This window comes from Citrobacter sp. wls706 (assembly GCF_005281305.1).
Taxonomy (GTDB): Bacteria; Pseudomonadota; Gammaproteobacteria; order Enterobacterales; family Enterobacteriaceae; genus Citrobacter; species Citrobacter werkmanii.
This window is the reverse complement of sequence record NZ_SZXG01000010.1, coordinates 16132-73802: the sequence shown is the minus strand read 5'-3', so window position 1 is coordinate 73802 and position 57671 is coordinate 16132. Positions and strand designations below refer to the sequence as shown.

Annotated in this window: 56 protein-coding genes, 3 tRNA genes and 1 pseudogene (1 of these 60 running past the window's edge); 20 read left to right on the top strand and 40 right to left on the bottom strand. The window is 52.9% G+C overall.

What is annotated here, in order from left to right; genetic code table 11:
* From FDW92_RS04020 to FDW92_RS04010, 3 genes are all read left to right on the top strand, one after another.
* A protein-coding gene (locus FDW92_RS04020) for an SDR family oxidoreductase (RefSeq protein WP_042312771.1) crosses the window boundary here: on the top strand, positions 1-421 show its end. Its footprint begins 428 nt before the window's first position; only the last 421 of its 849 coding nucleotides appear in the window; the start codon falls outside the window, past its left edge; the stop codon is at positions 419-421.
* Between the two features lie 81 nt (positions 422-502).
* Positions 503-1327, top strand: a complete 825-nt coding sequence (locus tag FDW92_RS04015; RefSeq protein ID WP_042312873.1) for an AraC family transcriptional regulator — start codon at positions 503-505, stop codon at positions 1325-1327.
* A 76-nt stretch (positions 1328-1403) separates the two neighbouring features.
* Entirely contained in the window at positions 1404-2372 is a 969-nt protein-coding gene (locus FDW92_RS04010; protein WP_042312773.1) for a DMT family transporter, read from the top strand.
* A gap of 61 nt (positions 2373-2433) precedes the next feature.
* On the opposite strand, the gene FDW92_RS04005 is transcribed toward FDW92_RS04010, so the two are convergent.
* Positions 2434-4005 (bottom strand): methyl-accepting chemotaxis protein, encoded by a 1572-nt coding sequence (locus tag FDW92_RS04005; RefSeq protein WP_042312774.1) that lies wholly within the window; start codon positions 4003-4005, stop codon positions 2434-2436.
* 244 nt (positions 4006-4249) lie between these two features.
* Between FDW92_RS04005 and ytfE the strand changes: the two genes are divergently transcribed.
* Complete coding sequence (gene ytfE, locus FDW92_RS04000; protein ID WP_042312776.1) at positions 4250-4912, top strand: iron-sulfur cluster repair protein YtfE; 663 nt, start codon at positions 4250-4252, stop codon at positions 4910-4912.
* A gap of 83 nt (positions 4913-4995) precedes the next feature.
* On the opposite strand, the gene cycA is transcribed toward ytfE, so the two are convergent.
* Entirely contained in the window at positions 4996-6405 is a 1410-nt protein-coding gene (gene cycA, locus FDW92_RS03995) for a D-serine/D-alanine/glycine transporter (RefSeq protein WP_137400548.1), read from the bottom strand.
* Positions 6406-6713: 308 nt separating this feature from the next.
* Complete coding sequence (gene fklB / locus FDW92_RS03990; protein ID WP_038642968.1) at positions 6714-7334, bottom strand: FKBP-type peptidyl-prolyl cis-trans isomerase; 621 nt, start codon at positions 7332-7334, stop codon at positions 6714-6716.
* Positions 7335-7553: 219 nt separating this feature from the next.
* On the opposite strand from fklB, the gene FDW92_RS03985 reads away from it, so the two are divergent.
* Positions 7554-8198: an OapA family protein gene (locus tag FDW92_RS03985; protein WP_042312778.1), complete on the top strand. Its 645-nt coding sequence runs from the start codon at positions 7554-7556 to the stop codon at positions 8196-8198.
* A 47-nt stretch (positions 8199-8245) separates the two neighbouring features.
* Here the strand turns inward: FDW92_RS03985 and FDW92_RS03980 are convergent, their stop codons facing one another.
* The 6 genes from FDW92_RS03980 to FDW92_RS03955 form a co-directional block, all read right to left on the bottom strand.
* Positions 8246-9169, bottom strand: coding sequence for a DMT family transporter (locus FDW92_RS03980; protein ID WP_042312780.1), 924 nt, complete (start codon positions 9167-9169; stop codon positions 8246-8248).
* A gap of 141 nt (positions 9170-9310) precedes the next feature.
* The gene (rplI, locus tag FDW92_RS03975; RefSeq protein WP_003025676.1) at positions 9311-9760 is read right to left on the bottom strand and encodes a 50S ribosomal protein L9; all 450 of its coding nucleotides are present in this window, start codon (positions 9758-9760) and stop codon (positions 9311-9313) included.
* A gap of 41 nt (positions 9761-9801) precedes the next feature.
* On the bottom strand, positions 9802-10029 hold the full coding sequence (gene rpsR / locus FDW92_RS03970; RefSeq protein ID WP_000135199.1) for a 30S ribosomal protein S18: 228 nt from the start codon (positions 10027-10029) through the stop codon (positions 9802-9804).
* A gap of 4 nt (positions 10030-10033) precedes the next feature.
* Complete coding sequence (gene priB / locus FDW92_RS03965; protein WP_006686338.1) at positions 10034-10348, bottom strand: primosomal replication protein N; 315 nt, start codon at positions 10346-10348, stop codon at positions 10034-10036.
* A 6-nt stretch (positions 10349-10354) separates the two neighbouring features.
* Entirely contained in the window at positions 10355-10750 is a 396-nt protein-coding gene (gene rpsF, locus FDW92_RS03960) for a 30S ribosomal protein S6 (RefSeq protein ID WP_003025672.1), read from the bottom strand.
* 158 nt (positions 10751-10908) lie between these two features.
* Positions 10909-11673 (bottom strand): TSUP family transporter, encoded by a 765-nt coding sequence (locus FDW92_RS03955; RefSeq protein ID WP_042312783.1) that lies wholly within the window; start codon positions 11671-11673, stop codon positions 10909-10911.
* A 298-nt stretch (positions 11674-11971) separates the two neighbouring features.
* Between FDW92_RS03955 and yjfY the strand changes: the two genes are divergently transcribed.
* Positions 11972-12247, top strand: coding sequence for a DUF1471 family protein YjfY (gene yjfY / locus FDW92_RS03950; protein WP_003025668.1), 276 nt, complete (start codon positions 11972-11974; stop codon positions 12245-12247).
* Positions 12248-12418: 171 nt separating this feature from the next.
* Positions 12419-13612, top strand: a complete 1194-nt coding sequence (locus FDW92_RS03945) for an MFS transporter (RefSeq protein WP_042312784.1) — start codon at positions 12419-12421, stop codon at positions 13610-13612.
* A 62-nt stretch (positions 13613-13674) separates the two neighbouring features.
* On the opposite strand, the gene FDW92_RS03940 is transcribed toward FDW92_RS03945, so the two are convergent.
* From FDW92_RS03940 to ulaA, 6 genes are read right to left on the bottom strand one after another with little or no spacing between them, the layout of a single operon-like run.
* The gene (locus tag FDW92_RS03940) at positions 13675-14361 is read right to left on the bottom strand and encodes an L-ribulose-5-phosphate 4-epimerase (RefSeq protein WP_042312786.1); all 687 of its coding nucleotides are present in this window, start codon (positions 14359-14361) and stop codon (positions 13675-13677) included.
* Positions 14361-15215, bottom strand: coding sequence for an L-ribulose-5-phosphate 3-epimerase (locus FDW92_RS03935; RefSeq protein ID WP_042312788.1), 855 nt, complete (start codon positions 15213-15215; stop codon positions 14361-14363). Before FDW92_RS03935 ends, FDW92_RS03940 begins: the two co-directional genes overlap by 1 nt.
* Before the next feature lie 9 nt (positions 15216-15224).
* Complete coding sequence (ulaD, locus tag FDW92_RS03930; protein ID WP_042312790.1) at positions 15225-15875, bottom strand: 3-keto-L-gulonate-6-phosphate decarboxylase UlaD; 651 nt, start codon at positions 15873-15875, stop codon at positions 15225-15227.
* Positions 15876-15887: 12 nt separating this feature from the next.
* Positions 15888-16355 carry a PTS ascorbate transporter subunit IIA gene (ulaC, locus tag FDW92_RS03925; RefSeq protein WP_042312792.1) on the bottom strand — a complete coding sequence of 156 codons (468 nt, stop codon included), beginning with the start codon at positions 16353-16355 and terminating at the stop codon, positions 15888-15890.
* Between the two features lie 11 nt (positions 16356-16366).
* A complete protein-coding gene (gene ulaB / locus FDW92_RS03920) occupies positions 16367-16672 on the bottom strand; it encodes a PTS ascorbate transporter subunit IIB (RefSeq protein ID WP_001577590.1) in 306 nt (101 codons plus the stop codon).
* A gap of 15 nt (positions 16673-16687) precedes the next feature.
* A complete protein-coding gene (gene ulaA / locus FDW92_RS03915; protein ID WP_040232971.1) occupies positions 16688-18085 on the bottom strand; it encodes a PTS ascorbate transporter subunit IIC in 1398 nt (465 codons plus the stop codon).
* Between the two features lie 366 nt (positions 18086-18451).
* Here ulaA and ulaG point away from each other — a divergent pair, with 366 nt between their 5' ends.
* Both ulaG and ulaR read left to right on the top strand, forming a co-directional pair.
* Positions 18452-19516, top strand: a complete 1065-nt coding sequence (ulaG, locus tag FDW92_RS03910; RefSeq protein ID WP_038636551.1) for an L-ascorbate 6-phosphate lactonase — start codon at positions 18452-18454, stop codon at positions 19514-19516.
* 107 nt (positions 19517-19623) lie between these two features.
* Positions 19624-20379: an HTH-type transcriptional regulator UlaR gene (gene ulaR / locus FDW92_RS03905; protein ID WP_042312798.1), complete on the top strand. Its 756-nt coding sequence runs from the start codon at positions 19624-19626 to the stop codon at positions 20377-20379.
* Here ulaR and yjfP read toward each other — a convergent pair.
* Positions 20376-21125 carry an esterase gene (yjfP, locus tag FDW92_RS03900; RefSeq protein WP_042312799.1) on the bottom strand — a complete coding sequence of 250 codons (750 nt, stop codon included), beginning with the start codon at positions 21123-21125 and terminating at the stop codon, positions 20376-20378. The genes ulaR and yjfP overlap by 4 nt on opposite strands.
* A 181-nt stretch (positions 21126-21306) precedes the next feature.
* On the opposite strand from yjfP, the gene bsmA reads away from it, so the two are divergent.
* Together bsmA and yjfN are read left to right on the top strand one after the other, a co-directional pair.
* Entirely contained in the window at positions 21307-21636 is a 330-nt protein-coding gene (gene bsmA / locus FDW92_RS03895) for a biofilm peroxide resistance protein BsmA (protein WP_038636544.1), read from the top strand.
* A gap of 147 nt (positions 21637-21783) precedes the next feature.
* Positions 21784-22059, top strand: a complete 276-nt coding sequence (gene yjfN / locus FDW92_RS03890; protein ID WP_077223936.1) for a DUF1471 family protease activator YjfN — start codon at positions 21784-21786, stop codon at positions 22057-22059.
* An 87-nt stretch (positions 22060-22146) separates the two neighbouring features.
* Here the strand turns inward: yjfN and FDW92_RS03885 are convergent, their stop codons facing one another.
* The 15 genes from FDW92_RS03885 to nnr all read right to left on the bottom strand — a co-directional run bounded on the left by FDW92_RS03885 (position 22147) and on the right by nnr (position 39775).
* Positions 22147-23769 carry an isovaleryl-CoA dehydrogenase gene (locus tag FDW92_RS03885; RefSeq protein WP_042312800.1) on the bottom strand — a complete coding sequence of 541 codons (1623 nt, stop codon included), beginning with the start codon at positions 23767-23769 and terminating at the stop codon, positions 22147-22149.
* Positions 23770-23889: 120 nt separating this feature from the next.
* Positions 23890-24621, bottom strand: coding sequence for a 23S rRNA (guanosine(2251)-2'-O)-methyltransferase RlmB (gene rlmB, locus FDW92_RS03880; protein WP_038636534.1), 732 nt, complete (start codon positions 24619-24621; stop codon positions 23890-23892).
* Between the two features lie 72 nt (positions 24622-24693).
* Positions 24694-27156, bottom strand: coding sequence for a ribonuclease R (gene rnr / locus FDW92_RS03875; RefSeq protein WP_042312801.1), 2463 nt, complete (start codon positions 27154-27156; stop codon positions 24694-24696).
* Positions 27157-27194: 38 nt separating this feature from the next.
* Positions 27195-27620: a nitric oxide-sensing transcriptional repressor NsrR gene (gene nsrR, locus FDW92_RS03870; protein WP_038636528.1), complete on the bottom strand. Its 426-nt coding sequence runs from the start codon at positions 27618-27620 to the stop codon at positions 27195-27197.
* Between the two features lie 216 nt (positions 27621-27836).
* A complete protein-coding gene (gene purA, locus FDW92_RS03865) occupies positions 27837-29135 on the bottom strand; it encodes an adenylosuccinate synthase (protein WP_003025606.1) in 1299 nt (432 codons plus the stop codon).
* Positions 29136-29237: 102 nt separating this feature from the next.
* Entirely contained in the window at positions 29238-29435 is a 198-nt protein-coding gene (locus FDW92_RS03860; RefSeq protein ID WP_042312802.1) for a DUF2065 family protein, read from the bottom strand.
* 82 nt (positions 29436-29517) lie between these two features.
* Positions 29518-30522 carry a protease modulator HflC gene (gene hflC, locus FDW92_RS03855; protein WP_042312803.1) on the bottom strand — a complete coding sequence of 335 codons (1005 nt, stop codon included), beginning with the start codon at positions 30520-30522 and terminating at the stop codon, positions 29518-29520.
* Between the two features lie 2 nt (positions 30523-30524).
* Complete coding sequence (hflK, locus tag FDW92_RS03850; RefSeq protein ID WP_042312805.1) at positions 30525-31778, bottom strand: FtsH protease activity modulator HflK; 1254 nt, start codon at positions 31776-31778, stop codon at positions 30525-30527.
* 126 nt (positions 31779-31904) lie between these two features.
* Entirely contained in the window at positions 31905-33185 is a 1281-nt protein-coding gene (gene hflX, locus FDW92_RS03845) for a ribosome rescue GTPase HflX (protein ID WP_042312807.1), read from the bottom strand.
* 74 nt (positions 33186-33259) lie between these two features.
* Positions 33260-33568 (bottom strand): RNA chaperone Hfq, encoded by a 309-nt coding sequence (gene hfq, locus FDW92_RS03840; protein ID WP_003025584.1) that lies wholly within the window; start codon positions 33566-33568, stop codon positions 33260-33262.
* A gap of 84 nt (positions 33569-33652) precedes the next feature.
* Entirely contained in the window at positions 33653-34603 is a 951-nt protein-coding gene (gene miaA / locus FDW92_RS03835) for a tRNA (adenosine(37)-N6)-dimethylallyltransferase MiaA (protein WP_038636521.1), read from the bottom strand.
* Positions 34596-36443, bottom strand: a complete 1848-nt coding sequence (gene mutL, locus FDW92_RS03830) for a DNA mismatch repair endonuclease MutL (protein WP_137400547.1) — start codon at positions 36441-36443, stop codon at positions 34596-34598. The genes miaA and mutL overlap by 8 nt, the downstream gene beginning before the upstream one ends.
* A gap of 9 nt (positions 36444-36452) precedes the next feature.
* Positions 36453-37778, bottom strand: a complete 1326-nt coding sequence (gene amiB / locus FDW92_RS03825; RefSeq protein WP_042312814.1) for an N-acetylmuramoyl-L-alanine amidase AmiB — start codon at positions 37776-37778, stop codon at positions 36453-36455.
* Between the two features lie 16 nt (positions 37779-37794).
* Positions 37795-38256, bottom strand: coding sequence for a tRNA (adenosine(37)-N6)-threonylcarbamoyltransferase complex ATPase subunit type 1 TsaE (gene tsaE / locus FDW92_RS03820; protein WP_042312816.1), 462 nt, complete (start codon positions 38254-38256; stop codon positions 37795-37797).
* Positions 38228-39775: a bifunctional ADP-dependent NAD(P)H-hydrate dehydratase/NAD(P)H-hydrate epimerase gene (gene nnr / locus FDW92_RS03815; RefSeq protein ID WP_042312818.1), complete on the bottom strand. Its 1548-nt coding sequence runs from the start codon at positions 39773-39775 to the stop codon at positions 38228-38230. Before nnr ends, tsaE begins: the two co-directional genes overlap by 29 nt.
* Between nnr and queG the strand changes: the two genes are divergently transcribed.
* Entirely contained in the window at positions 39774-40913 is a 1140-nt protein-coding gene (gene queG, locus FDW92_RS03810) for a tRNA epoxyqueuosine(34) reductase QueG (protein ID WP_042312819.1), read from the top strand. The genes nnr and queG overlap by 2 nt on opposite strands.
* Before the next feature lie 268 nt (positions 40914-41181).
* On the opposite strand, the gene FDW92_RS03805 is transcribed toward queG, so the two are convergent.
* The 4 genes from FDW92_RS03805 to orn all read right to left on the bottom strand — a co-directional run bounded on the left by FDW92_RS03805 (position 41182) and on the right by orn (position 42214).
* A tRNA-Gly gene (locus tag FDW92_RS03805) sits at positions 41182-41257 on the bottom strand.
* Between the two features lie 37 nt (positions 41258-41294).
* Positions 41295-41370: transfer RNA gene (locus FDW92_RS03800), tRNA-Gly, on the bottom strand.
* A 37-nt stretch (positions 41371-41407) separates the two neighbouring features.
* Positions 41408-41483 (bottom strand) — tRNA-Gly (locus FDW92_RS03795).
* A 185-nt stretch (positions 41484-41668) separates the two neighbouring features.
* Entirely contained in the window at positions 41669-42214 is a 546-nt protein-coding gene (gene orn, locus FDW92_RS03790; protein ID WP_006686300.1) for an oligoribonuclease, read from the bottom strand.
* 105 nt (positions 42215-42319) lie between these two features.
* On the opposite strand from orn, the gene rsgA reads away from it, so the two are divergent.
* From rsgA to mscM, 3 genes are all read left to right on the top strand, one after another.
* Positions 42320-43372, top strand: a complete 1053-nt coding sequence (gene rsgA, locus FDW92_RS03785) for a small ribosomal subunit biogenesis GTPase RsgA (protein WP_169742020.1) — start codon at positions 42320-42322, stop codon at positions 43370-43372.
* A 91-nt stretch (positions 43373-43463) separates the two neighbouring features.
* Positions 43464-44432: an archaetidylserine decarboxylase gene (asd, locus tag FDW92_RS03780; RefSeq protein ID WP_061382723.1), complete on the top strand. Its 969-nt coding sequence runs from the start codon at positions 43464-43466 to the stop codon at positions 44430-44432.
* A gap of 17 nt (positions 44433-44449) precedes the next feature.
* Positions 44450-47764, top strand: a complete 3315-nt coding sequence (mscM, locus tag FDW92_RS03775) for a miniconductance mechanosensitive channel MscM (protein ID WP_042312827.1) — start codon at positions 44450-44452, stop codon at positions 47762-47764.
* 55 nt (positions 47765-47819) lie between these two features.
* Here the strand turns inward: mscM and FDW92_RS03770 are convergent, their stop codons facing one another.
* From FDW92_RS03770 to epmA, 4 genes and pseudogenes are all read right to left on the bottom strand, one after another.
* Entirely contained in the window at positions 47820-48134 is a 315-nt protein-coding gene (locus tag FDW92_RS03770) for a YjeO family protein (protein WP_042312829.1), read from the bottom strand.
* Positions 48134-48850, bottom strand: a pseudogene (locus tag FDW92_RS03765) (hypothetical protein). The gene FDW92_RS03770 and the pseudogene FDW92_RS03765 overlap by 1 nt, the downstream one beginning before the upstream one ends.
* A 295-nt stretch (positions 48851-49145) precedes the next feature.
* Complete coding sequence (yjeM, locus tag FDW92_RS03760; protein ID WP_137400546.1) at positions 49146-50648, bottom strand: glutamate/gamma-aminobutyrate family transporter YjeM; 1503 nt, start codon at positions 50646-50648, stop codon at positions 49146-49148.
* A 213-nt stretch (positions 50649-50861) separates the two neighbouring features.
* Positions 50862-51839, bottom strand: coding sequence for an elongation factor P--(R)-beta-lysine ligase (epmA, locus tag FDW92_RS03755; RefSeq protein WP_003830517.1), 978 nt, complete (start codon positions 51837-51839; stop codon positions 50862-50864).
* A 324-nt stretch (positions 51840-52163) separates the two neighbouring features.
* On the opposite strand from epmA, the gene frdA reads away from it, so the two are divergent.
* The 4 genes from frdA to frdD are packed head-to-tail and all read left to right on the top strand — an operon-like array spanning position 52164 to position 55454.
* Positions 52164-53954, top strand: a complete 1791-nt coding sequence (gene frdA / locus FDW92_RS03750) for a fumarate reductase (quinol) flavoprotein subunit (RefSeq protein WP_038636496.1) — start codon at positions 52164-52166, stop codon at positions 53952-53954.
* Positions 53947-54681, top strand: a complete 735-nt coding sequence (gene frdB / locus FDW92_RS03745) for a fumarate reductase iron-sulfur protein (protein WP_006686291.1) — start codon at positions 53947-53949, stop codon at positions 54679-54681. The genes frdA and frdB overlap by 8 nt, the downstream gene beginning before the upstream one ends.
* Before the next feature lie 10 nt (positions 54682-54691).
* Complete coding sequence (gene frdC / locus FDW92_RS03740; RefSeq protein ID WP_006686290.1) at positions 54692-55087, top strand: fumarate reductase subunit FrdC; 396 nt, start codon at positions 54692-54694, stop codon at positions 55085-55087.
* Positions 55088-55097: 10 nt separating this feature from the next.
* Positions 55098-55454, top strand: a complete 357-nt coding sequence (gene frdD / locus FDW92_RS03735; protein WP_003025535.1) for a fumarate reductase subunit FrdD — start codon at positions 55098-55100, stop codon at positions 55452-55454.
* On the opposite strand, the gene ampR is transcribed toward frdD, so the two are convergent.
* Positions 55451-56371, bottom strand: coding sequence for a LysR family transcriptional regulator AmpR (gene ampR / locus FDW92_RS03730; RefSeq protein ID WP_137400545.1), 921 nt, complete (start codon positions 56369-56371; stop codon positions 55451-55453). The genes frdD and ampR overlap by 4 nt on opposite strands.
* Before the next feature lie 131 nt (positions 56372-56502).
* On the opposite strand from ampR, the gene blaCMY reads away from it, so the two are divergent.
* Positions 56503-57648: a CMY-2 family class C beta-lactamase gene (gene blaCMY / locus FDW92_RS03725; protein WP_042312838.1), complete on the top strand. Its 1146-nt coding sequence runs from the start codon at positions 56503-56505 to the stop codon at positions 57646-57648.
* The last annotated feature ends 23 nt before the right edge of the window (positions 57649-57671 follow it).

Here is a 57671-nt window from a genome sequence, read left to right as displayed (position 1 = left end):
CTATCTCGCCAGCGCACCGGCTGCACTGGAACACGGTGTGTTTATCGGGGCTGCAGGTGAAGGCAAAATCGCCTCAGCGACCCGCGCCGACTATGCCGCTGCCGCCGCGCGCGTCATCAGTGAAGACGGTCATTCCGGTAAAACCTATGAGCTGGCGGGCGACGCAGGCTGGACCCTGAGCCAGTTGGCTGCCGAGCTGGCAAAACAGAGTGGTAAAAAAGTGGGGTATCAGAACCTGAGCGAAGCTGATTTTGCCGCAGCGCTGAAAGGCTTTGGTCTGCCTGCCGGGCTGGCGGAGATGCTGGCTGATTCTGACGTTGGTGCCTCTAAAGGCGGTCTGTTCGATGACAGCCATACGCTGAGCAAACTGATTGGTCGCCCAACCACATCATTGGCTGACAGCGTCAAAAGCATCGTATAAGTGTTAAAAATTAGTTAATTGTGGTGGCATCCCCGCGCATCCTCTCTGATAATGACAGGATGATGCGTGGGGAGAGAAAACGTGCAAGGTGTACCTGAGCAGTTTATTGATGAAAAAGACAGCGCCCGCTTTCGCCATCTGCCGCAGGTGCCGGGCGTTGAGCTGTATCATGCGCACATCTCACGTTACGCCTTTGAACCACATACCCATGAAGCGTTTGGCATTGGCGCGATAGAAGCCGGAGCCGAACGTTTTCGCTATCGTGGTACGCAGTACGTCGCGCCCGCCCATTCTGTCGTCACCATGAATCCCGATGAGTTGCATACCGGCGAAGCCGAAACCGCCGATGGCTGGCGCTATCGGATGATCTATCTTGAGCCCGATCTTCTGGAAGAGGTCACCGGAATCCGCCACTGGTGGTTTCATGACGTAACGCGCCACGATCCGCTGCGCTCGCGGCAGATCTGCTCGCTGATCCACGGCCTGTGGAACACGGAGGATGCGCTGGCGCAAAAAGGGTTATTGCTCGATCTGATCGACACCTTCCAGCCGCTGGCCCGCCATGCGCCAACATCTGCAGAAGGGGCGCATCGCTTTGAACGGGTACGCGAGTATCTGCATGATAATTACATGCACCCGATAACGCTCGACGAACTGGCGCGGGTTGCCTCACTGAGTCCCTGGCATTTTCAACGCCAGTTTAAATCTCATTTCCACGTTACGCCGCACCAAATGCTGATGGCCATTCGCCTGTGGCGCGCCAAAGGTTTTCTCACTCACGGAATGCCCGCCGCAGAGGTCGCTGCCGCAACCGGTTTGACCGACCAGTCGCATCTCACCCGCGCATTTACTCATCGCTACGGCATTACGCCGGTACGTTATCAGAAGCAGGTTTATTCGCGCTAATGCGCAATCTCATACAATACGGCTGCACTCTCCCTGCCTACACTCAACGCAATGTTTAATGATGTGGATGTTAACAATGATTAGCGGCGTGCTGTACGCCCTGCTGGCAGGGCTGATGTGGGGATTAATTTTTGTCGGGCCGCTGATCGTGCCGGAATACCCAGCGGTGTTACAGTCGATGGGACGCTATCTGGCGCTGGGGCTGATCGCTGTGCCGATCGCCTGGCTGGGACGCGCGCGTCTGCGCCAGCTGACGGATAAAGACTGGATAACAGCGCTGGCGCTAACGATGATGGGTAACCTGATTTATTACGTTTGCCTGGCCAGCGCCATCCAGCGTACCGGCGCGCCGGTATCAACGATGATTATTGGTACATTACCGGTGGTGATCCCGGTCTTCGCCAACCTGCTCTATAGCCAGCGTGACGGTAAATTATCCTGGTGGCGTCTGTCACCTGCGCTGATATTGATTGCTATTGGCCTGCTGTGCGTGAATATCTCGGAGCTGAACCAGGGATTACCCGATTTCAGCGGATGGCGTTATGGCTCTGGTATCGTGCTGGCGCTTGTCTCAGTGGTGTGCTGGGCGTGGTATGCACTGCGTAATGCCCGCTGGCTGCGCGAGAATCCAGATAAGCATCCGATGATGTGGGCGACGGCTCAGGCGCTGGTGACGCTGCCCGTTTCTCTGCTGGGGTACATTGCAGCATGTCTGTGGCTGCATGGGCAAACGCCAGGTTTCGCCCTGCCCTTCGGCCCGCGTCCGGATGTGTTTATCGGCCTGATGATAGCTATTGCGGTATTGTGTTCGTGGGTGGGCGCGCTGTGCTGGAACGTCGCCAGCCAGAAGCTGCCGACGGTGATCCTCGGCCCGCTGATTGTCTTCGAAACGCTGGCTGGCCTGCTGTATACCTTTATGCTGCGCCAGGATTTTCCGCCGCTGCTGACGCTAAGCGGTATTGCGCTACTGGTAACAGGCGTGGTAATTGCGGTGCGGTCAAAACCGCAGAAACCGGCGGTAGTGCCGGTTTCAGGGGATGCCTGATGGCGCTGCGCTTATCAGGCCTACAAGGACTGTACGATCTCATGTAGGCCGGATAAGGCGTTTACGCCGTCATCCGGCGCGACACTTTAAATACCGCCACGGTCTGGTTCAGTCGTGCTGCCTGCTCTTCAAGCGCGGCGGCAGCGGAAGCGGACTCCTCCACCAGCGAAGCATTTTGCTGCGTCACGCGATCCATCTCGGCAACGGCCTGGCCTACCTGATCGATACCCCGGCTCTGTTCATCAGAAGCAGAGGCAATTTCGCCCATAATGTCGGTCACGCGGGTCACGGCGCTGACAATCTCCGCCATCGTTTCGCCTGCTTCATGCACCAGCGCCGCACCGGCATTGACCCGATTGCCCGAGTCATCAATCAGCGCCTTAATCTCTTTTGCCGCCTGAGCGCTACGCTGCGCCAGAGTACGAACTTCGCCAGCGACCACGGCAAAACCACGGCCCTGTTCGCCCGCACGCGCCGCTTCTACCGCCGCGTTCAGCGCCAGAATATTGGTCTGGAAGGCAATACCGTCGATAACAGTGGTAATTTGCGCGATTTTGCTGGAACTGGTGGCGATTTCGTCCATAGTACGCACCACGCCATCAACCACGGTTCCACCTTTCAACGCCGTCTGTGAGGCATTTTTTGCCAGACTGGTCGCCTGACGCGCGTTATCTGCGTTCTGCTTCACGGTGGCGGTGAGTTGTTCCATGCTGGCAGCGGTCTCTTCCAGAGAGGCAGCCTGCTGCTCGGTACGTGAAGAGAGATCGTTACTGCCTGCGGCAATTTCACCCGCGCCGGTGTAGATAGTGTCAGCCCCGTCACGCACCACGCTGACCGTATTCGCCAGCGCCTGTTGCATGTCACGCACATTACTTGCCAGCAGCGCCATTTCATTGCTGCCATCGGCGTTGATGCTATGCGTCAGGTCACCCGCAGCGATGTGGCGAATATGTCCCATCACCTCGTGGAGCGGCTTGAGCAACACGCGCTGCATCGCCAGCCAACTGGCGACAATCACAGTGACGACAGTCAACATCACGGCAGACAACAGCCAGATTATCTTGCGGTAATCACTCTCATTGTCCTGCACGCCGGCCGTGGCCAACGCCGTTTGCGCGGTACGCCATTCCCGATACACTTCCTGCATGGCAGTCTGCTTCTGCTCAGCATTCTGCTTGAACATCTCTTCCAGCTTACCTTCAGCCAGCAGCGCGTTCATTTTAGCCAGCGTCGCAGAATAGATGCCGTACTGTTCTTCCAGTCGATCGGCCAGACGCTCATCCAGCCCCGGCGTTTCTGGCAGGGCGTAGTATTTATCGTAATGCTCTTTCGACTCGGCCAGCAGACGATTCGCCGTGTTCACCAGCTCTTTCAACTGACCGCCGTTGATCTTGCTGGCCATCGTTCCCTGTAAACGCAGCATACCCCGGTTGAGCGTGACGCGAGCCTGGTTCAGGCTAATCCACGCATCGGTAAATTCAGCCACGTTCTGACTGGAAAGCTGAGAGATATTAAAGTTCTGTTTATCGTTATTGAGTGCGCCAATAAAGACGCCTGCGGAGATGAGCTGCATCGCGCCCAGCGCGAGTAGCACGGTGATAAGTAAGGTTATCACTTTAATTCGTTTGAACATCTGTTGCCTTTTATTATGCAGGTATTGTCTGAGGTCTAACTATCGGCAGCGGCGTGCGCTTATTTAATTCTCTGGCGCAGCTTTTTTCGCCGTATCTCTCCTTTCCAATAAGATTCAGCACCTTAACGAAATAAGAAATTTTTGTGATGCTCATCACAAAACACCCCACCCCGAAAGGGTTATAGCCTTCCTTATAAGATGCATTTAAAATACATCTTATATTATTGAGAATGAGGTAACGGCAATGTCTTATCGCGATCAACCTTTAGGTGAACTGGCGCTCTCTATTCCTCGCGCTTCGGCCCTGTTTCGTAAATACGATATGGATTACTGCTGTGGCGGTAAGCAAACGCTGGCACGCGCTGCTGCGCGTAAAGAGCTGGATTTAGACGTTATTGAGGCGCAGCTCGCGCAGCTGGCTGAACAGCCGCTGGAGAAAGACTGGCGTACCGTGGCGCTGGCTGAAATCATCGACCATATCATCGTGCGTTATCACGACAGACATCGCGAACAGCTGCCGGAACTGATCCTGCAGGCCACGAAAGTTGAACGCGTTCACGCAGACAAACCGAACGTACCGCGCGGTCTGGCGAAGAACCTGAGCATGCTGCATGAAGAGCTGTCCAGCCACATGATGAAGGAAGAGCAAATCCTGTTCCCGATGATTAAACAGGGCATGGGTAGCCAGGCGACGGGACCAATCAGCGTCATGGAAAGCGAGCATGACGATGCCGGTGAACTGGTCGAAGTGATCAAACACATCACCCACAACGTGACGCCGCCGCCAGAAGCCTGCACTACCTGGAAAGCCATGTATAACGGCATTAACGAGATGATCGACGACCTGATGGAACACATCAGTCTGGAAAATAATGTGTTGTTCCCGCGTGCCCTCGCTGGTGAATAAAAAAAGGCGCCCGAGAGCGCCTTCCTGAAGTCCGAATTCGGCCACTGCTTATGTGGCCTTTTTTGTGTCCGATATGGCTACGCTTAACGCACGCCTGCCATACGTTTCTTACCGATAAACAACCAGCCCAGACCCAGCGCGATGAACCACAGCGGCGTCACGATCAGCGCCTGGCGGGTATCTTCTTCCAGCGTCAGCAGTACCAGTACGAAAACAAAGAACGCCATACATACCCAGCACATCAGCTTACCGAGCGGCATCTTGTAGATTGATTTTTCATGCAGGTGCGGACGCTGCTTACGGTACACCAGGTACGAGCAAAGAATGATGGTCCAGACGAACATGAACAAAATCGCCGACACGGTGGTGATCATGGTGAACGCGCCAATCACGCTCGGATTCACATACAGCATCACCACGCCGCCCAACAGGCAGATGCAGGAGAAGGTTAAACCTTTCGCCGGAACCGCGCGTTTAGACAGCTTGGCAAACGCTTTAGGCGCCACGCCTTCCTGCGCCAGACCAAACAGCATGCGGCTGGTAGAGAACACGCCGCTGTTTGCAGAAGAGGCCGCAGAAGTTAGCACCACAAAGTTGATCAGGCTCGCCGCCGCGGGCAGACCGACCAGGACAAACAGTTCAACGAATGGGCTCTTGGATGGCACCACCGAGCTCCACGGCGTGACGGACATAATCACAATCAGCGCAAAAACGTAGAACATGATGATACGGATCGGGATCGAGTTAATGGCGCGCGGCAGAGATTTCTCCGGATCTTTGGTTTCCGCAGCGGTTGTCCCCGCCAGTTCAATGCCCACAAACGCGAACACCGCAATCTGGAAGCCGGCAAAGAAGCCGCTCAGCCCTTTCGGGAACCAGCCACCGTCATTCCACAGATGCGTGAACGATGCCTGAACGCCGGTTGGCGACTGAAAGTGCGTCAGTACCATCACCAGGCCAACGACAATCAGACCGATAATGGCAACAATTTTGATCATCGCGAACCAGAACTCCATCTCACCGAACATTTTTACCGTGGCGAGGTTAAGGCTCAGCAGTAGCACGATCACCGCCAGCGAGGCGACCCAGTCTGAGAGTTCGGGGAACCAGAATTGCGCATACGCGGTAATGGCGACAACGTCTGCCATCCCGGTAACAACCCAACAGAACCAGTAAGTCCAACCGGTAAAATACCCGGCCCATGGCCCGAGCAGGTCGGAGGCAAAATCACTAAAGGATTTGTACTCCAGATTCGAGAGCAACAACTCTCCCATTGCGCGCATCACGAAAAACAGCATAAAACCGATGATCATATACACAAAGATGATCGACGGTCCGGCGAGACTAATGGTTTTACCGGAACCCATAAACAGGCCGGTACCGATAGCGCCGCCAATGGCAATAAGTTGAATATGACGGTTTGTGAGATTGCGCCGTAGCGACTGTTCAGACGAAGCCTCTTCTGCGGCTTCGACTTTTACCTGATCTACCATGTTTTTTCTTCCTGTACCTGTCTGTGTTGTTCAGGCTCTACGGCCTTTAATGTGTCTATGATACGACGATCCTGTTATCAGGACTCATCGATATTAGGTAAGAATTGGCGGGATGAATACTAAGATTTAGATATAATGTTAATTTAATGTTTAAAGTGAGTGTCATATCACTCTGATAGCGCGAATCAGTTCACAAAAATACACGCTGGTGAAGCATTTGCAATATAAAATATCGACAACAGCGTAACTATAGCTTTTCACGCTATTTCTTTGCTCCCCCCGGCCTCGGGGGGAACAGAAGTCACTGCTTACAGAATCTCAAGCAGTTCAACGTCGAATACCAGCGTGCTGAACGGAGGAATGGACGCGCCAGCGCCACGCTCGCCGTAAGCCAGTTCCTGAGGAATAGTCAGTTCCCATTTGGAACCCACCGGCATCAGAGTCAGCGCTTCAATCCAGCCTGGGATGACGCCGTTAACCGGGAATTCAGCCGGTTCGCCACGTGCGACAGAGCTGTCAAACACGGTACCGTCGATCAGTTTACCGGTGTAGTGCACGCGAACACGGTCAGTGCGTGCCGGGATAGCACCTTCGCCCTGGGTCAGAACACGGAACTGCAAACCGGATTCAGTGCTGTTCACACCCTCTTTCTCACGGTTTTCTTCCAGATATTTAACGCCATCAGCGGCCATAGCCTGGAAACGCTCGCGACGAACTGCATCTGCACGTTCATGGATTTCACGCAGTGCGCGATGCACAACATCAACAGGCACTGCCGGATGCTTGCCTTCCAGCGCGTCAGCGATACCCGCTACCAGCGCTTCAGGCAACAGCCCTTCCAGTCCGGATTCGCTCAGCTGCTGTCCTACCTGCAAACCAATGCCGTAGCTTGCTTGCGCTTCGATAGTGTCAAAAGTCGGGGTAGCCATCATATTTCCTTTCATCGGATGTAAAGTAGCGGGCAGCATATCAGCCATGCCGCATCCGGTAAAACTTTGTCTCGGGAACTGATGACAAATCGCGAGGAAAAAGAAACAATGACTATTGTCCGCATGAATGTCACGAAAGCGGGTACCCGAACAAGTATCATAGAGTTAGCGATCTATACTCTATGACTGAGGAACGAGACGCGGAGCAGGAGGAAAGCCATGCCCGGGCGCTTTGAATTAAAACCAACCCTGGCGAAAATCTGGCATGCACCGGACAATTTTCGCATTATGGACCCGCTGCCGCCGATGCACCGCCGCGGCATTATTGCTGCTGCTATCGTGCTGGTGATCGGTTTCCTGCTCCCTTCCAGCGACACCAGCGATGCGCCAGTGGTCACGCGTACTGCCCAGTTGGATTTGCAGTCGCAGTCACAGCCGCCGACAGAGGCTCAACTTCAGGCACAACTGGTCGCCCCGCAAAACGATCCTGGCCAGGTCGCGCCGGTTGCGCCGGAACCCATCCAGGAGGGGGAACCAGACGCACAGCCGCAGGCCCAGCAATCCCAGACACAACCTTTCCAGCCGGATAGCGGGATTGACCAGCAGTGGCGTTCCTACCGCGTAGATTCGGGTAAAACGCTGGCCCAGGTATTCCGTGACCATAATCTCCCGCCAACCGATGTGTACGCCATGGCGCAGGTAGAAGGTGCCGGAAAACCGCTGAGCAATTTGAAAGACGGACAGATGGTGCAGATCAGGCAGAATGCCAGTGGCGTAGTGACAGGGTTAACCATCGATACGGGTAATGGCCAGCAGGTCCTGTTTACCCGCCAGCCTAACGGCAGTTTTATTCGCGCCCGATAGCCAGCACACCTGATAAGCGCAGTGCCATCAGGCAGCAAGGTGAAGCGTTAGCGTTTCACCTTGTTCACCCACCAGATCCCCGAACAGACCAGCACCAACGCTACTGCATATTTCCATTCGAGAATATTTTCGCCGAGGAAAATCGCCGACAGCACCGCCCCCGACACCGGGATCAGGAAGTTAAACGGCGCAATCATCCCCACGCGGTTGTGCTTAAGCAAAATACTCCACAAGGCAAATGCCACCGAAGAGAGCAACGTCAGGTAGCCCAGAATCGCCAACGAAGACGCGCCGTGTACGGTCAGCGTGCCACCAAAAGCGTAACCGCCGATCACCAGCGCCAGACCGCCACCGCCCAGCTGATACCCCGTCATTACCGTCGGGTCCACCGTCTGAGAAATACGTTTACCGTATAACGTAGCAGCGGAGAGAATAAAGGCCGCCATCACTACCGAGCCGTCTCCTAACAGGCTGAAGCTAAAATCCAGCCCGCTGTTAAAGTTCACCACCATCACGCCGAGAAAGCCCAGGATACAACCCAGCGCCTTGTTGTAACTGAGTTTATCGTTCTGATAGATAAAATGCGCCAGCAGCACGCTGAAGAACGTGCCTGTCGCGTTCATGATGGACCCTTTCACCCCCGTGGTGAACGCCAGGCCAATATAAAAGAAAATATATTGCAGCGAAGTCTGCGTCAGCCCCAACAGCGTGAGCTGACCATATTGACGCGGGCTTAACCGGCCAATCGGTTTACGTTGCGCCATCGCCAGCAGGAGCAGCAATAATCCCGCAAACAGAAAGCGATAGCCGGCAAAGACAATTTTCGAGGGGATGTCATCCGTGGCAATCTGGAAGATTTCATATCCGCTTTTGATCGCCGGATAGGCGCTTCCCCACAGCAAGCAGCAGAACGCCGCGCTCAGATAGACAACATTTTTACGCGCAAACAGAGGTTGGTGCGTTGGTTCCATTCCATCACCACTTTGAAATAATGTTTTATTTTTGTAATTATCCCGAAAAGGACAAAGAATAGCCAGAGAGAAAAGCGGGGAACAGAAAAGCAAAACGCCGGCACAGGGCCGGCGCTTTTACGCGGTTATCAGAATAAAAACTTATTCTGCAACTACGTTTACAGTCAGCTTAGCAAACACTTCGCTGTGAACCTGGAAGCTCACTTCGTGCTCGCCAGTGGTACGCAGAACGCCGTTCGGCAGACGAACTTCGCTCTTAGCTACTTCAACGCCAGCTGCAGTTACAGCGTCAGCGATGTCGCGAGTACCGATGGAACCGAACAGTTTACCTTCGTCGCCTGCTTTAGACGCGATGGTTACGGTTTCCAGTGCGTTGATTTTCTCAGCACGAGCTTCAGCAGCGGACAGTACGTCAGCCAGTTTAGCTTCCAGCTCAGCGCGACGCGCTTCGAAAAATTCAACGTTTTTCTTGGTAGCAGGAACAGCTTTACCCTGTGGTACCAGGAAGTTACGAGCATAGCCCGCTTTAACGTTAACCTGATCACCCAGGCTACCCAGGTTTGCTACTTTATCAAGCAGAATAACTTGCATTACCTTATCCTCTCAAAGTCGTATTAATGGACCGTGACCGATTACTGATGACGATCAGTGTACGGCAGCAGGGACAGGTAGCGAGCGCGTTTGATAGCGCGAGCCAGCTGGCGCTGGTATTTTGCACGGGTACCGGTGATACGGCTTGGGACAATCTTACCGCTTTCGGTGATGTAGTTTTTCAGCGTAGCGATATCTTTATAGTCGATCTCTTGAACGCCTTCCGCGGTGAAACGGCAGAACTTGCGACGACGGAAATAACGTGCCATATGGCTAGTCTCCAGAATCTATCAATTCAATCTGCTCGGCATGCAGAACCATTTTGCTCAGGCCGTTCTTTGCCTTATGGCAAGAGATGAACCCCTGAACGGTTACTGCGCTACCGACCGTTATACTGTGAGTAATGGCCTGGTTTTCGTGTCCGCTAACAATAACGGGCATTTGGCACCACGCCTGCCGGTGAAACCCGGCTTCCTCCTGCACAGAACGATGCTCAAGCACGAACTGGCAATGAGGAATTCCTGATGGACTGACCTTTCGAAGGGGGGCCCTGCACACGGTGCCGGACAACGCCAGACGGTTGGTCATCAGAAATTACTCTTCAGAATCCCCAGCTTCAGCATCATCTGCGGTTTCGTTTGCGAAATCATCGCGACGCTCACGGCGCTCGTCTTTCGCTTTAACCATCGGAGATGCTTCGGTAACAGCGTGTTTAGTACGCATAACCATGCTGCGGATAACGGCATCGTTGAAGCGGAAGGTAGTTTCCAGCTCATCGATCACTTCCTGCGGCGCTTCAACGTTCATCAGAACGTAGTGAGCTTTGTGCAGTTTGTTGATCGGGTAAGCCAGCTGACGGCGGCCCCAGTCTTCCAGACGGTGGATCGTGCCTTCTGCACCAGTGATGGCAGCAGTGTAGCGTTCGATCATACCCGGAACCTGTTCGCTCTGGTCAGGATGGACCATAAAAACGATTTCGTAATGACGCATCGAATTGCTCCTTACGGATTATTCAGCCTCCTGTCTGGGTCAGCCGAGGCCCATGGAGGCAAGGAACGTGTTAAAGGTCGGCTGAAAAATGACGCGTCATAATACTGGGGTCAGCCGGTAAACTCAAGGTGCTTGTACGATTATTTACCATGCCGCGATTAATACATATCCAGCAGCATCTTGACGCTGATGCAAATAGAGACAATGACAATCATCGGCCGGATAACTTTCTTCCCGCGCGTCAGTACCACCGTTGCGCCAAGGCGCGCGCCGAGGGACTGCCCGGCAAACATCACCAGTCCCAGCGACCAGATCATTTTGCCGCCGAAAATGAAGAACAAAATCGAGGCGATGTTCGATGCAAGGTTAATAAAATTCGAGTGAATTTGCGCCTTATCGATGCTGTATCCCCACAACAGGATATAGCAGAGCGTATAAAAGGAGCCAGCACCAGCGCCAAGAAATCCATCATAAAAGCCTATGCAGCCGCCGCAGATCAGGGAAAAGAAAAACAGGGATACCTGCTGCTTTCTCTTCGGTTCGCTGAGGTTGGGAGCAGAAATAAAGTAGATGGCGACGGCGATAATCAGTACCGGAAGCAGTTTTTTCAACACTTCCGGTTCAATGAACTGAATGAGCGTCGTGCCTAACGCTGAGCCGATAAAAGCAGACAGGAAGACGTACTTGTGCTCCTGCACATTGATATGTCCCCGGCGTAAAAAGTAAATACCGGAGGTCAGCGAACTGCCCAGCGCCTGAATTTTATTGGTTGCCAGCGCGTTCGCCGGGGGTAAACCAGAAATTAACAGTGCGCCAATAGAGAGAAACCCGCCGCCGCCCGACACCACGTTAATAAAGCCAGCCACCAGCGCGACCATAAACATAATCACGAAGTAGCTGAAATCCATGAATGAAGTATCCATAAGTTTTTGCCTTATTATCATAAAGTTATATTACTTATCCGGTCCACTATAGACGGGGTACCCATCCGTTTAAATTGACTATTTGGTAAGAGCTTGTGCGCGAAAGACAGGTATTTTTTAACGCAGCGGTATCTATCAGTTACCTGTAAATAAAAGAAAAGGTGGGCATGCGGTAATTTTTTGAACAACTGCATCAGAAATGGTCGCTAACGCCTGCGCCGGTAGCGGTTAAAATTACATCAGAAGCTCATCACTCACAGGAGAGAGGCAACCAGAGACCGCAGTCGAGGAGGTACATATGCGAGCCCGTGTTTTGACCCTTCTGGCTGTGCTTTTGCTCAGTGCAAATGCAACGGCAGCCATCAAAATTGACAATCATCAGGCCAGGAATATGGATGATGTGCAGAGCTTAGGCGTTATTTACATAAATCATAACTTCGCCACTGAAAGTGAAGCCACTCAGGCCCTGAATGAAGAGACCGATGCGCAAGGCGCAACATACTACCACGTGATCCTCACCAGGGAGCCCGGTAGTAACGGAAATATGCACGCCAGTGCAGACATTTATCGCTAGCTACCCGCAAATAACCAACGAGAACATTGCCACAGTTTGACTTGCCCCCTTCACCGGGGGCTTTTTTTTTGCGCATCAGGTAAATGAGAATTATTTTTCTTTGTATCTTATCCTGGTCATCATTTACTGATTAAATAAAGCATTACCGAACTGATTCTCTGGAGCGAAACCATGTTTGCACGCTATGCGACGCTGAATCGCATACCAAAAGGCGTTTGGGTGCTGGGCGGCGTGAGTCTGCTCATGGATGTCTCCTCCGAAATGATCCATAGCCTGCTGCCGTTGTTTATGGCAACCACGCTGGGAGCCAGCGTCATTATCATTGGCCTGATTGAAGGATTAGCTGAAGCCACCGCGCTCATCATTAAGGTTTTTTCCGGCGTCCTCAGTGATTATCTGGGAAAGCGCAAAGGGCTGGCGATGCTCGGTTATGGTTTGGGGGCACTAAGTAAGCCCCTGTTCGCGATGGCGGGCTCATCAGGCATGGTATTCAGCGCTCGCATGATTGATCGTGTGGGTAAAGGTGTTCGCGGCGCCCCCAGGGATGCGTTAGTCGCAGATGTCACCCCGTCCGAGATCCGCGGTGCCGCCTATGGTCTGCGCCAGTCTTTGGATACCATTGGCGCATTTCTGGGCCCCCTGCTCGCCGTCGGGCTAATGCTGCTCTGGAACAACGATTTTCACACTATCTTCTGGGTTGCCGTCATCCCAGGGGTGCTCTCTATCACCCTGCTATGGTTTGGCCTGAGTGAACCGAAAACCCCCGTCACTAATAAACGCACCAATCCGTTACGACGGGAAAACCTGAAAAAGTTGAGTGCAGCCTACTGGTGGGTCGTGGGACTGGGCGCGCTCTTTACGCTCGCCCGCTTTAGCGAGGCGTTTCTCGTGTTACGCGCATATCAAATGGATATCCCGCTGTTTGCCATTCCGCTGGTGATGGTCGCCATGAATCTGGTCTACAGTCTGTCGGCTTATCCTTTTGGTAAAATGTCTGACAGCATGAACCACACCCGCATGTTACAGGCGGGCCTGCTGGTCCTGATCGCGGCGGATATCACTCTGGCGCTGAGTCACCACTGGAGCACGTTACTGATAGGCGTGGGACTGTGGGGGATTCATATGGGCATGACGCAAGGTTTGCTGGCTGCCATGATTGCGCATACCGCGCCAGCAGAGCTACGCGGTACAGCCTTCGGTATGTTTAATCTGATCAGTGGCATCGCCCTACTGTTAGCCAGTACCGGCGCGGGCATTCTGTGGGAAACGATGGGCGCAGCCTCGACGTTTTACGCTGGTGCTGTCATTTGTGCGATAGTTTTAGCAGGAATGCGATTTACACCAGCGGCTTACCAGCAACGCTGAAGATTGCCCCGAACAGATCGGTGACGCACATCCGTAGATGCACGTTGTCCGGGGCAAAGACGTTACTTCTGCCCGTAGTAGGCGTTTGGGCCGTGCTTACGCATGAAGTGTTTATTCATCAGATAACTGTCGATGGGGCTAAGAGCCGGATTAATGCCACGCGCAATCCATGCCATTTTTGCGACCTCTTCCATCACCACAGCGTTGTGTACCGCGTCGTGAGCATCTTTACCCCAGGCAAACGGGCCATGCTGATACACCACCACGCCGGGCGTATGGAGAGGCTCCACGTTCCCCAGCGTTTCGATAATCACCTTGCCGGTATTCAGCTCATACTCGCCCTGAACCTCTGCTTCAGTTAATGCCCTCGTGCAGGGGATATCACCAAAGAAGTAATCCGCATGCGTCGTGCCGAGTGCCGGAATTGCCCGCCCTGCCTGCGCCCACGCCGTCGCGTGGGTTGAGTGGGTGTGCACCACGCCGCCGAGAGAGGAATAGCGATGATACAGCGCCAGATGAGTGGCGGTGTCGGAAGAAGGACGATAGCGTCCTTCCACCACATTACCACCCAAATCCACGATCACCATGTCGTCAACCTGCATCGTTTGATAGTCGACGCCGCTGGGCTTAATCACCACCAGCCCCCGTTCGCGGTCGATGGCGCTGACGTTACCCCAAGTAAACGTCACCAGCCCATAACGCGGCAGATCCATGTTGGCTTCAAAAACCTGCTGTTTAAGTTTTTGCATTACACCGCCTCCACCAGACCTGCGCTGGCCATCCGCGCTTTCACCCAATCGCGCGCCTTCGCCACCTCATGCGCCGGATCGTCCGTCGTTTCACTCCACATCTCAATCAGGTATGGCCCGCAATACCCACTCTGTTTGAGCGTCGTAAAACAACGTTCAAAATCGACAACGCCTTCACCAAACGGCACATTTTTGAACACGCCGGGTTTGGTGTCCTTCACGTGGACAGCCACGATATGGCCTATTCCAGCCTGTAGCTCCATCTGTACGTCGTTATCCCACGCTGACAAATTGCCAATATCGGGATACAGCTGGAACCACGGATTATTGAGATAGTGGGCATAACCCAGCGCCTTACTGATCGAATTCATCAACGGATAATCCATGATTTCCATCGCCAGCGTCACCTGCGCGCGACTCGCCATCTCAACGCTCTCTTTTAGCCCCTCGCGAAATCGACGACGCGTTTCGTTATTGGCCTGCTGGTAATAGACGTCATAACCCGCCAGTTGAATCACGCGAATACCAATATCCTGCGCAAACTGAATGGCTTTCCGCATGATCGCCAGTCCCTGATCGCGCACCGCATCATCTTCGCTCCCCAGCGGGAAACGGCGGTGAGCGCTCAGGCACATAGAAGGGACGCGTACTCCCGTTTCGGCGATGGCGGCCACCAGCGCCAGACGCTGCTCGCGGCCCCAGTCAAGGCGCGCAAGGCGGGCGTCGGTTTCATCAACCGAAATTTCGACAAAGTCAAAACCTAACTCTTTCGCCAGCCGCAAGCGATCCAGCCAGCACTTCCCTCCGGGGAGCGCTTTTTCATAAATACCGAGCGGGACCTGTTTCGACAACATAGTCGCTCCTTAGCCCCACAACTGGGCGATGGAACGTTTGAACTGACGCGCAGCCTCAACCGGAGAAGCGGCATCACGAATACTGCGACCAGCTATAAACACGTGAATCGGGATCCCCTGGAACAGCGGCAGATCCTCCAACGCCAGGCCGCCGGTTACGGTGACTTTAAAGCCCATATCAGACAGGCGTTTGATGGCACTGATATCCGCTTCTCCCCACGCCACACCTGCGGCCTGCGCATCACGACTACGATGATATACAACCTGCCCGATACCCGCGTCACGCCACTCCTGAGCCTGTTCCCAGGTCCAGTAACCTGTCAGTTCAATCTGTACGTCGCCGTTAAATTCTTTCGCCACCTCGAGCGCACCTTTGGTGGTATTGATATCCGCACAGCAGATGACAGTGACCCAATCAGCGTTAGCTTCGAAACACATGCGGGAGAGGATTTTACCCGCATCGGCGATTTTGGCGTCCGCCAGCACAATTTTATGTGGGTAAAGCGCCTTCAGGTCACGTACGGCACGTACGCCCTCGGCAACACAAAGAATGGTGCCCACCTCAATAATATCGACCTCTTCGGCGATCAGACGCGTCGTTTCATACGCAGAAGACATTGATTGGTTATCCAGCGCAACCTGCAACATAGGTAATGGCATTTCGGTATCCTTTTAAACAGCCGCCGCAGTGGCGTTATCAATTAAATCCAGCACTTCCTGCGCGGTGCGGCAGGCACGTAAACGGTCGAAATTGGCTTCATCGTCAAACAGATTCACGATCTGCATGATGCCAACTTCCTGATGCGTGTTGGCGTCGACCGCCGCCATCGTGATCAGAATGTCCACCGGGTCGTTATCTTCGTGGTTAAACACCAGCGGGGTTTTCAGCGTCACCAGCGCAAAGCCGGTCTTCTTCACACCTTCTTCCGGGCGACCGTGCGGCATCGCCAGTCCTGGGGCAATCACAAAGTACGGACCGAACTGTTCTACCCCATCAAGAATGGCCTGGTAGTAGCGCGGTTCAACCACGTCAGCCTTAACCAGCAAATCGACGCCCAGCTTTACCGCTTCCTGCCAGGTGTTGGCCTCAACCTGTAGAAGGATGGCGTTATTGTCTGCCAGCGAATCACGTAATTTCATATGCCGTGTCCTTACTTCACGTCCTGAGGGAAATGCGCTTTGATCACTTCCAGCAGTTTTGGGCCAAAATCGGCGGGCGACAGCATGTTGCGTACGCCAACAACATATTTATTGCCGGTTACGGTAATTTCACCGGCAATATGGGTAGAGGCGATGATGATATCCGCGCCGTTCAGTTCACTTTTGTACTCACCCACTGCGCAGCTGTTCACGGTATGGTCAATATTTGACTGGGTTAAAAACTGGTCCACTTTCATCTTCATGATCATGGAACTGCCCTGCCCATTGCCACACACAGCCAGAATACGTACGGTCATAATCGGAACTCCTTATTAAGCAGAGTGTTCTGCCAGTTGTTTTTCTGCGTCTTCCTCAGCGCGCAACGTGCGTCCTGCGAAAAACATATAAGCCAGTGCAATCAGAATAATGACGGCCATAAACACGATGCCGATGGAGGCAAAGCCCTGCATCATCGGCGGCGCCAGAATTGACCAGTCCGCCATCCCCATCCAGGCGCTCATACCGGTGAGTTTCACCGCCCAGACGCAGCCAAAGATTTCAATCATCCCCATCACCAGACAAATCTTGAGCGCCGCGCGCCAGCCGCCAAAGTGATTAGCAAACACGCCGATAGTGGCATTAGAGAAAAACATCGGGATAAAGCCGGGGATTATCAGGATGGAAGAGCCGCAGCCCACGAGGATGCCGACCGCAATCAGTTGTCCGATGGTGCCCCACATGAAGCCCCACACCACCGCGTTGGGAGCAAAGCTGTATATCGCCGCACAGTCAATCGCCAATACCGCACCGGGAATCAGACGCTGTGAGATACCGTTGAATGCTTCTGAAAGTTCGGCGACGAACATACGTACGCCCTGGGTGATGATGAAGATCGCGACGGCAAACGAAAAACCGGTCTGCAGGATGTACACCGTCCAGTGCGTTTTCCCTGCCATCGCCTGAACCACATCAATGCCGAAAGAGAGCAGGATCGCCCCGAAGAAAATGGTCATGACAATCGCGGTCGAAACGATGTTGTCATGGAAGATATTCAGCCAGCCAGGCAGTTTGAGATCTTCTACGCTCTCCTCTTTTTTACCCAGATAAGGCGCGACCTTGTAGGCAATCCATGAAGCGAACTGCTGCTGGTGGCCGATGGAAAAACCGCAGCCGTCGGTCACTTCCTGCGTCGGCTTGTACATCATATTGGAGGTAATCCCCCAGTAGAGCGACACCAGCACCGCCGTGCAAATAATGGTTGTCCACATGGAATAGCCGAAGATATAGAAAGAGACCGCAATCAAGCCCGCCTGCTGGAACATGATGTGCCCGGTGAGCATGATGGTGCGAATGCCGGTAATACGCCGTAGCAGTACGTAACAAATGTTCAGCGCCAGCGCCAACAATACGGCATACCCTACCCAACTGTAGGCATCCCCCATTCGTTCGATGGTTGCCATCATGGAGGCATAGGTATCGGAAATCGCACCATTGATACCGTAAACCTCGGACATCTTCGCCACTACCGGTTTAAACGTGCTGGTCAGAATGCCCGATCCCGCCTGCAGCAGCATAAAACCGATAATCGTTTTGATCGTGCCTTTGATAATAACGCTGACGCTTTTGCGCAACAGGATGTAGCCGAGGCAGGTCACAATACCCAACAGCAACGGCGCGTTGGTCATGACCTGATTAAAAAAGACGGTAAAGATGTTGTAGAGGATCTCCATAACGATCTCCAGTAGACGAAGTTGCTGAACATTCATTACAGATGCTCAGGATGTTGTGCCTCCACTCTAATTTTCAAAAGTAATCACAACAAGATTGAATTTGATTAAATGTGATGGAGTACGCAAATAAATCTCTTACCCGAGACAGGGTTTTATTGAGCATTCATAGAGCAAAAAATAAAACTCATAAAAACAATAAAATACAGAAATAGATTCCTGCAAAGCATCCCGTTACGTTGTGAGTTATAGACGCTTTACGACGGAATCAGAAAAATCCACGCATTGCCTTCTTGATAAATTGATGTCAGTATCAATCAAAACAAATCATAATTTGATTCAACTTGAACCAACATGAAGGTAAATGCGATGAGTAAAGTAAAAAGCATCACGCGCGAATCATGGATTCTGAGCACATTCCCGGAGTGGGGAAGCTGGCTGAATGAAGAGATCGAACAGGAACAGGTCGCACCTGGCACCTTTGCTATGTGGTGGCTTGGCTGTACCGGAATTTGGCTAAAGTCAGAAGGCGGGACTAACGTCTGCGTCGATTTCTGGTGCGGAACAGGTAAGCAAAGTCACGGTAATCCGCTGATGAAAACCGGTCACCAGATGCAACGCATGGCGGGCGTGAAGAAACTGCAGCCAAACCTGCGTACCACGCCGTTTGTACTTGATCCGTTTGCGATTCGTCAGATCGATGCGGTGCTGGCTACGCACGATCATAACGATCACATCGACGTCAATGTCGCGGCTGCGGTCATGCAGAACTGCGCGGACGACGTGCCGTTTATTGGGCCACAAACCTGTGTGGATCTGTGGGTCGGCTGGGGCGTGCCGAAAGATCGCTGCATCGTGGTAAAACCCGGCGATGTGGTTAAAGTGAAAGATATTGAAATTCACGCGCTTGATGCGTTTGATCGTACCGCGTTGATTACTCTTCCCGCCGATCAGAAAGCGGCGGGCGTGCTGCCGGACGGCATGGACGCGCGCGCCGTTAACTATCTGTTCAAAACACCGGGCGGCACGCTGTATCACAGCGGCGACTCACACTACTCCAACTATTATGCAAAACACGGCAATGAGCATCAGATCGACGTCGCGCTCGGATCCTATGGCGAAAACCCGCGTGGCATTACCGACAAGATGACCAGCTCCGACATGCTGCGTATGGCGGAAGCGTTGAATACAAAAGTCGTCATCCCCTTCCATCATGACATCTGGTCAAATTTCCAGGCCGATCCTCAGGAGATTCGCGTATTGTGGGAGATGAAAAAAGATCGTCTGAAGTATGGCTTTAAGCCATTTATCTGGCAGGTCGGTGGCAAATTCACCTGGCCGCTGGATAAAGATAACTTTGAATACCACTATCCACGCGGCTTTGATGATTGTTTCACGATTGAACCGGATCTACCGTTTAAATCCTTCTTGTGATCCACACCAAATGCCGGGCCTAACCCGGCATTTTTTCCCATTTACTTTAGTATTTCCAGGCTATTTCAAATATCATCTTTTCAAATCAATTTGTATCGGAATAGCTCATGACTGAAGCACAAAGACATCAAATATTGCTGGATATGCTGGCGCAGTTGGGCTTTGTTACCGTTGAGAACGTAATTGAGCGCCTGGGTATTTCACCCGCCACAGCCCGCCGGGATATCAACAAACTCGACGAAAGCGGCAAACTCAAGAAAGTTCGCAACGGCGCAGAAGCCATCACTCAGCAGCGCCCGCGCTGGACGCCAATGAATCTGCACCAGGCACAGAACCACGATGAAAAAGTTCGTATTGCCAAGGCCGCATCCCAACTGGTGAATGCGGGTGAAAGCGTGGTGATCAACTGCGGCTCGACCGCCTTCCTGCTCGGACGTGAAATGTGCGGCAAGCCAGTGCAGATCATCACTAATTATCTGCCGCTGGCGAACTATTTGATCGACCAGGAGCATGAGAGCGTGATCATCATGGGAGGGCAATACAACAAAAGCCAATCCATCACGCTTAGCCCGCAAGGTAGTGAAAATAGCCTGTATGCCGGGCACTGGATGTTCACCAGCGGCAAAGGGTTGACCGCAGATGGACTGTATAAAACCGATATGCTGACCGCGATGGCGGAGCAGAAGATGCTTAACGTGGTGGGCAAACTGGTGGTGTTGGTCGATAGCAGTAAGGTCGGTGAACGCGCGGGGATGCTGTTCAGCCGCGCCGATCAAATCGATATGCTGATTACCGGCAAAAATGCGAACCCTGAGATCCTGCAACAGCTCGAAGCTCAGGGCGTGAGCATTATGCGCGTTTAAAGGTGCTGGCGGAAAAACGTCACCGTCGCAGCCAGCGCTTCTGGCGTAATGCGGTGGCGTACGCCTGCTTCCCACAGGCAGGTCAAATTATTGTCCAGACCGGCCTGAATCAGCGCCTGCTGTAAGCGGAAGGTTTCAACGGCCGGTACCACATCATCTTCCTGCCCGTGCCATAGCAGCAACGGCCTGTCGGCCAGGCGTGGCAACTGGTGCGTCACTTCCCATTCGGCCAGCGGCGCGATGAGGGCATCAAACTCAGCCTGCTGTTCTGGCGTCTGGACCAATAAAGGCGGAAAAAGCGTCTGCGCAAGCCGGGTAAAGTAGCCCGAACCCATCAGGCTGGCTACACATTTAACCTCGGGATAGCGGGCCATAATGCCCAGGGCCGTCATTCCCCCCATTGACGCCCCGCCTACGGCAAGCCGTTCATCTGACAACCACTTTTCTGCTACCAGCGCCGCACGTAACGTCGAAAACTCCTGCATGTTTTGCTGCAATATGTGCCAAAAGCGGTATATCCGCCCCTGTGCGTCACCCTTGAAGCGGGCACCATGGTCTGGCGCATCTGGCATCACTACCCGGAATCCGGCCTGAACCAGAGCAACGGCAAAATAGCTGTAGACCAGGCTGGAAGATGTAAATCCGTGATAAAAAATAATACAGGGGAGTGAACAGTCGCGTTTGCCAGCCGGAACGGCGTGCAGAACAGGGATACCCGCCAACTGTCGTGTTTCAATTTCGATCATTTGTCGCCTCTTTCTTTCTGGTATGCCATGCAGCAATACTTAACGCAAGCGAATGTGTTCGACAATGATTCATAATGTTGAGAACTGGGTTACGCTTTCGCAACATTTTCATTCGAAAATCGCGTGAGAGATAACAATTCGGGAACATTCCCCTAAAGGGAAATTAATAAGGCACTACACTATGGCTATCAGGAAACGAGATAGAGTTATGCGTCGGTTTGCCTCTTTGTTGCTGGTTTTATTTTTAAGCGCCTGTAGCGTGCTACAGGGAACGCCGCAACCCGCACCGCCCGTTGCCGACCACCCGCAGGAGATCCGCCGTAACCAGAGTAATGGGTTACAGCGAATAGGGACGGTCAGCGCGCTGGTAAGAGGCTCACCGGATGATGCGCTGGCTGAAATCCGCGACAAAGCCGTCGCGGCAAAAGCTGATTATTATGTGGTCTTATTAGTCGATGAGACCATTGTGACTGGTCAATGGTATTCACAAGCGATTTTGTATCGTAAATAACATTGGCTTGAAATTTAGTCAGCTTTACATTGCTTTGCGCCCCTATGCGTTTACCTGTGCACAATAAACCAACAGCAGGAAGCTTGAGGTTTATTATCGCGATGGAATGCCCTGCCGTGTGTAGGGGTACGAATAATGGAGCTGACGATGAAACAATCACTAGCCTTATCCTCACTGCTGCTTTCTACCGGACTGGTAGGTACTACGGCGCAGTCTGCCGAGTTCGCCAGTGCTGACTGTGTTACCGGCCTGAACGAAATAGGGCTGATATCCGTCAGTAACATTGCAGGAAATCCGCAGGATGTAGAACGCGTCGTGGCGTTAAAAGCGGATGAACAAGGCGCCTCATGGTATCGGATCATTCAAATGTATGAAGATCAGCACCCCGATAACTGGCGCGTCCAGGCCATACTCTATGCGTAACAGATTGCCGGATGAGGTAAACTTATCCGGCCTGTTTTAACCCAGGCATTATGATAAGACGCGCCAGCGTCGCCATCAGGCATATTATTACCGTAATCCTCCCGTTGCCCGTAGCAGCAGATCATTCTGTACCTGTTCAGACAATCGTCGTCCACCACGTGTATCCAACATCATCTGACACCAGGCCTGCGCCACTGGCGGAGAGGCATAGCGCAACATTTGCGCCCCGCAACCGAGCAGGAAAAGCAGCTGCGTAATCTCCCGGCCCAATTCTTCACTGGGTTTTCGCAGGTGTTGCTGCAATTGACGAACCATCCGATCGTAATGACGATCCTGCCCTTTGACCTCGGCAAAGGCTTCGCTGAGCATATCGTAGATACCGGGTTGTTTTGTCAGCACCCGCAATACATCAAGGCACATAATGTTGCCGGAGCCTTCCCAGATACTGTTTACCGGCATCTCACGGTACAGACGTGGCAACTCACTCTCCTCGCAGTAGCCAATCCCACCCAATACTTCCATCGCCTCAGCGACAAACGGCATCCCACTTTTGCAGACAGAATATTTCGCCGCTGGCGTGAACAACCGAGCCCACAGCGCTTCTTTGGCCTCAGCGCGGCGGTCCCAGGCCCTCGCCAGTCGAAACAGTAACGCGGTCTGACCTTCCAGCTGTAGCGCCATTCGGCTTAAGACCTGACGCATCATCGGCTGTTCAATCAATGGCTTGCCAAATACCTGTCGTTGGTGCGCATGATAAATCGCCACGGAAAAGGCACGTCGCATCATGCTATGGCTGCCGAGCGCACAATCAAAACGCGTCATCCCGCCCATTTTCAGGATATGGCGTATACCTTCCCCTTCATCACCCAGCAGCCAGCCAATCGCATCGTGGAATTCAACCTCGCAGCTGGCGTTGGAGCGGTTGCCTAACTTATCTTTAAGCCGTTCAAGACGGATGGCATTACGCCGCCCATCGGGTAAAAATCGCGGTACAAAAAAGCAGGATAATCCTCCCTTTGCCTGCGCCAGCACCAAATGAGCATCACTTTGCGGCACGGAGAAAAACCACTTATGTCCCACCAACCGATACGAGCCGTCTGCGAGGCGTTCCGCCTGAGTAGTATTGCTCAGCACATCTGAGCCACCCTGTTTCTCGGTCATTCCCATGCCAATCAGCAGCCCACGCTTTTGCCCACCCGGCAGTAAATGCGAGTCATAGCGGTCGCTTAGCAGCGGCGTAAACCAGTCGTGAGATTGTGAAGGTAGCATCTGCAGTAACAGCGGCGTGGCGGCAAAGGTCATGGTCACCGGACACAAAGTGCCTGCTTCCACCTGCGCATGCAGCATGAAACGCGCCGCACGGGCAACAAATGTTCCCTGCCGCGCTTCGTCTTCCCAGGCAAGGTTATGCACACGGTTAGCGCACAGTCCCTGCATCAGCAAATGCCAGGCAGGATGGAAACGCACATCGTCCAGTCGCTGCCCCTGCGGGTCGTAACGCAAAAGTTCGGGTGGAAAAGCATTCGCCAGGCGCCCCAGTTCAAGCGATTCCGCGGTGCCTAGCTGCTGGCCAATACTCGCCAACAGATCGCTATCCCAGCCCGCCCCTTCGCGGATAACCGCTTCACACAGGGCGCCATCAGACAGGTATAAGTTACTGTTATTGAGCGGTACAGGTTGGTTAAAAACGGTATGCGTTTGCCAGTGCATTGTGTCTCCCTCCTTCAACGGCTGCGCCATTAAGTATGGTCAGCCAGACAAGAGAGTGCCTGGGATTCAGGTCACAAAAAAGCCATCCCGAGGGATGGCTTAAGAGACATAGAGAAGGAATTAGCCGCGCTGGCGAACAGCTTCAAACAGGCAGATGCCGGTCGCGACTGAAACGTTTAGCGACGAAACGCTCCCTGCCATCGGGATACTGATCAGTTCGTCACAATGCTCACGAGTCAGACGACGCATACCTTCGCCTTCAGCCCCCATGACCAGCGCCATACGTCCGGTCATTTTGCTCTGATAGAGAGTATGGTCGGCTTCACCAGCGGTGCCCACAATCCAGATATTCTCTTCCTGCAGCATACGCATCGTGCGCGCCAGGTTAGTTACGCGGATCAGCGGTACGCTTTCAGCCGCGCCACAGGCCACTTTTTTCGCCGTCGCATTCAACTGTGCGGAGCGATCTTTCGGTACGATAACCGCATGTACACCAGCAGCATCCGCGCTACGCAGGCATGCGCCCAGGTTATGCGGATCGGTGACGCCATCAAGGATCAAAAAGAACGGCTGATCGAGCGCGGCAATCAGATCCGGCAGATCGTTCTCCTGATACTGACGACCCGGCTTCACGCGCGCAATAATCCCCTGATGTACCGCACCCTCGCTTTTCTCATCCAGGAACTGGCGGTTAGCCAGCTGAATGACAACACCCTGCGCTTCCAGGGCATGGATCAACGGCAGCAGGCGTTTATCTTCACGGCCTTTGAGAATAAAGACGTCCTGGAAGCGCTCAGGCGCACGTTCCAGCAGAGCCTGCACCGCGTGGATGCCGTAAATCATTTCACTCATGAATGTACTCGTTAATAGTTTGTGCGTAACGCCGGGCAACATGACAGTTGCCCGGCTTACAGTTTATGGCTGTTATTGTGCGACGTTCTTTTTCGCCGCGCGTTTAGCTTTGGTGGCGGCAGCGATTTTAAGCGTTTTTGCCGATGGCTTTTTCGCTTTTTTATCGCCTTTCTTCTCAGACGTTTTTTTATCCGCCTGAGGTTTGGCTCTGCCTTTCTTCTCGCCGCGGAAAGCGCTATCCGGCTCGAAATTCACCTTTTTACCCATTTGACGACGTTTACCGGTATTTTTACCTGCATCGCCTTTTTTGGCTTTTTCACGTGCGGTTTTGCCCTCATTGCGCGGCGCACGTTCGCTGGAGATCAAACTGAAATCGATTTTACGCTCGTCCATGTTGACCGCTTCCACGCGAACTTCCACGCGATCGCCCAGGCGATACATCTGACCGCTTGATTCACCTGTCAGGCGCTGCCCAACCTGGTCAAAGCGATAGTAGTCGTTATCCAGGGAGGAGACATGCACCAGACCGTCGATAAACAGTTCGTCAAGACGGACAAAGAAGCCAAACCCGGTCACGCTGGCAATTACGCCTTTAAAGACATTCCCTACCTGATCCAGCATGAAGTCGCACTTCAGCCAGTCAGAGACGTCGCGCGTAGCTTCGTCCGCACGGCGTTCGGCCATCGAACAGTGCTGGCCCAGTTGCAGCATCTCTTCCATCGAATAATGGTAACCACCGGTTTCCGTGGTGTTGCCTTTATGGCCCTGCTCCTGCGCCAACAAATATTTAATTGCACGGTGCAAAGAGAGATCCGGGTAACGACGGATCGGCGAGGTAAAGTGCGCATAAGATTGCAGCGCCAGGCCGAAGTGACCACGGTTTTCCGGATCGTAAATCGCCTGCTTCATCGAGCGCAGCAGCATAGTTTGCAGCATTTCCGCATCAGGACGGTCAGCAATCGACTCCAGCAGTTCAGCGTAATCGCGCGGCTCAGGTTTGTTGCCGCCAGGCAGTTCCAGACCCAGTTCAGCCAGTACGGAACGGAAGGAGGTAATCGCTTCGGTCGTCGGCTTATCGTGAATACGGAACAAGGCTGGCTCTTTGGCTTTCTCAACGAATCGCGCCGCTGAGATATTCGCCATGATCATGCACTCTTCAATCAGTTTGTGCGCGTCGTTACGTTGCGTCTGCTCAATACGTTCGATACGACGTTCAGCGTTGAAGATAAACTTCGCTTCTTCACTTTCAAATGAGATACCGCCGCGCTCTTCACGGGCTTTATCCAGCACTTTGTAGAGATTATGCAGCTCTTCAATGTGTTTCACTAACGGCGCGTACTGCTCGCGCAATTCCTGATCGCCTTGCAGCATGTGCCAGACTTTGGTGTAGGTCAGACGCGCATGGGAGCTCATTACCGCTTCGTAGAATTTAAAGCCGGTTAACCGACCTTTCGACGAAATGGTCATTTCGCACACCATACACAGACGGTCTACCTGCGGGTTCAGCGAACACAATCCGTTAGACAGCACTTCCGGTAGCATCGGGACAACCTGCGACGGGAAGTAGACAGACGTGCCACGGCTGCGCGCTTCCTGATCCAGCGGAGTCGGCGGACGAACGTAATAGCTTACATCAGCAATCGCCACCCATAAACGCCAGCCACCGCCGCGTTTCTTCTCGCAGTAAACCGCATCGTCGAAGTCACGCGCATCTTCGCCATCAATAGTGACCAACGGGAGATCGCGTAGATCGACACGTCCCACTTTCGCTTCTTCCGGCACTTCTTCTTTCAGTCCGGCAACCTGATTTTCAACTGCCTGCGGCCAGATATACGGGATTTCATGGGTACGCAGGGCCATATCAACAGCCATGCTGGTGCCCATGTTGTCGCCCAATACTTCAACGATTTTACCCACCGCTTTGGTGCGACGGGTTGGACGCTGGGTCAGCTCAACCACGACCACAAAGCCCATACGAGCCCCCATCACCTGTTCCGGCGGAATAAGGATATCGAAGCTCAGGCGGCTGTCGTCCGGGACGACAAACCCGACCCCAGCGTCGGTGAAGTAGCGGCCGACAATCTGGCTGGTTTTCGGCACCAGTACGCGCACAATACGCGCTTCGCGACGACCTTTACGGTCCGCGCCCAGCGGCTGCGCCAGCACCTGATCGCCATGAATGCAGGTTTTCATCTGCTCGCTGGACAGGTACAGGTCATCTTTGCGGCCTTCGACGCGCAGAAAGCCGTAGCCATCACGGTGGCCAATAACGGTACCTTTCAGCAGGTCAAGACGTTCCGGCAGCGCGTAGCACTGACGACGAGTGAAGACCAGTTGCCCGTCACGCTCCATCGCGCGCAGGCGACGACGCAGCGCTTCTTGCTGTTCTTCACCTTCAATGTTGAGTTCAGCGGCCAGCTCATCGCGGTTGGCCGGTTTTTCACGTTTAGTTAAATGTTCGAGGATAAATTCCCGGCTCGGGATAGGGTTCGCGTATTTTTCAGCTTCGCGTTCCTGGAAAGGATCTTGTGACATCTCGGTTCCTCCGTTGTCATCTCTGATGAAGATTTTCGTCACTCCACCAGCAATAATTTATAAAGCGGTTGATTTTCTTCAACCAAATCAGCAAGTGTGTAGTTGTCCAGTTCCGTGAGAAAACTTTGCACTGCTTTAGAAAGCGCCTGTTTGAGTCGGCAGGCAGGGGTTATGTGGCAAAACTCGCTGCTACAGTTGACCAGCGATAAGGGTTCCAGCTCGCGAACCACATCACCAATACAAATATCCTTAGCGGGTTTACCCAGGCGGATACCGCCATTTTTTCCTCGAATAGCAGTAACAAAGCCCGCCCGGCTAAGTTGATTGATTATTTTGACCATATGATTACGGGACACGCCGTAGACTTCTGTCACCTCAGAAATACTGGTCATACGTCCTTCGGGAAGTGACGCCATGTAGATTAGCGCACGTAATCCGTAATCGGTGAAACTTGTTAACTGCACATCAACCTCAGGAAAAGGGATAAAACGGATAAACCTGGTGGTATTAATTATATTGATGATAAACCAGCCACCAGCCAGGTCGCTAATTTATTTCAGTTCGGGAAGGAAAAAAGCGAGGAACTTACGTGATTTTAAGCCGGATTCTGATGCAAAACGCCTCATCCGGCCTAAGATAGTGCAAGCGCAGCGCCATCCGACGCTACGCCATAACCAGAATTATGCGTCGAACGGGTCGCGCAGGATCATGGTTTCAGTACGGTCTGGGCCAGTTGAGATAATATCAATCGGCACACCGGTCAGTTCTTCAATACGCTTGATGTAGTTCAGTGCTGCCTGCGGCAGACCGCTACGTTCCTTCACGCCAAAGGTGGATTCAGACCAGCCCGGCATGGTTTCGTAAATCGGCTCGATACCTTTCCAGTCGTCAGCCGCCAGCGGAGTCGTTGTAACTTCACGGCCATCCGGCATACGGTAAGCGACACAGATTTTCACCTCTTTCAAACCGTCCAGCACGTCCAGTTTGGTCAGGCAGAAGCCAGACAGGGAGTTAATCTGTACTGCACGACGTACGGCAACGGAGTCCAGCCAACCGGTACGACGACGACGGCCGGTGGTTGCGCCATACTCGTTACCTTGTTTGCACAGGAACTCACCAACGTCATCAAACAGCTCAGTCGGGAACGGACCTGCGCCGACACGAGTAGAGTAAGCTTTGATGATGCCCAGAACGTAATCCACATAACGTGGACCCAGGCCGGAGCCGGTCGCCACGCCACCCGCAGTGGTGTTGGAGGAGGTTACGTACGGATAGGTACCGTGATCGATATCCAGCAGCGTACCCTGCGCGCCTTCGAACATGACGAAATCGCCACGCTTACGCGCCTGGTCCAGCAGATCGGAAACATCAACAACCATAGAGGTCAGGATGTCGGCAATCGCCATCACATCATCCAGCACTTTCTGGTAGTCAACGGCTTCGACTTTATAGAAATTCACCAACTGGAAGTTGTGATATTCCATCACTTCTTTCAGTTTTTCAGCGAAGGTTGCTTTATCAAACAGATCGCCAACGCGCAGACCGCGACGAGCCACTTTGTCTTCATAAGCCGGACCGATACCACGACCGGTAGTACCGATCGCTTTCTCGCCACGCGCTTTCTCACGAGCGTTATCCAACGCAACGTGATAATCAAGGATCAGCGGACACGCTTCAGACAGCAGCAGGCGCTCGCGAACCGGGATACCACGATCTTCCAGCCCTTTCATTTCTTTCATCAGCGCGGACGGAGACAGTACAACACCGTTACCGATGATGCTGATGACATTCTCGCGAAGAATACCTGATGGAATAAGATGGAGGACGGTTTTTTCACCGTTGATTACGAGAGTATGGCCTGCGTTGTGACCACCCTGGTAGCGCACAACATATTTAGCCCGTTCAGTCAGAAGATCGACGATCTTCCCTTTACCTTCGTCACCCCATTGGGTGCCCAGTACGACGACGTTGTTACCCATTTTTCAAAATCACCGTTTGCTTAAAAATGGATTCTACCACCGCTTTTTCAGATATACAGCACTTTTTGCATGCTAAAATCCGCAAATTAGGCTACTTATTGATCAGCCAATCGTTTTCCTCAACATGTAGTAGACCACAACGCCCGCGACCACAAGACCTCCACCAAAACGACGCAAAGTATTTTCGGGAAGTTGCGCCATCGCGGAGATCATTTTCTTCCATGCGCTGGGATAAAGCATAGGACCCAGGCCTTCCAGCACCAAAACCAGCGCGAGCGCCAGTAAGATTGTTGAATTCATTCATCGACCTTATATAAAAAGAAAACCACCGCATCCCTGGGGACGCCGGTGGTTTTGCTGGTTTAAAACCGCTGAAACTATTTTAGCGTGTCGCGGTATTCGGTGTCTTCATGTAGCGGAAGAAATCGCTGTCCGGGCTCATGACCATCACGTCCTGGTTACCTTCGAAGCTCTTCTCGTAAGCGCGCAGGCTACGGATGAAAGCGTAGAAGTCAGGATCCTGGCTGAACGCATCGGCAAACAGCTTAGCCGCTTCCGCATCGCCTTCACCACGCATGATGCGGCCCTGACGTTCAGCTTCTGCCAGCGTTTTCGTTACTTCATAATCCGCCGTTGCACGCAGTTTTTCCGCTTCTTCCTGACCTTGTGAACGATGGCGACGAGCTACCGCTTCACGCTCAGCGCGCATACGGTTGTAGATGGCCTCAGACACTTCAGCAGGCAGGTTGATTTGCTTAATACGCACGTCAACCACTTCAATGCCCAATGCCGCCATACTGTTCGGGTTGATGACCGGTACTTTACCGTTCGTTTCAGCCTGAACACGTTCAGCCGCTTCGGCAATCGCGCTATCCGCCGCCGGTGTCGCGACTTCATCTTCCGTGCCAGCAGAACCGGAGTTCAGCGCGTCACGGACTTCCAGAGTCAGGCGACCACGGGAATCGGTAACGATGTCTTTCACGTCGAGACGACCAATTTCAGAACGCAGACGGTCAGAGAACTTACGTTTCAGCAGAACTTCCGCCTGAGAAACGTCGCCACCGCCCGTTGCCAGGTAGTAACGGCTAAAGTCACTGATGCGCCACTTGATATAGGAGTCAACGATTAGGTCTTTCTTCTCTTTGGTGACAAAGCGATCGGCCTGGTTGTCCATGGTTTGGATACGCGCATCCAGCATTTTCACGGATTCAATAAACGGAATCTTGAAGTGCAGGCCTGGTGCAACGACCAACGGCTTGTTGTCATCGTCACGCAGAACTTTACCAAAGCGCAGCGTAATACCGCGCTCGCCTTCTTTGACCACAAAGACAGACATGAACAGAACTACCAGAACGATGATGATAATCGCAATAACTGACTTACGCATCGTTATTCCCCCTGACGCTGGTAGTCGTTACGCTGCGCGTTGGCGCGGCGTTGGTCCATAATATCGCCCTGACTGGTGGACGAGGTGTTGCTTGCTCCAGTGCTGGAGGTCGTCGCTGGCGGCAGACGCAGCAGGTTTGAACTGCTGTCGCTCTTGGCTGCTGGCGCACTACCGCCTTTCAGCATTTGATCCAGCGGCAGAACCATCAGATTGCTGCCCTTATCGTTAACCAGAACTTTGCGAGTATGACTCAGCACTTTTTCCATGGTCTCGATATACAGACGCTCGCGAGTAATTTGCGGTGCGGCTTTATATTCCGGCAGAATTTTAGCGAAGCGAGCCACTTCACCCTGTGCTTCCAGGATGGTTTGCGTTTTGTAAGCACGCGCTTCTTCCAGAATACGCTGCGCCTGACCATTCGCACGAGGTTGCACTTCGTTGGTGTACGCTTCCGCTTCACGGATGTATTGCTGTTCGTTTTCACGCGCGGCAATCGCATCGTCAAACGCGGCTTTAACCTCTTCCGGCGGACGTGCTGCCTGGAAGTTGACGTCCAGCAGGGTGATACCCATGTTGTACGGACGGATCGTTTCTTCCAGTTCACGCTGGGTATCGCTACGAATAACGGTACGCCCTTCGGTCAGGATACGGTCCATAGTGTATTTACCGATAACGCCACGCAGTGCGCTGTCGGTTGCCTGACGCAGACTGTCATCCGCGCTGGTTACGCTAAACAGGTAACGCTGCGGATCGGTTACGCGGTACTGCACGTTCATTTCAACGCGCACGACGTTTTCGTCAGATGTCAGCATGACGCCGGATGCGGCAAGTTCACGCACGGCTTCAACGTTGACCGGGGTCACTTCGTCGATAAAGGTCGGTTTCCAGTTCAGACCCGGCTCAACCAAATGGCTGAATTTACCGAAGCGTGTCACCACGCCGCGTTCCGCTTCTTTAATGGTATAGAAACCGCTGGCCGCCCAGATAATGACGATAGCGGCCGCTGCGATAGTAAAGACCCGACCGCCCAGTTGCGGACGCGGACCTTGCGATGAACTACCGCCGCCAGAACCAGTACCTTTACCACCGCCCAGACCACCGAGCTTTTTGCTCAGTTTGCGGAAGATATCATCCAGATCGGGAGGTCCCTGATCGCGACCACCTTTGTTTCCATTTCCCTCAGGGTTGCCGCCAGGTTTGCTGCTTCCCCACGGGTCGCGGTCTTGTCCGTTATTACCGGGCTGATTCCACGCCATGTTTGTGCTCCATATTTGTTATGCGGTGATATACCCCGTTTTTTGCACTACAGGGGCGTTACCGCCGACCTGCAACCCAAAATTCGATGAGTATTGGGCAAAAAATCCCCAGGCATTTCCTCCCGGTCAGATAATGTAATCTGCCAGGGTCGGTTCTTGTTTACAGAGGCGACGCCAGTCTACGATCGGCATACGAACCTGCAGACCTACGCTGCCGTCCTCCTCCATCCACTCTTTTTCTATTGCCTGAAGTTGGTAAAACCGGCTTCTCAGACGCCCTTCCTGCGGCGGCAAACGCAACGTATGCTGCGCTACCTCACCGGAAAGCCGCTCAGTCAAAGCCTGAAAAAGCTGTGGTATTCCTATTCCCGTTTGCGCTGAAACCCAAACGCGAATGGGTTTATTCTCTTCATCTCTGTCGATACGCGGTTCAAAGTCATCCAGCATATCGATTTTATTCATCACCAGCAGGGTCGGGATCTCATGCGCATCGATCTCCTCAAGCACCGTATCAACGGCCTCGATGTTTTCTTGCACACGAAAATCTGCTGCATCAATAACGTGCAGCAGCAATGTCGCCTGACGTGTTTCCTGCAAGGTGGCTTTAAACGCCGCCACCAGGTCGTGCGGTAAGTGGCGGATAAACCCTACGGTATCCGCCAGCACGGTTTCACCGACATCCGCAACGTCGATCCGGCGCAGGGTCGGGTCCAGGGTCGCAAACAGCTGATCCGCTGCGTAGACCCGGGCTTCAGTTATCTGATTGAACAGGGTGGATTTTCCGGCGTTGGTATATCCCACCAGTGATACGGTCGGGACATCCGCTTTCTTACGCGACTGTCGCCCCTGCTCACGTTGCTTTTCAACTTTTTCCAGGCGCGACTGTATCTGCAAAATGCGATTACGCAGCAAACGACGGTCGGTTTCGAGCTGGGTTTCACCCGGACCGCGCAAACCAATCCCGCCCTTTTGCCTTTCAAGGTGGGTCCAGCCACGGACCAGACGCGTAGCCATATGGCGCAGCTGCGCCAGCTCAACCTGCAACTTACCCTCATGGGTTCGCGCACGCTGGGCAAAAATATCCAGAATAAGACCAGTCCTGTCGATAACCAGACACTGGCACAATTGTTCCAGGTTACGTTCCTGGGCAGGGCTTAGAGCATGATCAAAAATCACCACCGCAGCGCCAGTCGCTTTTACGGCTTCGGCAATTTCGATTGCCTTACCTTCACCAACAAAATACTTCGGGTGCGGTGCTTTACGGCTCCCGGTAATCACCTGCATTGCTTCGACACCGGCGGAAGAAACCAGAGATTCAAACTCCTGGAGGTCTTCCATATCTTTGTCTTGCGAAAAATAGATGTGTACCAGTACCGCCTGCTCACCGGCATCATAACGGTCAAACAAGCGTCAACCCCTTAATATGTATCAACGGGGAACGCAGGTTCGCTGGCTCCCCGTATGTAAAACAGCGATCAACCTTATTCGGTTTCTTCGCTGTCCTGTTGCGCAGATGAACCTTGCGCGTTGCTACCGTGATGGTAGTTGCTGCCAGTGCCGCCGGTGGCATTATTGCTGTGATGAGAAACCGGGCGAGACGGGACAACAGTAGAAATCGCGTGCTTATAAACCATCTGGCTGACCGTGTTCTTCAACAGGATCACGAACTGATCAAAAGACTCGATTTGACCTTGCAGCTTAATACCATTCACCAAATAAATAGAAACTGGAACACGTTCCCGACGCAGTGCGTTCAGGAACGGATCTTGTAAAGATTGCCCCTTAGCCATTCTCTCTTTTCCTTATATGCTTATTTGTACTTTGAACCTTTCGATTCTGAAAAATTGCGCACGATACGTTTCAATTGTACACATTCAGTTCGCGATAGCACCAACAACCTGTAATACTTCGTTTCGCGCCTGGTCAGGCTTTTCACTGTCAAGCCAGTGCACCCCTTCCCAACCACGCAACCAGGTTACCTGCCGCTTCGCCAACTGCCTCGTGGCGCAAACACCTCTATAAACCATTTCATCGTATGAAATTTCGCCTTCAATGTATGACCACATCTGGCGATACCCCACACAACGAATGGAAGGCAAATCCGTATGCAAATCTCCACGGGCAAAAAGCGCCCGGACTTCTGCTTCAAAACCTGAAGCTAACATCTGATGAAAACGCTGCTCAATTCGCTGATGGAGCAGTTCACGGCTCGCCGGGGCGATTGCAAACTGATGCACCTCATACGGCAAAGCATCTCCTGACGTTTGCGTCAGCTCCGTTAAAGTTTTACCCGAAATGAAAAAAACTTCCAGTGCCCGGGAAAGTCTTTGCGGATCATTTGGATGAATACGCGCGGCAGCCACGGGATCGATCTCCTGAAGCTGTCGGTGCAATGCGTCCCACCCGTGCTCTGCCGCCTGCTGCTCAATTCTGGCCCTGACGTCCGGGTCTGCCGACGGTAACGGCGACAGCCCTTCAAGCAAGGCTTTGAAATATAACATTGTGCCGCCCACCAGCAGCGGGATACGCCCCGCGGCGGTGATATCGGCCATCTCGGCTAACGCATCGCGGCGAAAATCCGCAGCAGAGTACGCCTGCGACGGATCGCGAATATCCAGCAATCGGTGCGGCGCGGCCTGTAATTCATCTGCATCAGGCTTGGCTGTACCGATATCCATCCCTTTGTAAATAAGGGCGGAATCAACGCTTATCAACTCTACAGGCAAAACTTTACGCAATTCAATTGCTAATGCCGTTTTACCGGAGGCCGTTGGCCCCATTAAAAAAATCGCCTTTGGCAGGCTCGCCTTACGGGTATCACTCATGTTTCAGGGCATTCATTACCGAATGTAAATCAACAGGTTGTAACAGACCACCCGGCGGTGCCTTCACGAGTTGTGGGCAAAGCCGCTCAACATCCGCTAGCAGCGTAATCGCCTGGGCCATGCTCCACTGCGGATGCTCGCTCATCAGGTTACGTGCAATCCACTGTGCAATATTGCCCGGTTCAAATACGGACTGCTGCGCCAGGTAGCCTATCAGTTCAGGAATCAAGATTTGTAAATTTTGTTGGCGTAAGGGTAAAGGCACTGCCCGGATGGTCACATGCTGCGCATCCAGTTGAAATTCAATGCCCAGATCGGCCAGTTGGCTCTGCCCTTTCTGCAGCGCCGCTTTTTCATCGGCGGTCACTTTTAGACGTAAAGGAATCAGCAACGGCTGGGCGCAAACAGTACCCTCTCCCGGCGTTAACTGCGCCTGACGCAGCCAACGTTCCGCCACCGGTAATGCCAGTAACCGAATATGACCATCACATTCGAGTAAGGCACAGTCCGCACCGACAATCGTTAGCACCCGACCAAAACCTTGACTATTGCCGGTCAGCGGTGCTGATGGCGCTTCAGATTCCGGCGCTTTACGCGTTGGAACTGGCGTCTGCAGCAGTTGCTGATAAATCTCACCCTGCTGCTTTTGATATCCAGGCTGGGCATGAGGCCAGCTGGCGCCCGCCTGACGACCACCACCGCCAGCGGGGGCAGAGTAGCGAGGTGCAGCAGCTTCACGCGCCGGAGCGGGCTCAGCAAAATGGTTACGTCCGGCTGCAATGCGGTTTTCCGGGATGTGCCGGGGGGCGGGCTCGTCGTCATCAGCCAACGGCAGCGGCGTTTCAAGCTGCTGTTGCAGGACGCTCAATACGCCCTGGTAGATAAAATCATGCACCAGACGCGACTGATGGAAACGGACCTCATGTTTGGCGGGATGCACGTTGACATCCACCTGATGCGGATCGATTTCCAGGTATAAAACAAATGCAGGCTGCTGATCGGCGCCCAGCTTATCTTCACAGGCCTGGCGGATAGCGTGGTTGATCAGGCGGTCACGCATCATCCGGCCATTCACGTAGCAGTACTGGATTTCCGCCAGCGCCGTCGTCGTGTGGTGCGGATCGGCTACCCAGCCCCGCAGCGTCAAATCGCCATGCTGCCATTCAATCGCCAGCGCATGTTCCAGAAACGGCATACCGCAAATCGCGCCCAGTCGGCGCTCTTTTTGCCCATCTGCTGCCACTGCACGGTACTGACGCACCACTTTGCCGTTGTGCGACAGATTAATCGTCACATCGAACCGCGCCAGCGCAATGCGGCGGATAATCTCGTCGATATGATTAAATTCGGTTTTCTCGGTGCGCATAAACTTGCGCCGCGCCGGGGTGTTGTAGAACAGATCCAACACCTCCAGCGTGGTGCCCACCGGATGCGCGGCGGGTTTCACTGTGACATCCATGTCGCGCCCTTCGGCATAGGCTTGCCAGGCTTCAGATTGCTCTTGCGTGCGCGACGTCAGGGTTAAACGAGAGACTGAGCTAATGCTGGCTAACGCTTCGCCGCGAAACCCGAGGCTCACGATGGCTTCGAGATCGTCAAGCGAGGCAATTTTACTGGTGGCGTGACGCGCCAGCGCCAGCTCGTCTTTTTTAATCCCGCAGCCGTTGTCACGAATACGGATAAGCTTCGCGCCGCCGCGTTCGATATCAATATCAATACGCGTCGCGCCGGCATCGATACTGTTTTCCACCAGCTCTTTCACCACTGACGCAGGCCGTTCTACCACCTCGCCCGCGGCAATCTGGTTCGCCAACTGTGGCGGTAGAACCTGAATCGGCATGGCTAATCCTTAATTTGTTAACGTGTTGCCAGGCGACACGGCACTGGCGGTTTGCGCCGGCGCTCCCTGCGGCCCGGTTTGCATCGGGTGCGCCTGGAAATAGTTACGCAATCCTTTGTAAATCGCCTCGGCCAGTTGCTGCTGGTAATCATCGCTCGCCAACAGACGCTCTTCGCTGTTGTTACTGATAAAGCCGGTTTCAACCAGCACTGACGGGATATCAGGCGAACGTAATACGCCCAGGCTGGCATGTTCCGGCCGACGTTTATGCATTGAGCCAATACGTTCTAACTGACCGATCATGCTGGTCGCCACATCATACCCGACGCGTTGCGAATGACCGAACTGCAGATCCAGCACGGCCTGACTGAGGTAAGGATCGGCCTGGCTGTTGGCCAGCACATCACCCGCACCGCCTAACAGTTCCGATTGCTTCTCGTGCTGCTCCAACCAGCCGGCCATTTCACTGTTCGCCCGGCGGTTTGACAGTACCCAGACGGAAGCGCCAGTGGCATCCCGGTTTGGCGCGGCATCCGCATGAATCGAAACCAGGAAGTTGGCGTTTTGTTTACGCGCAACGTCGGAACGCCCCATCACCGAGATGAAGTAATCGCCATCGCGGGTGAGAACACCTTTAAACATCGGGTCATCATTCAGCAAACTGCGTAGTTTACGCGCCACGGCAATCGTGACATTTTTCTCACGCGTACCGCCGGGGCCAATTGCGCCGGGATCCTGTCCACCGTGCCCGGCATCAATGGCGATAACCACTTTGTCGCCGCTGTTGGTGCTGGCGCGCGCCGCAGGTCGCGTGGACGTATTACTGCTGGTAACCGCCGTGGTGCGGTCGTTTTCCGCTTTAAACGGGTTACGTGCAGGCTCGACAGGACGCGGGGCGACAACCGGCGCCTCGACACGCTTCGCGACCACCGGAGGCGGTGGCGGCGGCGTATCCGCTTTGATGGTAAACACGACGGTATAATTGCCGCCGTTTTGTCGTTTAACGGCTTCTGCTTTACCGTTCTCGGTTAAATCCACCAGCAGGCGCAGAGACTGCGCGTCTTTTGGCGTACCGGAACGAATAGATTTGACCAGATTATTACCGCTAAACAGCAGCGGTAATCCCTGAATCACACCGGTTTGTTTAATATCCAGCGCGACGGTTCGTTTCCCATCCTGCGAAACGGCGTATTCAGGATCGCCAATAAAGCTCAGCGTAATCCGCGCCTGTTGATCACCATTGGAAACCTGAAGATCGGAGAGGCTGGCGGCCCCTGCCTGCGCGCACAGCAGGACCAGGGTTGCCATCAGCCAGTTTCTGATGCGATAAATCATCCCGCCACCCTTAAGGTTAATCGGCTAAACGCGCCAGCAATAAATCACCCGATGAGGAGACTGCGCTTACGCGCGCCTCTCGACCTTGTGCCTGGTATTCAATGTGTATTTCGACGTCCGGGTCTGGCAGTACACCTTTACCTTGTTGTGGCCATTCCACCAGGCAGATGGCATCATTGGCAAAATAATCACGGATCCCCATAAATTCCAGCTCCTCCGGGTCCGCAAGTCGATACAGATCGAAGTGATAAACCATCAAATTATCGAGCGAATAGGGTTCAACCAGCGTGTAAGTCGGGCTTTTTACATTACCTTTGTGGCCTAACGCCTGCAGGAATCCACGGCTGAAAGTGGTTTTGCCCGCACCCAGGTCGCCGTACAAATAAATTACCGTCGCGCCGTCACAGGCTTTGGCTACCCGCAATCCAAAGTCTAAAGTCGCCTGTTCATCAGGTAGTGGAATTACTCGATTCATCATGATAAACGTCAATCACATCAGGGTTAACAATACGCTGTAGCGTAGTAAAGAGATCGGTCGCCAGCATGCCGCGCGTACCAAAACGCGCCGCCAGCACATCCGCCGCCGCACCGTGCGCAACACATCCCGCACATGCTGCATCATACGGGGTAAGCTTCTGTCCGAGCAATGCGCCAATAATACCGGAAAGCACATCACCCATTCCGCCGCTGGCCATGCCTGCATTGCCGGTATCAATAATACCCAACTCAGCCTGTTCAGCAGCAACAACCGTACCCGCGCCTTTCAGCACTACCACGCCTCCGTACCGTTTTACCAGACGTTGTGCACAAAGTAAGCGATCGTCTTCAATTTCTGCAATGGAACAGCCCAGCAGTCGCGCGGCTTCTCCCGGATGCGGCGTGATCACGCGATTGTGACGTTTATCGGGGTTGATTGCCAGCAGGTTCAGCGCATCGGCATCCCAGAGCATCGGTTTGCGAAAATTCTCGACCTTTTGCAGCGCTTTTTTGCCCCACTCCTGCTGACCAAGCCCGGGGCCAATCACAACAACATCCGCCCACGCCAGGCTTTCATCCAGAGTTTGCGGCGTTAGCATATCAACCATCAGTTCGGGCCTGGCGGTCAGAATCGGCGCGATGTTTTCACTGCGGGTCAGCATTTTGACCAGCCCGGCGCCTGCACGCAGCGCCGCTTCACCGGCCATACGTATTGCGCCTGCCGTCCCGTGGTCACCGCCGATAATCACCAGCCGACCGTGGGAACCTTTGTGCGAGGTAGGTCGGCGTGGCGTTAGCCAGTGCGCAAGCTGTTGAGCATCAAAACGTTGAATTGGCGCATTCTGCCCAACCAGCCAGTCGTCCAACCCAAGCGCGTTAACATGCAGGCGTCCGGTGACATCGCGCGCTTTACCCGTTAACAGGCCTGGTTTGAGTGCAATAAAGGTGACGGTATGCGCCGCATTGATGACTGATCCCGGTGTCGCTCCGGTTTGTGCCAGCAGGCCGGAAGGAATATCGATCGCCACGATGGGAGCTGGGTAAGTATTGGCACGTTCAATCAATACCGAGAGAGAGTCACGCGGCGCGTACTTTAAGCCAGTCCCTGACAGCGCGTCGATGATGACGTCCACGCTACCAGGCCAGGTGATATCCGCAGCATGAATGACGCCACCGGCGTTAAGCCAGGCATCGCGCGCCTGCTGTGCTTCCTTCGGGAGCGGTTTGTCACTCTCTTGCGCCAGCAGCGTGACCTTAAGTCCCTGCGCTTTGGCAAGCCTTGCCACTACGTAGCCATCGCCGCCGTTGTTGCCATGACCGCACAGCACCAGCCAGTGTTGAGCGTGCGGATAGGCTTCGCGGGCGACCTGAAACGCGGCCTCTCCCGCCCGTTGCATCAGTTCGTACAACGTCAGCCCTAAGCTGTCTGCCGCCTCTCGCTCCATCCGCCTGATGTCATCGGCGTACCAGATGGAGTGTGGTATACTTGCGGGGTTTTTCTTCATTGTATGGTCCGTCATGTCAGAGCCCCTCGATCTCAATCAGTTAGCGCAAAATATTAAGCAGTGGGGGCTGGAGCTTGGCTTTCAGCAGGTCGGTATTGCCGATACCGACCTCAGCGAAGCGGAGCCCAAACTGCAGGCCTGGCTGGATCAACACTATCACGGCGAGATGGACTGGATGGCCCGTCACGGCATGATGCGCGCCCGACCTCACGAATTATTGCCTGGTACGCTACGTGTCATCAGCGTACGTATGAACTATCTCCCTGCCAAGGCGGCCTTTGCCAGCACGTTGAAAAACCCCTCTCTGGGTTACGTCAGTCGCTACGCGCTTGGGCGCGACTACCATAAGCTGCTGCGTAACCGCTTAAAAAAGCTGGGCGAGATGATTCAACAACACTGCGTTTCGCTGAATTTTAGACCTTTTGTCGATTCCGCGCCCATTCTTGAGCGTCCGCTGGCGGAAAAAGCCGGGCTTGGCTGGACAGGTAAGCACTCACTTATCCTCAATCGCGAAGCCGGTTCATTTTTCTTCCTCGGTGAATTGCTGGTCAACCTGCCCTTGCCGGTCGATAAGCCAGTAGAAGAAGGATGCGGGAAATGCGTCGCCTGTATGACCATCTGTCCCACCGGGGCCATCGTTGAACCCTACACCGTAGATGCGCGCCGTTGTATCTCTTATCTCACTATCGAACTGGAAGGCGCTATCCCTGAAGCGTTTCGACCCTTGTTGGGGAATCGCATTTACGGCTGCGATGATTGTCAGCTCATTTGTCCCTGGAACCGCTATTCGCAGTTGACGGTCGAGGATGACTTTAGCCCACGCAAGCAGCTGCATGCTCCGGAGTTAATAGAGCTGTTTAGCTGGAGCGAAGCGTGGTTTTTAAAAGTCACTGAGGGGTCTGCCATTCGTCGTATCGGTCATCTGCGCTGGCTGCGAAATATCGCTGTTGCGTTGGGCAATGCACCCTGGGATGAAGCCGTAATTAACGCCCTGGAAAACCGTAGAGGTGAGCACCCACTTCTCGACGAACACATAGAGTGGGCGGTTGCTCAGCAAATTGAGAAGCGAAACGCCTGCGTAGTTGAGGTGCAGTTGCCGAAGAAACAACGTTTAGTCAGGGTCATCGAAAAGGGTCTACCGCGCGACGCTTAAGTCATCCACAGCTTGTGTATAAAAATAAAAACACATTGATATTCAAGAGGGAAAAAATCGTCAAGTGATCGCATTAACAATTTGAAATGATAATTAATCCAATAATTTCAATGTGTTAAAATGATACTATTAACTAGGCGAAGTTTTTTGCATTCCAGGAATAATACCCGGGCCTGTGGATAAGTCTGTTTACAAGAGTATGTCAACGACGAAACAAAACGTCCCCAACGCGATTCTTCGTTGTGGATATTTTTTTGAGATAAGAATTTGGAGCGGGAAACGAGACTCGAACTCGCGACCCCGACCTTGGCAAGGTCGTGCTCTACCAACTGAGCTATTCCCGCTTGGGTGTGTCTGTGCTGAACAAGCACTTTCAAATTTTGGAGCGGGAAACGAGACTCGAACTCGCGACCCCGACCTTGGCAAGGTCGTGCTCTACCAACTGAGCTATTCCCGCTTGGGTGTGTCTGTGCTGAACAAGCACTTTCAAATTTTGGAGCGGGAAACGAGACTCGAACTCGCGACCCCGACCTTGGCAAGGTCGTGCTCTACCAACTGAGCTATTCCCGCAAATTTGTTGCTGTCGTAATTCGCATTTCTGCGTCGTTACGGGAGGCGCATTATACGAGAAATCCGTTTAGCTGCAACCCCCCTGAATACGTTTTTTTTGAAAATCCGTTCAAGTGATTACTTTACAATCAAGCTGAACAATTTAGCGTCAAAACCCCGGTGACGCAAGTCACCGGAGAATAAAATCAAAGCTTAATAAAATGTTCGCGATAGTAAGCAAGCTCAGCAACCGACTCACGGATGTCATCCATCGCCTGATGCGTTCCTTGCTTGGTGAAGCCAGCAAGGATCTCCGGCTTCCAACGACGCGCCAGCTCTTTCAGCGTGCTGACGTCGAGATAGCGGTAATGGAAATACGCCTCCAGCTCCGGCATGTATTTAAACAGGAAACGACGATCCTGCCCGATGCTGTTGCCGCAGATAGGTGATTTTCCTGCCGGAACCCATTCTTGCAAAAATGCCAGCGTAGCCAGTTCTGCTTCGCGATCGCCCATGGTGCTCGCCTTTACCCGTTCCACCAGCCCGCTACCGGTATGCGTACGTACGTTCCAGTCATCCATTAATGCCAGTTGTTCGTCAGACTGGTGCACCGCAATCGTCGGTCCTTCAGCCAGAATATTTAAGTTGGCATCCGTCACCAGTGTGGCGATCTCAATAATGCGATCGCGCTCGGGATCCAGACCTGTCATCTCCAGATCGATCCAAATCAGGTTGTTTTCATTGGCACTCATGCTATTTTCCACCCTTCAGCGTCACATTCAGTGTGACTATATTCATCTAAAATTGCGTGTATCATAAATGTTTTGCCCATCATGGGCGACCAGGAGCCAGTCCGATTGAGTAAGAATAAACTCTCCAAAGGCCAACAGCGCCGTGTGAACGCCAATCACCAGCGTCGTCTTAAAACGTCCGCGGAGAAGCCCGACTATGACGACAACCTGTTTGGCGAAACTGCTGAAGGCATCGTGATCAGCCGTTTTGGCATGCATGCCGACGTGGAATCTGCTGACGGCGACATTCACCGCTGCAACATCCGCCGCACAATTCGTTCGCTGGTTACCGGCGATCGCGTCGTCTGGCGTCCAGGTAAAGCGGCCGCAGAAGGCGTAAATGTCAAAGGCATCGTAGAGGCGGTACACGAGCGCACCTCGGTACTGACACGTCCCGACTTTTACGACGGGGTAAAGCCGATTGCTGCCAACATCGACCAAATTGTTATTGTCTCAGCCATCTTACCCGAGCTGTCACTCAATATTATCGACCGCTATCTGGTTGCCTGCGAAACGCTACACGTCGAACCGATTATCGTACTGAATAAGATCGATCTGCTGGATGCCGAGGGCATGGCCTTTGTTAACGAACAGATGGATATCTATCGCAGCATTGGCTATCGCGTGTTGATGGTATCAAGCCGCACTAAAGACGGTCTGAAACCGCTTGAAGAAGCATTAACCGATCGCATCAGCATTTTTGCTGGCCAGTCGGGTGTAGGTAAATCCAGCCTGCTCAATAATCTTCTCGGCCTGCAGGAAGCGATCCTGACCAACGATGTCTCCGATAACTCCGGTCTTGGGCAGCACACCACTACCGCTTCTCGCCTGTATCACTTCCCACATGGCGGCGACGTTATCGACTCCCCGGGCGTACGCGAGTTCGGACTGTGGCATCTGGAACCGGAACAAATCACCCATGGTTTTGTCGAATTCCATGACTACCTGGGTCATTGTAAATACCGCGACTGCAAGCATGATACCGATCCAGGCTGTGCTATCCGTGAGGCTGTAGAAAAAGGGGAAATAGCCGAAACTCGGTTTGAAAATTATCACCGCATCCTGGAAAGCATGGCGCAGGTAAAAACGCGTAAAAACTTTTCTGATACAGACAACTGACAACTAAGCTAAGCATCGCTAGAATCGTCCCCCTTTTTCAGGATCCGGCCCGTATGCCGGATCGGGAACAAATTATGGCCTGGAGGCTACCTTGTTAAACTCATTTAAGCTTTCGCTACAATACATTCTGCCGAAACTATGGCTCACTCGCCTGGCGGGTTGGGGTGCGAGCAAACGAGCGGGATGGCTGACCAAACTGGTAATCGATCTGTTCGTGAAATATTACAAGGTCGATATGAAAGAGGCGCAAAAGCCGGATACAGCCAGCTATCGCACCTTTAACGACTTCTTTGTTCGTCCCCTGCGCGACGAAGCTCGTCCAATTAACACCGATCCTAATGTACTGGTCATGCCTGCTGACGGTGTGATTAACCAATTAGGTAACATCGAAGAAGACAAGCTGTTACAGGCCAAAGGGCACAGCTATACGCTTGAAGCGCTGTTGGCCGGCAACTACCAGATGGCGGACAAATTCCGCAACGGTACGTTTGTTACCACGTACTTATCACCACGCGATTACCACCGCGTACATATGCCCTGTAACGGTATCCTGCGCGAAATGATGTACGTGCCGGGTGACCTCTTCTCTGTAAACATCCTGACGGCGCAAAACGTACCGAACCTGTTTGCCCGTAACGAACGCGTTATTTGCCTGTTTGATACCGAGTTTGGCCCGATGGTGCAAATTCTGGTCGGGGCAACTATCGTTGGCAGCATTGAAACCGTCTGGGCTGGTACCATTACCCCGCCGCGTGAAGGCGTAATTAAACGCTGGACCTGGCCGGAAGGCGAAAGCGAAGGGTCAGTGGCACTGCTCAAAGGTCAGGAAATGGGCCGCTTTAAGCTCGGTTCTACTGTCATCAACCTGTTTGCACCGGGCAAAGTTAACCTGGTTGAGCAATTGCAGGACCTTTCAGTCACGAAAATCGGTCAGCCAATGGCCATCTCAACAGAGACTTTCGTGACGCCAGAGGCAGAACCTGCCCCACTGCCGAAAGAAGAGATCGAAGCAGAACACGACGCCAGCCCGCTGGTTGACGACAAAAAAGACGAAACTTAAACATAGGAATCGCTGCTGTGCGCCTGATTATCACTTTTCTGATGGCCTGGTGCCTCAGCCTGGGGGCGTACGCTGCGACGGCCCCCGACGCCAAACAACTCACCCAGGAACTGGAGCAGGCCAAGGCGGCGAAACCCGCTCAGCCAGAAACCGTTGAGGCGCTCCAGTCCGCACTGAATGCCCTTGAGGAGCGTAAAGGCTCTCTTGAGCGCGCTGCGCAATATCAGCAGGTTATTGATAACTTCCCCAAGCTCTCCGCAACGCTACGCGCACAGCTTAGCAATCTGCGTGACGAACCGCGCAACGTACCAAGCGGACTGACAACTGATGCGTTAAACCAGGAGATCCTCCAGGTCAGCAGTCAGTTGCTGGAAAAGAGTCGTCAGGCCCAGCAGGAGCAGGATCGCGCCCGGGAAATCGCCGACTCGTTAAGCCAGCTCCCTCAACAGCAAACCGATGCCCGCCGCCAGCTAAATGAGCTTGAGCGGCGTATTGGTACCGCCAACGCCAATCCCGCGCAGAATCAGGCGATGCAGGCTGAATCAGCCAAACTCAAAGCCCTGGTCGATGAACTGGAGCTGGCGCAGCTTTCCGCCAACAACCGTCAGGAACTGGCGCGTATGCGCTCAGAACTGGCAGAAAAACAGAGCCAGCAGCTCGACGCCTATCTGCAGGCATTACGTAATCAACTCAACAGTCAGCGGCAGCGTGAAGCTGAGCGAGCGCTGGAGAGCACCGAACTGCTGGCGGAAAACAGTGCGGGATTGCCCGAAGGCATTGTTGACCAGTTCAAGGTTAACCGCGAACTGTCCCAGGCCTTAAACCAACAGGCACAGCGAATGGACCTGGTCGCATCGCAACAGCGTCAGGCCACCAGCCAAACGCTGCAGGTGCGTCAGGCGTTGAATACGCTGCGCGAACAGTCCCAGTGGCTTGGGGTCTCGAATATGCTGGGGGAAGCACTACGCGCGCAGGTATCTCGTCTGCCCGAAATGCCCAAACCTCAGCAGTTAGATACCGAAATGGCGCAGCTACGCGTGCATCGTATGCGCTATGAAGATCTACTCAATAAACAGCCGCAACTGCGCCAGATCCATCAGGCCGATGGGCAACCGCTGACCGCGGAACAGAGCAGCATCCTCAACGCCCAGTTGCGCACTCAGCGTGAATTGCTGAACTCACTGTTACAGGGTGGCGATACGCTGATCCTTGAACTGACCAAGCTAAAAGTCTCCAATAGCCAACTGGAAGATGCGCTAAAAGAGGTCAACGAAGCGACGCACCGCTATCTGTTCTGGACGTCTGACGTCAGCCCTATCTCACTCTCCTGGCCTGTTGACATTGTTCAGGATCTGCGGCGTCTGATCTCATTAGATACCTTTAATCAGTTAGGTAAAGCCAGCATCATGATGCTGACCAGCAAGGAAACGCTGCTACCACTGTTCGGTGCGCTGGTGCTGGTTGGATTTAGCCTCTATTCTCGCAAACACTTTACCCGTTTTCTTGAACGCTCGTCCGCGCGAGTGGGTAAAGTGACCCAGGACCACTTCTGGCTGACGATACGCACGGTATTCTGGTCGATACTCGTCGCCTCACCGCTACCGGTGCTGTGGGCCACCCTGGGTTACGGCTTGCAGGAAGCCTGGCCTTATCCGTTGGCTGTCGCTATCGGCGATGGCGTAACCGCCACGGTGCCCATGCTGTGGGCGGTGATGATTTGCGCCACCTTTGCACGCCCTAACGGTCTGTTCATTGCCCACTTTGGCTGGCCGCGTAATCGCGTCGCGAAGGCCATGCACTATTACCTGATGAGTATCGGGCTGATTGTCCCGCTGATCATGGCGGTAATCATGTTTGATAACCTCAATGACCGGGAATTCTCCGCCTCATTGGGACGCTTGTGCTTTATCTTGATTTGCGGCGCGCTGGCGGTCGTGACTCTGAGCCTGAAGCGCGCCGGGATACCGCTGTACCTCGATAAAGAGGGCAACAGCGATAACATGGTCAACAGCATGCTGTGGAATATGTTGATGGGCGCTCCGCTGATTGCCATCCTCGCGGCCGCAGTCGGCTATCTCGCCACATCACAAGCTCTACTGGCACGTCTGGAAACGTCCGTGGCTATCTGGTTCTTGTTACTGGTGGTGTATCACGTTATTCGCCGTTGGATGCTGATCCAGCGCCGCCGCCTGGCGTTCGACCGCGCCAAGCATCGACGCGCCGAAATGCTGGCACAGCGCGCGCGGGGTGAAGAAGAACCGCCGCACTCCACCAGTCTTGAAGGCGCAATTGACGTTGATGAAAGCGAAGTGGATCTCGACGCGATCAGCGCACAATCGCTACGTCTGGTGCGCTCAATCCTGATGCTTATCGCCCTGCTTTCAGTCATTGTACTGTGGTCAGAAATTCATTCCGCATTTGGCTTCCTGGAAAACATCTCGTTGTGGGATGTCACCTCTACGGTGCAAGGCGTGGAAAGCTTAGAGCCGATCACGCTGGGCGCGGTGCTCATCGCGATACTGGTATTTATCATCACCACCCAGTTAGTGCGCAACCTCCCCGCGTTGCTGGAGCTGGCGCTGCTGCAACATCTGGATTTAACCCCCGGCACCGGTTACGCCATTACCACCATTACCAAGTATTTGCTGATGCTGATTGGCGGTCTGGTTGGCTTCTCGATGATCGGCATTGAGTGGTCCAAACTGCAATGGCTGGTGGCTGCTCTCGGTGTTGGTCTGGGCTTTGGTTTGCAGGAAATCTTCGCCAACTTTATTTCCGGCCTGATTATCCTGTTTGAGAAACCGATTCGCATTGGCGACACGGTGACCATTCGCGATCTTACCGGTAGCGTGACGAAGATTAACACTCGCGCCACCACCATCAGCGACTGGGACCGCAAAGAGATCATCGTGCCCAATAAGGCCTTTATCACCGAGCAGTTTATCAACTGGTCGTTGTCAGATTCGGTCACCCGTGTGGTGTTAACTATCCCGGCGCCGTCAGAGGCTAACAGCGAGGAGGTCACGCAGATTTTGCTGACTGCCGCGCAGCGCTGTTCGCTGGTTATCGATAACCCGGCGCCAGAAGTCTTTCTGGTAGATCTGCAGCAGGGGATTCAAATCTTCGAACTGCGTATTTATGCCGCAGAGATGGGACACCGTATGCCGCTGCGTCATGAGATCCACCAGCTGATTCTGGCAGGCTTCCGCGAACACGGTATTGATATGCCATTCCCGCCGTTCCAGATGCGTCTGGAGAGCCTTGGCGGTAAACAAACGGGAAGAACGTTAAGTTCTGCGGGCAGAGGCAACCGCCCGGCGGGGAGTTTGTAAATCGTGTCACAATAAGATGAACGTTGGGTGTGTTGAGCACTACCCAACGTCTTATTTACCAACATAATTGGTATCGTATAACAAAGCGCCATAACCAAAAGAACAGGAGAGCCGCTATAACAGAATATTGCCAGATACTACGTTGCCTTCTCCATACAGTTGCATAGATAAAAGGAATAAACAGAGGTAGAGTTAAAGCTATACCCACAGTTCGAATATCATCATTCTCAATATATTTCATGACATCACAGATATCATTGATTCCCCTGCCATCGATAAACCATTCCTTGTCCTGCGTTGAAAATATAATTATCGATATAATACTTACTATACCCCAGATAAAATTCAACGTAAAAGACTTCCAACTCATTAACCGCCTCGCATAATTTTAAGTATTATATCTTTCTTTTCTATAATTCGACGACCATATTCACTATATTCACGCCCCGGAGAACCGGGCAACTCACTAATTGATTGAACAATATCATCTTTACTTCACATTATTCCACGATTATATCTGGAACCTGCCAATATTATCTGCTCGTCAGTCAAGTACAAAGTATCAGCGTCTGGATTATCATATAAAATAAGATCATGTAAATGGAATGCTACAACCCGAATGTTAAAGCTGTTATCAAGTAAACACTGCGACAGGCGAAATTGCTGAAAATGAGTCAATTTATCAGGGTGGATACCTATAGTTTTGGCTGCAACACCTATCTGGATAGCAATTGAACCGACCGATGTAGCATTAGACGATTCATTACTGTTCTTTCCCAATATTTCTTCAATTATCTGTCTAAATTGCAGAACACCAACACCTTTAAATCTCTCTGGAGTTCCGCCTACTTCAGCAACAGCAACACCTGCAAGGAGTAATTCAGGGATTCTTGCTTCAAAAGCGTATTGTTTTATAATTGCCCTATGGTGAACTAACCAAGCTGTTTTATAATACCAGAGATATGCTTTCCCAGTCATAAAACGCCAATTAGTAGGTAAGGCATACCATCGAAAAAAATCTAACCCATTCCAATGAGGAAAACCATATTCATCGATCTCACAAAAAGGTGGAGAGCTAATCATCATGAAAATTCATCACCAAAGTTAATTTAGCATTGACCCGACAATAGCTATGGTTCTCAATTAGTAATGAGATAGACATCACATGTATAGAAAAAGCAATCAAAAATTATATTTACAAATAGATTCATAGTAGCAATGATTTTCACCATAAGAAATCACTTCCCTGGATGGGATATGTAAACAATCATAAAATATATATGCAAATATCATTCTGATAAAAATCTCGAAATTATTTTATATGAAAAAGCCCGGAGGGTGTTCCATTCGGGCTTTGGGAAAATTCAATATGTACCTTTCCTCAGTCTGTCACCCAGCGAAACTGTTTCGCCATGCGGCGGCTGTAGTTCTGATAAATCGCCATCGCCAGCAGCGAGAAGAAGATCGGGCCGCCGGTCATCCACAATGCGCTGTTCCAGTCCCCGGCTTCAATCACCGGCTGGATGATGGTGAACACGTTGGCAAACGTCACCACCAATACCACCACGCCTGTTGTCAATAACGTCGCCGCTCGCGTTTTAAAAATCACAAACGGTCTTTCCAGATCCGTACGCGCTTTAAAGAATGGGAAAGCCAGTGCGAGGAACAGATACGGCAGCGTCATTGAGACGTTCGCCATCAGGGTCAGTTTGTTATAAAACGCGGAAGCCGTGTCGCCGCCAAACGAAACCAGCAGGATAAACAGGCTCACCAACAGACCCTGCAACCACATTGCCGTCGTCGGCATCCCCACCGCATTCAGCCGGGTCATCGGCGCAGGCCACAATGCCTTCGGCGTTCCCTGAATAATCGCTTTCAGCGGCGAGTAGCTGAGCGTGAAAAAAGCGCCAGTATAGGCGAGGAACATAGAAAGGCCGGTGATACGCGCGAACCATACGCCCAACGCCATCGCGCTTTCTGGGGAAAGGTGCAGCGCATTACCCAACGTCATCCCGAGGCTTTTCATCAGGATATAGGTGATGTTGCCGAGGTTGACCGAGCCATCACTTAATACCTGTTGCCAGTTGGTGCTAACGCCCCATAAAAATATGGCCAGTGAATAACCGACAGAAATGACAATAGCGGCAAAGACGATCCCTTTCGCGAAGTTCTTTTCTGGCTTTTCTGTTTTATCTACCAGTCCACCCACGGCCTCAATTCCGCCGTAAGCAAAAATAGCAAATACAACAAATGACAACATTGCCAGACCGGACTGATATCCCGGATTAGGCGAGGAGATAAAATTAATATCCTGCGCAAAGTGGCCACCCGTTAATAACAAAATAGCGACACTCACTAACAACAAAACTAAATTAAGACACATTACGGCAATTCCACCTACAGCCGTAATACGGGCAATCTTATTAATCCCCCGTGAGGCCACGCAGGTCACCAGAATCATCCAGCCGACGGCGAGCAGACCGACAACCTGCGTAGGCTCAAGCCCCGCAATACGCCAGTGCTGCGTCATGTCTGCGCCAAATAAGAAGGTCGAAAAAGGTACCCAGACTTTTGCCGCCGTGCTTACCATCCATATCACATAGGAAGAAAACCACATAAACGTGCCGATAAACGCATAGCGTGGGCCAACGCTATTATTCATCCACGAATAGATTCCCCCCTCTTCTTTCCGATAGGCAGAACCCATTTCCGCCATCATTAAAGCAAATGGAATAAAAAATAATAATGCGGAAAATATATACCATGGAATCGCGCTATACCCCATTAAATAGAACGCGGAGGGGCTGTTAGCAAAACCAAAAACAGACGTAAATATCATAAGGATGAGACCAATCAGGCTCATCTTTTTTATTGTTTGGGTCATTAAACCATCCCTTACTCTGGCAAGCGTTTAACAAACGCCGCTCACCGATTGGCACTGCTCTCATTGCGGAGTTCAGCGATAAAAAATTAACACAGAATTGATACCTGAAAGATACCAAACATCCAGATGTAAATTGTGGCTATTAGAGGGTAATTGAAAAAATATGCTACAAAGTGGCGGTTTATCCGCCACTTTGTATGGAGAGAGCGTGAATTACGCGCGATCGACGGTAAATGCGATAACCTCAGCCAGGCTTTCCGCGCCCAATGCCAGCATCACCAGACGGTCAACGCCGAGCGCCACGCCAGAGCAATCCGGCATGCCCACTTTTAACGCTTCAAGCAGGTTGGTATCGATAGGTTGCTGTGGCAGGCCGCGTGCGGCACGTTTGCGGTTATCCTGTTCAAACCGTTGCTGCTGCTCGCGCGCGTCGGTCAACTCATGGAAACCATTCGCCAGCTCAATACCTTTGTAATACACCTCGAAACGCTCAGCCACGCGGTGATCTTCGGTACTGATTTGCGCCAATGATGCCTGGCTGGCGGGGAAATGATAAACAAACGTCGGTTTGTCTTTGCCGATATGCGGCTCAACGCCCATCGTGAACAGCAGTTGCAGTAAGGTGTCCCGGTCTTCTTCGGTATCGGCGATGTTGCTGAGATCCAGCTTAGCCGCCACTTCCCGCAGTTGGGTTTTGTCTGCAGACAGTGGATCTATCTCCAGATGACGCTGGAAGGCCTGCTGATAAGAAAGGCTTTCCGCGGGAGAGCAGTCCAGCACCTGCTGGAGCAAATCATCCACTTCATTCATCAGGCGATACATATCGTAGTGGGGACGATACCACTCGAGCATGGTGAACTCAGGGTTATGATGACGCCCCATCTCTTCATTACGAAAGCTGCGACACAGTTGATATACCGGGCCACATCCTGCCACCAGCAGGCGCTTCATATGATATTCCGGACTGGTCATTAAATAGAGATTCATTCCCTGGGAATGTCCAGGGCCGACGAAACGTGTTTCGAACGGGAACAGATGGATGTCCGTTACCGTTGCCTGACTCATACAAGGGGTCTCAACCTCAAGCACGCCACGATCGGCAAAAAAGCGGCGAATCTCCGCTATAATTGCTGCACGTTTTAACAGATTGGGGATGGACGCGCTCGGCTGCCAGGTTGCCGTTTCGCTCATGGTTGTTTCTCCGATTTAAGACAAGGGCACGAAGTCTACTCGTATCGCGCTAACGAGACAAATTTCACGCGGTAGTAATCAGCACAGGCAATCGGGTAAAAAAAGCGACATGGGGTGGTTTAGTAATTAAATTAATCAAATTCAATGATAATTCCCCCCTTTGACACGCTAAAAAAATCGAACACGTCAAATTTCCCGCACATCCCTAAGACTATACTATTGTACCTATAAAGGAGCAGTGGAAACGCGTTCATAACCTGTTTGAAGCCGATGAAGCATCTGAGTTCAGGCGGGGATGAAATAACAACAATCTGGAGGAATGTCGTGCAAACCTTTCAAGCCGATCTTGCCATTATAGGCGCCGGTGGCGCGGGATTACGTGCTGCAATTGCTGCCGCACAAGCAAATCCCAACGCTAAAATCGCACTGATCTCAAAAGTGTACCCAATGCGCAGCCATACCGTTGCTGCCGAAGGCGGCTCTGCTGCTGTCGCGCAGGATCATGACAGCTTTGACTACCATTTTCACGATACGGTAGCAGGCGGAGACTGGCTGTGTGAGCAGGATGTCGTGGATTACTTTGTCCACCACTGCCCAACTGAAATGACGCAACTGGAACAATGGGGCTGCCCATGGAGCCGTCGTGAAGACGGTAGCGTCAACGTACGTCGCTTCGGCGGCATGAAAATCGAGCGTACCTGGTTTGCCGCGGATAAAACCGGCTTCCACATGCTGCATACGCTGTTCCAAACGTCTTTACAGTTCCCACAGATTCAACGCTTTGACGAACACTTCGTTCTGGATATCCTGGTTGACGACGGTCATGCTCGCGGCGTCGTCGCGATGAACATGATGGAAGGCACGCTGGTGCAGATCCGTGCTAACGCAGTGGTAATGGCAACGGGCGGCGCAGGTCGCGTTTACCGTTACAACACCAACGGCGGCATCGTAACCGGCGACGGTATGGGCATGGCGCTGAGCCACGGCGTTCCGCTGCGTGATATGGAATTCGTTCAGTATCACCCGACGGGTCTGCCAGGCTCCGGTATCCTGATGACTGAAGGCTGCCGTGGTGAAGGCGGTATTCTGGTCAACAAAAATGGCTACCGTTATCTGCAAGACTACGGCATGGGTCCGGAAACCCCACTGGGCGAGCCGAAAAACAAATATATGGAACTCGGTCCGCGCGACAAAGTTTCTCAGGCTTTCTGGCACGAATGGCGCAAAGGCAACACCATTTCCACTCCGCGTGGCGATGTGGTTCACCTCGACCTGCGTCACCTCGGCGAGAAAAAACTGCTCGAACGTTTACCGTTCATTTGCGAGCTGGCGAAAGCCTACGTGGGTGTCGATCCGGTTAAAGAGCCGATCCCGGTACGTCCGACCGCACACTACACCATGGGCGGTATCGAAACCGATCAGCACTGTGAAACCCGCATTAAAGGTCTGTTCGCTGTCGGCGAATGTTCCTCTGTTGGTCTGCATGGCGCTAACCGTCTGGGCTCTAACTCCCTGGCGGAACTCGTAGTCTTCGGTCGTATGGCCGGCGAGCAGGCTGCGGAACGTGCTGCAACGGCTGGCGCTGCAAACAGTGCCGCGCTTGATGCACAGGTTGCCGGTATTGAAAAACGTCTGAAAGATCTGGTTAACCAGGAAGGTAACGAAAACTGGTCTAAGATCCGTGACGAAATGGGGATCTCCATGGAAGAAGGTTGCGGTATCTACCGTACGCCGGAACTCATGCAGAAAACCGTTGATAAGCTGGCTGAGCTGCAGGAGCGCTTCAAGCGCGTGCGTATCACTGATACCTCCAGCGTCTTCAACACCGACCTGCTGTACACCATCGAACTGGGTCACGGTCTGAACGTTGCTGAATGTATGGCGCACTCCGCTCTGGCGCGTAAAGAATCCCGCGGCGCGCATCAGCGTCTGGATGAAGGCTGCACCGAGCGTGACGACGTGAACTTCCTCAAACACACCCTCGCCTTCCGCGATGCTGACGGCACGACTCGCCTGGAATACAGCGACGTGAAAATCACCACTCTGCCACCGGCTAAACGTGTTTACGGTGGCGAAGCGGAAGCAGCCGATAAGAAGGAGAAGGCGAATGGCTGAGATGAAAAACCTGAAAGTTGAGGTGGTGCGCTATAACCCGGAAACCGATACCGCGCCACACAGTGCTTTCTACGAAGTTCCTTACGATGAAACCACGTCTCTGCTCGATGCGTTGGGATACATCAAGGATAACCTGGCGCCGGACCTGAGCTATCGCTGGTCCTGCCGTATGGCAATCTGCGGCTCCTGCGGCATGATGGTCAACAACGTGCCGAAGCTGGCGTGCAAAACCTTCCTGCGTGATTACACCAACGGTATGAAGGTTGAAGCGCTGGGCAACTTCCCGATTGAGCGCGATCTGGTCGTCGACATGACGCACTTTATCGAAAGCCTGGAAGCGATCAAACCTTACATCATCGGTAACCCGCGTACACCGGATCAGGGTCCAAACACCCAGACTCCGGCGCAGATGGCGAAGTATCATCAGTTCTCCGGTTGCATCAACTGTGGTCTGTGCTATGCCGCGTGCCCGCAGTTCGGCCTGAACCCTGAGTTCATTGGACCGGCTGCGATTACGCTGGCGCATCGTTACAACGAAGATAGCCGCGACCACGGTAAGAAAGAGCGTATGGCTCAATTGAACAGCCCGAACGGCGTCTGGAGTTGTACTTTCGTGGGCTACTGCTCCGAAGTCTGCCCGAAACACGTCGATCCGGCTGCGGCCATTCAGCAGGGTAAAGTTGAAAGTTCAAAAGACTTTCTTATCGCAACCCTGAAACCACGCTAAGGAGTGCAACATGACGACTAAACGCAACGCCTATGTGCGGCCAATGACGTCCACCTGGTGGAAAAAACTGCCGTTTTATCGCTTTTACATGCTGCGTGAAGGCACAGCCGTTCCGGCTGTCTGGTTCAGTATTGAACTGATCTTCGGCCTGTTTGCGCTTAAGCACGGTGTGGAATCCTGGGCTGGCTTTGTCGGGTTCCTGCAGAACCCGGTGGTGGTGATCCTTAACATCATCGCCCTGGCAGCCGCGCTGCTGCATACCAAGACCTGGTTTGAGCTGGCGCCGAAAGCGGCCAACATCATCGTAAAAGACGAAAAAATGGGGCCAGAGCCAATCATCAAAGGGCTTTGGGCGGTTACTGTGGTTGCGACAGTAGTAATACTGTTTGTTGCCCTGTTCTGGTAAGGAGTCCGGAATGATTAATCCAAATCCAAAACGCTCTGACGAACCCGTATTCTGGGGCCTGTTTGGTGCAGGCGGTATGTGGAGCGCAATCATTGCGCCGGTAATGATCCTGCTGGTAGGCATTATGCTGCCGCTGGGCTTTGTTCCTGATGCCTTCAGCTATGAACGCGTCCTGGCATTCGCGCAGAGCTTTATCGGTCGCGCATTCCTGTTCCTGATGATTGTCCTGCCGCTGTGGTGCGGTTTACACCGTATGCACCACGCGATGCATGACCTGAAAATCCACGTGCCTGCTGGCAAATGGGTATTCTATGGACTGGCAGCTATCCTGACCGTTGTAACGGCCATTGGTATCCTGACCATCTAATCGCATGCGTTAACTATCAGGCCCGCCATTGGCGGGGCTTTTTTTTTTTGCAGAGCACCAGCCAGCCAACGGGAAAACTCACGCATTGCAGATGTCTCAGGTCGGGATTGCAAACGCGTTATCCAATAGCTCCCCAGATCAATCTGCGTTAGAAACGGCTGAACGACACGTTCACTACCAAGCAAATGTGTGAACATTCTTACCGGGGCAATCGCCACTCCGATCCCTGCCTGCGCGGCCTCCAGCATTGTGACGGAAGAATCAAACACCACCACGTTGTGCGTCGGTGACGGAGGCGCTTCTCCGGCGGCCTGCATCCAAAGCGTCCATTCATCTCGCCGATAAGATCGTAATAGCGGGAATTTCAGGAGGTCTGCAGGTACCTTGATCTGTGCGGCTAATTCTGGCGAGCAAAGCGGGGACATCAGCGCGCTACACAAATATTGTGCGTCGGTATCATGCCAGGCTCCTCCCCCGTAACGAATGGTATAGTCCAGTCCCTCAGCGGCGGGATCCACGCGGTTATTGTGGGTGGAAATATGCAAATCAATATGCGGATAGTTACGCTTAAAGTCGCTGAGTAGAGGAAAAAGACAACCGATCGCAAAGGTCCCCACTACCCCGATTTTAAGTTTTTCCTGGGTTTGTTTAGTGGCAAAACGATCTAGCATCCCCGCCATACGATCGAAAGAATCATTAAGTACAGGTAACAGACTTTCCCCTTCCGTCGTCAGCATCAACCCACGAGAGCCGCGCACAAAAAGCTGACAATTTAGCTGCTGTTCCAGCGCTTTGACATGCTGGCTGATGGCAGAGTGCGTTACGTTGAGCTCAATTGCAGCGCGGGTAAAGCTAAGGTGTCTGGCCGCGGCTTCAAAAGCCCGCAGCGAGTTAAGAGGGATATAGCTACGCGTCATCATCTGGCCTGTTAGAAAAACTTATATCTGCTGCTAAATTTAACCGTTTGTCAACACACTGCAAATCAAACAAACTGATTGCGTCTGACGGGCCCGGACACCCTTTTGCTTTTTATTACGGAACTGATTTCATGATGAAAAAATCGTTATGCTGCGCGTTGCTGCTGACAGCCTCTGTCTCAACGTTTGCCGCCGAAAAAACAGAACAACAGATTGCCGATATCGTAAACCGCACCATCACACCGCTGATGCAAGAACAGGCTATTCCGGGTATGGCCGTGGCAATTATTTACCAGGGAAAACCTTATTACTTTACCTGGGGTAAAGCCGATATCGCCAAAAACCGTCCTGTCACCCAGCAAACGCTGTTTGAACTAGGCTCAGTCAGTAAGACGTTCAACGGTGTGCTGGGCGGCGATGCTATCGCCCGTGGTGAAATTAAGCTCAGCGATCCGGTCACCCAATACTGGCCCGAATTAACTGGCAAACAATGGCAGGGTATCAGCCTGCTGCACCTGGCCACCTATACGGCGGGTGGTCTGCCGCTTCAGGTACCTGACGATGTTACAGATAAAGCGGCATTACTGCGCTTTTATCAAAACTGGCAGCCGCAATGGGCCGCGGGTGCTAAACGTCTCTATGCTAACTCCAGTATTGGTCTGTTTGGCGCATTGGCGGTGAAACCTTCAGGAATGCGCTATGAAGAGGCGATGACCAAACGCGTCCTGCAACCATTAAAACTGACGCATACCTGGATTACGGTTCCGCAGAGCGAACAAAAGGATTATGCCTGGGGCTATCGCGAAGGAAGGCCCGTGCATGTATCTCCGGGGCAGCTTGATGCCGAAGCCTATGGGGTAAAATCCAGTCTTGTCGATATGACCCGCTGGGTTCAGGCCAACATGGACGCCAGCCAGGTACAAGAGAAAACGCTCCGACAGGGAATTGAAATCGCGCAGGCTCGTTACTGGCGTATTGGCGATATGTACCAGGGATTAGGCTGGGAGATGCTGAACTGGCCGGTGAATGCCGACTCGATAATCAACGGTAGCGACAGTAAAGTCGCGTTAGCGGCGCTTCCCGCCGTTGAGGTCAATCCGCCAGCCCCGGCCGTGAAGGCCTCATGGGTGCATAAAACCGGCTCCACTGGCGGATTTGGCAGCTACGTTGCTTTCGTTCCAGAAAAAAATCTTGGCATCGTGATGCTGGCAAACAAAAGCTATCCAAATCCTGCTCGCGTCGATGCAGCCTGGCGCATTCTTGAAAAATTACAGTAACTGACGACGAGGTCCGCTATAGC

Coding starts and splice junctions, on each gene's coding strand:
- FDW92_RS04010 (WP_042312773.1), top strand. CDS start 1,404: ATGATTAGCGGCGTGCTGTACGCCCTGCTGGCAGGGCTGATGTGGGGA.
- FDW92_RS04005 (WP_042312774.1), bottom strand. CDS start 4,005: ATGTTCAAACGAATTAAAGTGATAACCTTACTTATCACCGTGCTACTC.
- ytfE (WP_042312776.1), top strand. CDS start 4,250: ATGTCTTATCGCGATCAACCTTTAGGTGAACTGGCGCTCTCTATTCCT.
- cycA (WP_137400548.1), bottom strand. CDS start 6,405: ATGGTAGATCAGGTAAAAGTCGAAGCCGCAGAAGAGGCTTCGTCTGAA.
- fklB (WP_038642968.1), bottom strand. CDS start 7,334: ATGGCTACCCCGACTTTTGACACTATCGAAGCGCAAGCAAGCTACGGC.
- FDW92_RS03985 (WP_042312778.1), top strand. CDS start 7,554: ATGCCCGGGCGCTTTGAATTAAAACCAACCCTGGCGAAAATCTGGCAT.
- FDW92_RS03980 (WP_042312780.1), bottom strand. CDS start 9,169: ATGGAACCAACGCACCAACCTCTGTTTGCGCGTAAAAATGTTGTCTAT.
- rplI (WP_003025676.1), bottom strand. CDS start 9,760: ATGCAAGTTATTCTGCTTGATAAAGTAGCAAACCTGGGTAGCCTGGGT.
- rpsR (WP_000135199.1), bottom strand. CDS start 10,029: ATGGCACGTTATTTCCGTCGTCGCAAGTTCTGCCGTTTCACCGCGGAA.
- priB (WP_006686338.1), bottom strand. CDS start 10,348: ATGACCAACCGTCTGGCGTTGTCCGGCACCGTGTGCAGGGCCCCCCTT.
- rpsF (WP_003025672.1), bottom strand. CDS start 10,750: ATGCGTCATTACGAAATCGTTTTTATGGTCCATCCTGACCAGAGCGAA.
- FDW92_RS03955 (WP_042312783.1), bottom strand. CDS start 11,673: ATGGATACTTCATTCATGGATTTCAGCTACTTCGTGATTATGTTTATG.
- yjfY (WP_003025668.1), top strand. CDS start 11,972: ATGCGAGCCCGTGTTTTGACCCTTCTGGCTGTGCTTTTGCTCAGTGCA.
- FDW92_RS03945 (WP_042312784.1), top strand. CDS start 12,419: ATGTTTGCACGCTATGCGACGCTGAATCGCATACCAAAAGGCGTTTGG.
- FDW92_RS03940 (WP_042312786.1), bottom strand. CDS start 14,361: ATGCAAAAACTTAAACAGCAGGTTTTTGAAGCCAACATGGATCTGCCG.
- FDW92_RS03935 (WP_042312788.1), bottom strand. CDS start 15,215: ATGTTGTCGAAACAGGTCCCGCTCGGTATTTATGAAAAAGCGCTCCCC.
- ulaD (WP_042312790.1), bottom strand. CDS start 15,875: ATGCCATTACCTATGTTGCAGGTTGCGCTGGATAACCAATCAATGTCT.
- ulaC (WP_042312792.1), bottom strand. CDS start 16,355: ATGAAATTACGTGATTCGCTGGCAGACAATAACGCCATCCTTCTACAG.
- ulaB (WP_001577590.1), bottom strand. CDS start 16,672: ATGACCGTACGTATTCTGGCTGTGTGTGGCAATGGGCAGGGCAGTTCC.
- ulaA (WP_040232971.1), bottom strand. CDS start 18,085: ATGGAGATCCTCTACAACATCTTTACCGTCTTTTTTAATCAGGTCATG.
- ulaG (WP_038636551.1), top strand. CDS start 18,452: ATGAGTAAAGTAAAAAGCATCACGCGCGAATCATGGATTCTGAGCACA.
- ulaR (WP_042312798.1), top strand. CDS start 19,624: ATGACTGAAGCACAAAGACATCAAATATTGCTGGATATGCTGGCGCAG.
- yjfP (WP_042312799.1), bottom strand. CDS start 21,125: ATGATCGAAATTGAAACACGACAGTTGGCGGGTATCCCTGTTCTGCAC.
- bsmA (WP_038636544.1), top strand. CDS start 21,307: ATGGCTATCAGGAAACGAGATAGAGTTATGCGTCGGTTTGCCTCTTTG.
- yjfN (WP_077223936.1), top strand. CDS start 21,784: ATGAAACAATCACTAGCCTTATCCTCACTGCTGCTTTCTACCGGACTG.
- FDW92_RS03885 (WP_042312800.1), bottom strand. CDS start 23,769: ATGCACTGGCAAACGCATACCGTTTTTAACCAACCTGTACCGCTCAAT.
- rlmB (WP_038636534.1), bottom strand. CDS start 24,621: ATGAGTGAAATGATTTACGGCATCCACGCGGTGCAGGCTCTGCTGGAA.
- rnr (WP_042312801.1), bottom strand. CDS start 27,156: ATGTCACAAGATCCTTTCCAGGAACGCGAAGCTGAAAAATACGCGAAC.
- purA (WP_003025606.1), bottom strand. CDS start 29,135: ATGGGTAACAACGTCGTCGTACTGGGCACCCAATGGGGTGACGAAGGT.
- FDW92_RS03860 (WP_042312802.1), bottom strand. CDS start 29,435: ATGAATTCAACAATCTTACTGGCGCTCGCGCTGGTTTTGGTGCTGGAA.
- hflC (WP_042312803.1), bottom strand. CDS start 30,522: ATGCGTAAGTCAGTTATTGCGATTATCATCATCGTTCTGGTAGTTCTG.
- hflK (WP_042312805.1), bottom strand. CDS start 31,778: ATGGCGTGGAATCAGCCCGGTAATAACGGACAAGACCGCGACCCGTGG.
- hfq (WP_003025584.1), bottom strand. CDS start 33,568: ATGGCTAAGGGGCAATCTTTACAAGATCCGTTCCTGAACGCACTGCGT.
- miaA (WP_038636521.1), bottom strand. CDS start 34,603: ATGAGTGATACCCGTAAGGCGAGCCTGCCAAAGGCGATTTTTTTAATG.
- mutL (WP_137400547.1), bottom strand. CDS start 36,443: ATGCCGATTCAGGTTCTACCGCCACAGTTGGCGAACCAGATTGCCGCG.
- amiB (WP_042312814.1), bottom strand. CDS start 37,778: ATGATTTATCGCATCAGAAACTGGCTGATGGCAACCCTGGTCCTGCTG.
- tsaE (WP_042312816.1), bottom strand. CDS start 38,256: ATGATGAATCGAGTAATTCCACTACCTGATGAACAGGCGACTTTAGAC.
- queG (WP_042312819.1), top strand. CDS start 39,774: ATGTCAGAGCCCCTCGATCTCAATCAGTTAGCGCAAAATATTAAGCAG.
- nnr (WP_042312818.1), bottom strand. CDS start 39,775: ATGACGGACCATACAATGAAGAAAAACCCCGCAAGTATACCACACTCC.
- orn (WP_006686300.1), bottom strand. CDS start 42,214: ATGAGTGCCAATGAAAACAACCTGATTTGGATCGATCTGGAGATGACA.
- FDW92_RS03770 (WP_042312829.1), bottom strand. CDS start 48,134: ATGAGTTGGAAGTCTTTTACGTTGAATTTTATCTGGGGTATAGTAAGT.
- yjeM (WP_137400546.1), bottom strand. CDS start 50,648: ATGACCCAAACAATAAAAAAGATGAGCCTGATTGGTCTCATCCTTATG.
- epmA (WP_003830517.1), bottom strand. CDS start 51,839: ATGAGCGAAACGGCAACCTGGCAGCCGAGCGCGTCCATCCCCAATCTG.
- frdB (WP_006686291.1), top strand. CDS start 53,947: ATGGCTGAGATGAAAAACCTGAAAGTTGAGGTGGTGCGCTATAACCCG.
- frdC (WP_006686290.1), top strand. CDS start 54,692: ATGACGACTAAACGCAACGCCTATGTGCGGCCAATGACGTCCACCTGG.
- frdD (WP_003025535.1), top strand. CDS start 55,098: ATGATTAATCCAAATCCAAAACGCTCTGACGAACCCGTATTCTGGGGC.
- ampR (WP_137400545.1), bottom strand. CDS start 56,371: ATGACGCGTAGCTATATCCCTCTTAACTCGCTGCGGGCTTTTGAAGCC.
- blaCMY (WP_042312838.1), top strand. CDS start 56,503: ATGATGAAAAAATCGTTATGCTGCGCGTTGCTGCTGACAGCCTCTGTC.